We start from the raw sequence: 56,821 nt of genomic DNA, 5'->3' as shown, positions 1-56,821 counted from the left end.
ATCGATCCAAACCGGCTAACGGCTCTTGGTCTCGGGCAGGAGCGGCCCATCGCCAGCAATCAAACGGCAGCGGGCCGGCAACAGAATCGCCGGGTCGAGATCATCATCGAGAATCCGCAGGACTCGCTGGCAAGTGACTATTAGGTAGGAGTGCCCGCTCAAGCCCTCCTCCAATTGCGAGGAGGGCCGAAGCGGACGGTATCAAGGAAGGTAAGATTGGGTCAGGGTCGATGCTGGGCGGACTCTACCCGACCCGGCGTCCGCTAAGCAGCTGGAAAACAACTACGATGACTGCCAGTACCAGCAGAATGTGAATCAATCCCCCCATCGTGGTTCCGGAGACGAAACCGAGAAGCCAAAGCACGGCAAGGACAACGGCAATCGTAAATAGCATGATCTTCATTCCTTCGGTGCCATCACCGAGTGAGGGGGTGATCCAAAGCATGCGCCTCCGACCCGCGACTATCTGTGCGCTATCGCACACTCGACTTGCTACCAGCACTTATGAAGGAGTGCTGCCGTTGTGATCCGATTATTAATCGGAATAGCGGGACATGCAAAACAGTGCCCTAGCGTGAGCTCAAGATACGACTGAGGAGATAGCCACCGGCGAGCGCGAGCCGACAGAATCGTCTCCAGGAAGTGATCCCCATTCTGAGGGGGAGGCAGTCTTCTCGTCTGTGCGTTGCAACACGCTCGGCTTCAAGTCTTCGATGCTGGTGAAGAGGAGCTCATGTCAGGACGATTGGCGATGCCAGAAATGTGCAATCGTAGGCTTTACACTCACTCCGTGCACCAGAATCGACAGGGCTACCGTTACCAGGACCAGGTGGAGCAATTCCAGCGCCAGTTCTTCCGGGAGACCATGCTGGATGGCATACATCAAGTAGTACATCGAACCGATACCGCGCACGCCGAACCAGCCCGCAAGGTGGCGAACCCGCATGGGTGCCCTGCTTCCCAGAAGTCCCAGGTACACGCTCAGCGGGCGGGCAATGATAAACAGGAACCCGGCAAAGACGACCGCTCGCCAACTCCAGGAATTCCAGAAGAGCGAACCACCAATCAGCAGAACCAGCACGATCTCCGCAATTCTTTCCAAATGCTCATTGAACATCAGGGAACTTTCGCTGACATGCATATGAGTCTCTGTGCGAGACTTTACCTTCGAGCCTGGTGTTGTGACGCCTGCTGGAAACGCTTGAGTACCCCTGGCCAGTCTCAGTTCGGTATGGCGCAAGGCGACCGCCGCACTGAAGACACCGAGGAATCCCCACGCATCCACCAGCAGACAAATACCGTAAGCGAGTGCAATCAGCCCCAGGCCGAGAAAGCTTTCAAGAAATACGGTGTCTTCGAACTTGGTACGCAGCCGGTAAATGAGCCAGCCTGCAGCGCAGCCCATCGCGATGCCGATACCGATGCCAGCGCCGCTGGCCCAGAGCACGTCCATGAGCAACCACCGGCCGCCAGAATCGCCGAGGTCGTGCAGCCCAAGCAAGCCGAGACCCAGCATGACAAACGGAAAGGCGCTGCCGTCGTTGATTCCGGCCTCACAGGTCAGGGAAAAGCGAAGATGGTCGGGATCATCGGCATGACGTACCTGGACCTCCGTTGCCAGAACAGGGTCGGTCGGCGCAACCACTGCCCCCAGCAGCACGGCAGCCCCAAGCGGCAAACTGAGCCAGTAGTACCCAAACACTGTCACCAGGCCCACGGTGATCGCCATCGAGATGACCGCGAGTTGCAAGGGGGTGCGCCAACGTCTGAAGGTTACCGGGGAAGGCATCTTTACACCGGCGCAATACAACGAAACAAGCACCGCGATTTCTGTCAAGATCTCGAGTAAGGCTGATTCTTTCAGCGGATTGAAATGGAACAGGCCGAAACCCATCGGCCCGACAATGCATCCGACAAGCAGATAGAGAATGGCGGAAGTCGTCGGTACGCTTCTGAGATTTGAGTATGTAAACCCCACTAGCAGCAGCAACAACCCAATCATTATGAACCAGGTGGCAGTCGTCATTGGTTACTCTTCCGATAAGATCAAAGCACCGGCGCTAACAGATTCGCTCCCCGGGAAGCAAGGCGAAACCAAAGAGACATATCTGCAACTGCATCGTCTTCCATTTCGCGTGAATTGGCGAAATCGACCTCGAACATCTTCCCGACCTCGATGGCGAATTCCGGGTCGGCAACCAGCGCGGTCAACTCAAAGTTCAGGCGGAACGATCGGTTGTCCATGTTCGCCGTGCTGATAGCAGCCCCTCGGTCGTCGATCAGGAATACTTTAGCGTGCATCAGCCCCGGCTGGTAGCGGAAAATCCGGACACCGGCGGCAGTCAGGGCATCCATGTACCTGTGCGCGGCCAGGCCAACCAGGCGACTGTCCGTGTGTTCGGGCAGCAACAGACGCACGTCCACCCCGCCCAGCGCGGCCAACTTCAAGGCTCCGACAACGCCTTCGTCGGGGACAAAATAGGGGCTGGATATCCAGATCCGCTGCTCGGCCATGTGGATGAATTGCTGCACCATCAGGCTGGCGGTTTCAAACTCGTCGGCGGGTCCAGAGGGAATGACCAGTATTGGCACCCCGGCATCGCCTGCCGGGTGCGGTTGCCAGGAGACAACAGGCAAATCCTCTGTGACCCAGCGCCAGTCTTCGAGAAATGACAGTTGCAGGTTCAACACCGCCGGCCCTTCTATTCGCACCTGTGCGTCCCGCCAGCCCGCAGATTCGTATTCGTCCCCAATATTCATGCCTCCCACCCAACCGACCTTTCCGTCAGCGACGACGAGCTTTCGGTGGTTACGAAAATTCAGCTGCAAGCGGTCGAGCCAGCTATCGTGTTGAAGAAACGAACGAATTTCGACGCCAGCATCGATGAGCTCATCTATGTACGACCGACTCAGATCGAGGCTTCCTATGCTGTCGAACAATACGTAGATCCGCACGCCCTCTTGCGCTTTCCGGATCAGCTTCTGTTGCAGCTCCCGACCTCTTTGGTCGTCACTCAAGATATAGAACTGCACCAGCAGGTAGTCCTCGGCGGCATCGATGCCGTCGAAGATGCTTTCGAAGATTGCTTTTCCGTCGATCAGCAACTCGGCCCGGTTTCTGTCGACGAACGGTATGTGCGCCAGTTGTTCGACCGCACGTAGCCCGGGCTCATGCTCACTCCATTCGGCCCGAAATGGTTCCAGTTCTGACAGGTGGGATTCCAGCGACTGGTTCAGAGAAGACACGCGCCGACGTCTTATCTGAACATAGTCATCAATTCCGTTCCGCCCGAACAGCCAGTAAGCAGGTACTGCCACGTAAGGAATCGCGTTGAGTGAGACAACCCAGGCGACGGTCCCCGGCGCCGTGCGCACACCCATCAGTGCGTGCAATGACGTAGCAAAGCCGATCAGGTGTGCGAACAGCACGATCGCGGAAACCGTAACCAGTCGTCTAAATTTGCCACGCCAGTTCATGAAGCACCATTGCATGAACGACTCCCAAGCCTCTGTACGCTATCGAACGTATGGTGTGGAATGGGTCTTCGCTGCAGCCAATTTTTCTGCGCGCTGAACCCGAAACCCCATTATTCGGGACCGTGGAGCGGCGGCTGTTCAGAGCAACGGCAGGAGTACATGACCAATCGGTTCCCAAGCTTCACACGGATGGTCATGCAGAGTGCGGAGGACGGGGAAATCATGGCTTTAAGGAAATCAACGATTCACTCGGCCATGAAGCGGGAGATCGCTTACTGATCGACGTGGCGGAGCGCCTGACTGATTGTGTTCGGGAGGACAATACGGTCGCCCGCCTGGGCGGCGATGAGTTTACCGTGATCCTGACCAGCACCAGGACCGAAAAAGATGTGGAGCTCGTGGGCCAGAAGATCATCGATGCTGTCGTGCTGCCCTTCCAATTCTCAGACCAGCCCATCCATGTTTCCATCAGTATCGGGATCGCCCTCTATCCCCGGGATGGTTTCTCACGTCTAGCGCCACCTGCCGGCAAAGTAACCTTCAGTAGTAACCCCGGTACCACTTGACGAAGTTCGCTACCCCCTCCTCTACATCGACCCTGGGCTTGTAGTCGATCGCCTTTGCCAGGCTCGTGACATCCGACTCGGTGCCGGGGACGTCGCCGGGCTGCATGGGCAGCATGGTCATTTCGGCCTTTCTCCCAAGACATTCCTCCAATACTTCAATATAGCGCAACAGCTCAACGCTGGTTTCGTTACCAACATTGTAGATTCGATACCGGGCGACTCCACTTGTTGCGGCGTTTGGCGCCTGGCTACTCCAGTCGGGATCGATCCGCGGGGGCCTTTCCAGGACGCGAATCACGCCTTCGACAATATCGTCGATATAGGTAAAACTACGACGGTGTTTGCCGTGATTGAATACCCGAATCGGCTCACCAGCCAGAATTGCTTTGGTAAACAGAAATAGCGCCATATCCGGTCGACCCCAGGGACCGTAGACGGTAAAGAATCGAAGCCCGGTGCTGGGAATATCGTAGAGATGGGAATAGGAATGCGCCATCAGCTCATTGGCCTTTTTTGTGGCGGCATAGAGCGTCAACGGATGTTCGGTACTGTCACCTTCGTTGAATGGCATGTTGGTGTTGGCGCCGTAAACCGAACTGGTCGAGGCGAATACAAGGTGTTCAACCGGGTAGTGCCGGCACCCTTCCAGAATATGTAACGTGCCGGTTACGTTGGAGCTGATATAGACGTGTGGATTCTCAGCGGCGTAGCGCACCCCCGCTTGTGCGGCCAGGTGAATAACACGTGCGGGGCGATGGGTGGCGAAGCAATCTTCGACTGACTCGCGATCAGCCAGGCTGGCAGTAATATGGGTATAGGCGGGATGGTTTTCAAAGCGGGACAGCCGCGCCTTCTTGAGGCTGACATCGTAGTAGTCGTTGAGATCGTCAAATCCAACAACCCTGTGGCCATCTTTGAGCAGTCTTAGTGCGACATGGGAGCCGATAAAGCCGGCAGTTCCGGTAACGAGTATAGGCTGCATTCGACTGTTTTACCTGGGTAACTTTCCAGAGGGATGGTTGGCATTCTACACCGATGATCAATGGAAATGACCTCATCGTTCCGGTTGGTCCGGATAGGTGGGCACCCGGACCTTCCATGCTCGGCGCGTTATCTGATTACCTTGCGTAGAATGAATCGATCCTCGCTCGCCAGGCGGCGTCAGCCATATTCGGCCAATCATCCTTGCCGAAGCCCGGCGCTTTTCTCAAGTACTCAGTATCCATGTCGAGCCTGAACCCCCGGCTCTCCCCGTCCCGCTTTAATGCTTTCCAGGGAACAGCGAAGAGGCGACTACTCATGGCCAGAAAGTCAGCCGACTCCAGGATGGCATATCGTATCTTCCCTTCAGTGATATCAAACATAAGGTCCTGAATCTTGCCAAGACTTTCACCCTGCAGGTTGCGGACTTGTTCACCCGTTATGGTGGCGGCACTTGTCAAGGTGGCCCCGGCCTGCATGGCGTCAGCGGTGTCGTAGCCGTTATTCGATTGTGTCGTTGCGTAGTTCATCTCGATTCCTTCCTGATCTTCCCCTTGGCCTCGTTCACGCGACCTTCGACCTCATTGTTGTTCATGAGTTGATCTTCAGATGATCTCTCGGACTGGGTTTTTTTCATCTTCCAGGCACGCGCTTATACACGGGCTGAAACCATTACAATGGTTGACTTTCGAGGATTTGTCTGTGCGTTCTCTAACATAATCGCGGGTCACTTCTATCCGGCAAGATTGCGAAATAGGGCACCCCTGTCAAATGCCTACGTGCATAATTGATCTGATGCACCCTTCATGGCCAGCGAAGGAAAGATGAGCGACAATCACGGGTTCTGGACCGGACTTCGGCAGCGGTTGCACCAGGCACTGAGCGCGCCGAAGGTCGATGCCGGACAACTTGCAAAGGCGCTGAATAAGGCTGCCGAACGCGAGCCGGCCCCGGTCGTCTGGTTGCTGGGGCTAGCTCAATCGGGAAAGACGTCCATTGTTCGCGCCCTGACGGGCAGTTCGCGCGCGGCAATCGGCAACGGTTTCCGACCCTGTACCCGCACGGCCAGCATCTACGACTTTCCTCAGGAAGTACCCGTGGTGCGCTTTCTCGATACCCGCGGCCTGGGTGAAGTGGGTTACGACCCGACCGAGGATATCGCCCTGTGCGAGGATCAAGCCCATTTGCTGATCGTCGTGGTCCGGGCTGCCGAACCCCGACCCCAATCGGTCCTGGATGTCTTGAGAAAGGTCCGCAAGCGCCACCCGGACTGGCCTGTCGTCATTGCCCAGACCTGCCTGCACCATGGATATGATGATGACCAGGCAGTGCATGTCCTGCCCTATCCGTATTGCGAAGACAATTGGCAGGCCATCGTACCGGAGGGCCTGAGCCGTCTGCTGATTTCCCAGCGCGAGTTCTTTGCCGGCCTGCCGGGCAAGGGCCCTTTGTTGTGGGTCCCGATTGATTTCACCCTGCCGGAAGACGGCTTCGAGCCAACCGATTACGGGCTCGACGCTTTGTGGAACGCGATCGAGGAAGCCGCGTCACTCGGCCTGGAAGCACGCTTGCGCGCCGATTCCGAGATCAGTGATCTCTACAGCCGTGCCGCCCATCCCCACATTGTCGGATTCAGCCTGGCTGCCGGCACCGTCGGCGCCCTGCCAGTCGTTGACCTGGCCCTGGTGCCGACATTGCAGGCCGGGCTGCTGCACCGCCTGGCCGGTCTTTACAAGCAGCGCTGGACGGCACGCAGCAGCGCCGAATTCCTGGGCCTGCTGGGGTCCGGATTTGCAGCCGCCTACGGCGCACGTCTAGCCGGACGAAGCCTGGTCAAGCTGATCCCGGTCTGGGGCCAAACCGCCGGGGCGGTCTTGGGTGCCACTGCCAGCGGCGCCATCACATTCGCCCTGGGCAAGGCCGCCTGCGCTTATCTTGGTCGCAAGCTGGAAGGCCACGCCATCGACGCTACGGCAATACGGCAAGCCTATCGGGACGGTCTGAACCAGGGCCGGAAACTGCTTCGTCAGCAGCAAGCCCGGAAGGGGCAGCCATGAAGGACCTGGTCAAGGAGTTCGGCTGGCTGCGGGTGATTGCCCTGGGCATCACGGTACTGCCGCTGATCGTGCTTCCCGTCTTTGCCACTTTGTGGATGTGGGAAGCGGGACTGTTACTCTGGTGGCTGCTGGCGGCCGCGCTCGCTTCAGGTGTCGGCCTGGCGATCAGCCGGATCGCCGTGGTGCGCGAGCAGCACGCGCTGCCGCAATCCACGACCCGGGCCGGTGCGCACTGGACCGCTGAAGCCGATGCCTGCTGGGTCAGAATCGAGCAGCTGGCTTCGGAAGCCACCGTGGACGAATGGCCGCTCAACGAAGGCGCCACCCTGATACGCCTGGCGCGGCATGTATTGCTCACGGTGGCCGGTCATTTTCATCCACACAGATCCCAGCCGCTGCTGGAAATGACCCTGCCGCATACCCTGACCATCATCGAGCGGGCTGCCCGGGAACTGCGCGACGAGGTCGTCAGCAACATCCCGTTCAGCCACCGCCTGACCCTGGGAACCATGGCTCGGGCGAATAGCCTGCGTGCACTGCTCAAGCGGCACGAAGGCTGGTACCGCGCTGCGCGGGCCATATTCGCGCCGCAATCGGCCGCGGTGGCCGAGCTGCGCCGCGCGGTCGGCAGCCAATTGCTCGACCACGGCTCGGAACGGGTTCAGACCTGGCTGCTGCGTGAGTACATTCGCAAGCTCGGCTACCACGCCATCGACCTTTACGGTGGCCTGGCACGACTGGAAGATCAAATGCGACTGGACGCACCGGATAAGCGCCTGGCTGCAGGCGCGGTGAACGAGGACGATGCGCATGAACCGTTACGCGTACTGCTGCTGGGTCGTACCAATGCCGGCAAGTCCAGCCTGATCAACGCACTGTTCGGTGAAGTGACAGCTGCTGTCGACCTGCTGCCCGATACCACCACCGAGATTGTCGGCTATCGGCTCGAACGCGACGACGAGATCCAGGGATTGATCTTCGACACGCCGGGATTCGACGGCGCGCTGTTCGGCAGCCGGGTGCTGGAAAAGACGGCCATCGACGCCGACCTGATTCTCTGGGTAAGCGCTGCCCATCGTCCGGATCGCGACGAGGAGCGCCAGCGCCTGGACCAATTGCGCGCCATGCTGGCAGACCCCAAGCGTCGATCGCCGCCGCTGCTGGTGGTGATGACCCATATCGACCGACTGCGCCCGGTGCGCGAATGGAATCCGCCTTATTTACTCGATCCACCGGCCGACACCAAGGCCAACCAGATTGCCGCGGCGCTGACTGCCGTGGCCCGGGATCTTGATGTCGATGTTGACCGGGTCATTCCCGTGTGCCTGGCTGAAGGCAAGACCTACAACGTCGACGACGCCCTCAATGCCGCTATGCTCAGGCAACAGGACGCGGCCAACCAGGTTCGGCTGCTGCGCTGTCTGCGTGCCCGCAAGCACGAGGAGAACTGGGATCTGCTATGGCGCCAGTTGGGTAATGCCGGGCGTGTCCTGCTCAGGAATCCCTGATACGAATGCGCACGCCCCAGGCTGTCGAACTGAACGGCCTGGACTTTCGCGACTGATTACGTTGATGGTTGCTTTCAGTCGCGGATCGGCGCTCGCGGCGGCACAATCAGGGTCTCCAACGAGGCCTGTGGTCCGAACTGTGCGTGGGATGAACCACGACGGCAATATGGAGAATGCGAACAGACCGCGGCGCCGAAGGCGCGCGCTACCCCATCGGCCCAGTGGTCGTCGGCCCAATTCGGGTCGCCGTAGTAGTGACCAATCGCATGCGCCATCTCGTGCGCCATGACATAGTAAAAGCGCCCGTGTAGCCAGGGCTCAGGCCACTGACCCGAGTAGATGCGGTCATGATTGATACTGATGTAGGGTCCTTCCCCTTCGGGGCAGGAACGATAGGGGCAGGTAATGCCCCAGTGGCGTGATTGCATGTTGCGCAATCCTTTGCCATCGCAAAGCTTGCGCCATTGACCGCCCTGCCACCAGGGCGCCAGCCAGGCCTGGGCATGGTCCGGGCCGAAGTGATCCTGGGTGAACTCCCAGACTGCGTTGACCGCCGCCCAGCAGCGCTGATAGGGCAGATCGCCGGGAAAGCGCTCGGCCGCAAGGGTCAGATTCTGTTCCAGATAGGGGCGGGCCGGGTAGTCAAATCCGGCATGGGCTGCCGAAGCTGTCCAGGCCAGGACTGCCAGCAGAACACCAACTCTCGACCAAACGCTCCTGATACCGTTTCCCCCGAGATTTCCCGAGCCAGACATCTGGCAGCATCGTCCGCCGCGGCGAGTGCCGGCGTCAAGGATTTTCCGGGTTGGATTGACGGAACTGGAATGCGGGTCACGAAACCCGGTGAATTTATGGCGGTCATTCGCTCTTGTCGCGCAGGGACTGTTCGATTTCCTTTGTTTCGGTAATGTCGACCAGGGTAATCACGACCCCGTCGATCACGTCATCCAGGCGGCGATAGGGCATGACGCGAACGGCAAACCAGCGCCCATCCGATGATTTTATCTGCTTGTCTTTCGGCTTCAGACTACGCAGGGTTTCGGCGGAATCGCGCTGCAGGTCCGGGTACTCGAGACTGGTCGTCAAGTCGCTCAAGGGGCGGCCGACATCACTTTCGCGCAGATTGATGATGTCCGCGGCACGTTCGGTGTAGCGGCGCACGTTCAGGTCCCGGTCCAGGAACAGAATCGCGATTTCAATGCTGTTGAGGACATTCTGCATGTCACTCTGGGCCAGCATGAGATCATCCAGCCTGGTCTGCATTTCACTGTTGATGGTTTGCAGCTCCTCGTTCATGGACTGCAATTCTTCTTTCGAGGTGGTCAGCTCTTCATTGGTCGATTGCAGCTCTTCATTGGTCGACTGCAGTTCCTCTTGCGCTGCTTCGGCTTCTTCACGGTGGCGCTGGGACTCCTCGCGCAGAGCCTGGATCTCGTCCTGATGGCGTTGGGCATCGGCCCGCGTGGCTTTCGATCCCTTGCCTTTTCCGGCTTCCGTCGACCTGGGCCTATCCGGTGCATCGCGAAACACGACGATCGTCAGTCCGCGCAGGCTAGCCGGCTCCTGCAAGGCCTGAACGGTCAGGTCTACCCGTTGCGAACCACGGTTGGTGCCGACTTCAATGTCATGCAGATTGACCGAGGTCGTTTCAGCGGCGGCCTTCTTGATGGCCTGCGCCAGGGGCGCTCTCAATTCCTCGCGGGCCATGGCGTAAATGTTCCAGTTGGCCTTGCCCGCCGCCGGTTCCAGGTACTTCCCGGTACGGCCACTGATATAGACGATATCAGCATCTTGGTTCAAGACCACCGCAGCCGGTGCATAAACCTGCAGCAAAACGCGGTCGGCTGCGGCTTGCAGGCTTTGGCTGGATTGATCGGCCGGGGACGGTTCGGGCTTTTTCACGTCGCGCTCCTTGGCTTTTTTTGAAAGCGGAGGATAGGAATTGAGCAGGAAATCAGGCCCCCTGCCCACGGCGCGATCCTGGCGCTGGAAAAGCCGCAGCCTGGACTCCAGGGGGAGAAACAGGTGGCCCAGCCGGCCAACGGATTCGGAACTCCCAAGCAACAGCAGGCCACTGGGGCGCAGACTGTAATGGAACAAGGGTAGCAAGCTTCGTTGCAGCTGTGGATCGAAATAGATCAGCAGGTTGCGGCAGGAAATCAAATCGATCTTGGTAAAGGGTGGGTCCAGGATCACATCATGTCGCGCAAACAGGATCCGATCACGGATCGACTGGTTGACTCGGTAGTGATTGTCTTGCTTGCTGAAGAACCGGGCCAGGCGTCGTTCACCAACGCTTGACTCGATGCTGAGCGGATACTCTCCGCGGCGCGCATGTGCAATCGCATCCTGACTGAGGTCGGTGGCAAAGATCTGCAATCTGAAATCGCCTGACTGGCGATCCATGGCTTCGACCAGGGTCATGGCCAGAGAGTAGGCCTCTTCGCCGGTCGAGCAACCGACACACCACACGCGCAGTTCAGGCTCCGTCTCCTCCCTGCTCAGGAGTTCCGGTATCGCAGTCTCGGTCAGGTGTGCCCAGACTTCGGGATCCCGGAAGAAATCGGTCACACCAATCAGTACTTCATTGAACAGCAGATCCACTTCTTGCGGGTTGTCGTCGAGCAGGCGGGCGTACTCGGCTAGTTCGCTCAAACCGTGAATGGCCAGCCGGCGCTGCATGCGGCGGTTCAGGGTGCTGGCGCGGTATTGCGAAAAATCGTGTCTTGTTCGCTCCTGTAGCAGCCCGATGATGGACTGCATGGCATCCTGCCCTGATTTTGATCCGGTCTCATCCGGGGCGATTTCGGCCGGACCCCTGACCTGTCGGAGGTAGCCCATTATTCGGTCCGGCAGGGCCTCGGGCGTGTCCACGATGTCATCGCATCCGGCGGCGATTGCACTCTTGGGCATCGAATCGAACTGGGCCGATTCCGGTTCCTGCACGGCCGTCAGGCCGCCGACCGCCCTGACCGCCTGCATGCCGAGGGTACCGTCCGAACCCATACCGGACAGAACAACGGCAATGGCATCTCTCCCGCGGGCACTTGCCAGTGACGAAAACAACACATTGATCGGTAGTCGCAAGCCCCTCGGTTCAGTTGGTCTGGCCAGTTTCAGACGATCCTTGACCACGCGGATCTCGGTGTTTGGCGGGATGACATAAACGCAGTTGGGCTTGATCAATTCATCCTGGCGCGCCTCATGCACCCCCAGCGAGGTGACGCGCTGCAGCAACTCCGATAGTTGGGTTTCCTCAGACGGTGACAGATGCTGGACGACCACAAACGCCAGGCCACTATCGGCCGGCACATTCCTCATGAAGTCTTCCAGGGCCGCCAACCCGCCGGCTGAGGCGCCGATGCCGACGATGCCGGTGGCGGGCTGGTCAGCCACTACAGGAGCACCAATCCATGGGATCAGCCTGGCTGGGTGGGGGCTTCCGGAAACACCAGCGCCAGAATGGCATCCTCGCCCGGGGCCATGCCGGTTGACAGGCCAAGCCGGCGGGAGTCCAGCGCCTCTACCTGGACAACCTTGGTCTCATCCCCAGTTTCTGCGTTTTCCAGTGCGGCGAGAGCCGCACACCTGCTTTCCGGACTCAGCAGACTGGTCAGCATATGGTCCTTGAGCTGACCCACCTCCAGTCCGAACACCTTGCTTGCAGCCCGGTTGGCCCGAAGAATTCGGCTATCCCGCCCGAGCACCAGGTAGCCAGCCGGCGCATGATCAAACAGCACCTGGAAATGCGCGAGCTGCAGGGCCAGTTCGTGTTCGTTCTCTGCCAGTTGGGCATGCTGCAGGTCCAGCTCCACCTGATGGGTCTGTAATTCATGCAGCAGCTTGAGGGCATCGGCGGAACTTTCGGGGTTGCTGGCCAGGCGGTAGAGTAATGACAGCGTTTCGGCCTCGAGCGCCCATCCTGCGGTCGCTGGCGCCGTGCCGCTTCGCAGTCGCCCTTCGGCATCGGCGCGTAAATGCTCAGGCCCGTTCCGCTTGCTGGTTGTCATGCTTAAACCCCTAGGGTAGAGATTATTATTTCATTCTACCCCATGGGCCGTCAGGCTTATTGTCAGGCGGGATCAGCGTGCTTGAACAACCCGTTTGACCGGGGTCCCGGCCGGAATGGTTACATTGGGGCCGGAAAGCTGATTGATCAGCACAAGGCGCTCCATGTCAATCACCGACGGATACTGGGCGTCGAATTCGTCCAGCGTCATGGCCCGGGGTGTGCGAACGATGGAAATGCGCTCGGGTTGTTTTGCCAGCGCCCGGCGGTCGGTCAGCCTGGCGAAGCTGCCGATGGTCTGCTGGAAGGCCGATTCATAGCGGCTGAACTTGTCCGCGGGGGTATAGGCCAGCAAGCGGTAGACTCGATTCTCGTGGGCAATGAAAGCGGCCCGGCCGCCAAGTTCACCATTTGCGGTTTGGGCCTGGAAACGGCCGCTTACGGCGCTGAGCCCATTGATCGACCGTGAATCCACGTTGCTCGACGCCAGGCCTTCCTGGGCGAAGAATTCCTCGGCCGCTTCGGACGGGGAGCCCGCGGCCAACGTCAACTGCACTACCGCATCCTGGTCGGGACTGCCCGCCAATACCACCTGCGCCAGATTCTGGGTTTGCCAGCCCTGGGGAAACGTGATCCGGAATTCCAATTCCGGATGCATGAATCGGTTTTCCTCGAAGTATCCCTGGCGTGGGTTTACTCCGAAAACCATGCCGTCGATTCGACCCACGTATTCGTCCTCGCCGACACGCGTGCCACCCAGCGGCTGGTCCAGATTGTCCAGCCGCTTTTCGATGCGCTGGATTCTTTCAGCCGGGGCGGGATGGCTGGCCAGCCAATTGGGCATGGGGCTGGCGCCGGCGAGTTGACTGGCATCCTGCAGTGATGCGAATACATTGGGCATCTCGCGCACGTCGTAACCGTTGTCGAGCGCGTACCCAAAGCCGAGATCGTCGGCCTGGCGTTCGGCATCGCGCCCGTAACTCAGGAACAGCAGCTGCAGCCCGCTGGCAGCGGCTTCGCTGAACTCGGCAATCTCCGGACTGAGGATGCTGCCCACGCCCAGCCCGATCTGGGCCACCTGGGAACGGGTGATCATGGCAACCGAGTGGCGTGCGGTCACATGCCCGATCTCATGACCCAGCACGCTGGCCAGCTCGGCCTCGTTGCCCATCAGGCCCATCAGGCCGCGGGTAACGAAGATGTAGCCGCCGGGAAAAGCGAATGCATTGGGCGTCGGATCATCGATAACGCCGAACGACCATGGCAGCTCCGGACGCTCCGAGTCCACAGCCATCGTCATTCCGAGTGCCTGCACGTAGTTCTGCAAAGCCGCATCGTCGACCAGGCCGATGGATTGCCGAACGCTCTCGGCGCCCTGTGCGCCCATGGCGATTTCCTGGTCTTCACTGACCAGGACGAATTCACGATCGCCGCTGACCGGATTGACAGCGCAGCCCTGCAACAGCATGAATGCAGCCGCCAGGGCAACAAGCACCGGGGGAGTCTGGCTGAATGGAGTTTTCATGATGCAGTGACCTCAGGCGGTGATGGGAGTTTGACGCCCCAAGCCTGAGCCAATCCCGATCTGACTTCGGTACGCTAGCGCACAGAAGCGCCCCAATCCTGTTGCAGACTACTGAGGCGACGGGCCTGAACCTTCAGGCGCTGGTCCAGTTCGCGGAAGCGGGCCCTGAAGGCGTGCTTCTGCCATTGCTCCCTCAGAGCCGCGGTGCCGGCCTGGACGCGCTCGGCCTGAACAGCCTGCCATTGGCTGACGGTGTCCATGAACTGCTGGTACTCACGCTCGATGGTCCCAGCCCAGGATTCCGCGGCATCGCTCGAGGCCAGTTGACTCTCGAGTTCGCGGAACTGCTTCTGCACGCGGGCCCGCCGGATCTTGAAGGTTGGAGTGCGCTTGAGCCTGTCGGCCAATCCAACAGAGGAACAAGCCGCGATCAGCCACTTGCCGGGGTCGAAATGCCACCAGCGAGTGCCATTGCGGTAGTCGGCCTGGAAGGTATGGTGAAAGTTATGATAGCCCTCACCCCAGGTCAATAGCGCCAGCCAGCCGTTGTCACGCGAACTGTTTTCGTTGCTGTAGTGGCGCTTGCCCCAACTGTGGGCCAGCGAATTGATGAAGAAGGTGCAATGCTGGCTGAACACCAGTCGAACGGCACCGGCCAGCAGCACCATACCGACCAGGTCCCCGACCAGCAGGCCCAACATGACCGGGACGCCCAGGTTGAGCAGCCAGGTCAGCGTCCAATAATGGCGATGCTGCCACTTGACAAGCGGGTCACGCTCGAGATCCCAGACCTGCTCGAAATCGACTTCGCTCGAGGGCCAGTGACGCAACATCCAGCCGATGTGGGCGTGCCAGAAGCTGGTTCGAATCGAGTGTGGGTCTCGCTCGACATCATCGACAAAGCGGTGGTGGACCCGATGACGCGCACACCAGACCAGCACGGAATTCTGCAGGGAAAAGGTACCGAAAATGAGGAAGAACAGCTTGAGCGGCCACGCCGCCTCGTAACTGCGGTGAGACCAAAGACGATGGTAGCCGGCGGTGATGGACAGCCCGCTGAACAGCCAGATCAGGCCGGCAGCCAGCCATGACCAGGCACTGAAGCCGACCAGTATGCCCCACAGCGGCGCCACCACCAGGGCCAGCACATGGACGGCGGCAAAGTAGATCACGTTGGGAGTGGCCAGTTGTGGTTTGTGCGCATTCATAAACTCAATCTCCTGACATTGGTCAGGTCTTCGGGGTTGATGGATGGTCAATCATCCTTGTATTGAATCATCGCCCCGCCAGGTTGCGAGCGTCAGTATGCTGGGTCACGTTGACGGAATCTTCCGGATGAGATTCGGCATTGGGCCGCTCCATGCCGGCTTCATAGAAGCAGTAGCCGTGGCCACCGTCGAACTTGGCGTGATACATCGCCGCATCGGCCCTGTGCACCAATGCTTCCAGATCGGCGCCATTTTCAGGATACAGACTGATCCCGATACTCAACTCCAGACCAATCAGGTGACCCTGAACCTGAATCGGCTTGGCTGCAGCTGCCCGAATATTCACAGCGACTGTGGCGGCATCTTCCAGCCGGTTGATTTCGCTGAGCATCACGACGAACTCGTCGCCGCCGTAGCGACAAACCAGATCCGTGTTTCGCACGCAGGAGATGAGTATTCGGGACAGGTTTCGCAATAACCTGTCGCCTGCCTTGTGTCCCAGGCTGTCGTTTATCTGTTTGAAATTGTCGAGGTCGATGAACAGCAGGCCTACTTGGTTCTCGTGGCGCCGAGCGAGATTGATGGCCTGTTTGAAGTGCTCGGCAAATGAAACCCGGTTGCACAAGCCGGTCAAGGCATCATGGCGTGCCAGGTGGGCCATCTTTGCGGTGCTCTCCCGAGACATCTTGCGGTCACGGAAGATCACGACCGCGCCGGTAAGTCGGCCCTCTGCGTCAAGTATGGGTGCGGCAGAGTCCTCAATGGCCAGCTCGCTGCCATCAGGCCGCAGAAGCAGGCAGTTTTCCGGAATCTCCACGATATCCAGGCTTTCCATGGCCCGTTCGGCCGGATTGCGTGCGGGTTCGCCAGTGTCCGCATCGACCACCTTGAAAACCTGGCTGAATGCCTCGCCGAATGCCCCTTCCCGAGCCCAGCCTGTGAGATCCTCTGCTACCGCGTTGAGGTAAGTTACCCGCCCCTTGGCATCGGTGCTGATGACCGCATCGCCGATGCTCTCCAGTGTGACCCGCGCTCGTTCTCGCTCCTGTGAAAGTGCTTCCTGAGCAGCCTTGACAGCCTGCTCCGAAGCTTTGATCGTGCTGATGTCTTCAATGGTATGGATAAAGCCCCGAGCCGCCTGCTTCGGTGCCAGGCTGGCAATACTGTGCCGTGCCCAGATGTGTTCTCCAGAACGGGTAATCATGCGCACTTCGAGGGTCAGTGGACCCTGCCCGCCACCGCTGTCCTGCCAGCGCTCTAGCGTAATCTCTCGATCCCGCTCATCGATGACCTGGCACCAATGGGTGCCAAGCAGTTCTGAAGCTGAAGCCCCAAACAGATTCTGGAAGGCGGGATTGCTGTGTGTGATCTCACCGTCGATATTGGTGACCAGGATGCCAAGTGGCAGAGCATCGAGCAATGCACTTTCCGGTTCGGTATATACAGCGCCTGAATCGGCACCATTGGAGCTACTACTGGACTGCGTATCGTCGGACTCCTGGCAGACGCTACCGCCCTCATTCTCCCACTGGCCCAGAGTCTGGAAACGGCGTCGGCGATGACGATATTCGTGACGACTGGACTTGTGATCAGACATGAATCTCTCTCGCAAAACTGTTGCCGACTGTCATATCATCGTATTGACAGACTGGCCTGCCTTCGGTGCGTTTGCGCACACTCCGTCCGCTTTTAATTATGTGGGAAAGGCGGGTCCCGTTAATGTGCGGTACCGCACAGAAGACGCTTCCGGGCATGGGCAGACCTTTTGTCTCAACACCCCCGAAGCGATCTCGGAAAGACCTGAGCCCCTCCGATCAAGAGAATCTGGCGGTAGTAGGCCACGCAACAAGCATGGGCGCACAAGCGCCCATGTTTCATTTCGTCACTACGATCCTAATCAGTCAATGACAAAACTGACCCGCATGATCACGCGGTAATTGGTGATCTTGCCACTGTCGATGGTCAGCTTCTGTTCGGATATCCAGGCGCCTCTTACATTCTTGACGGTACGCTCGGCGCGCTTGATGCCGGCTTCGATAGCATCCTGAAAGCTGGTAGAAGAATCGCTCGAAATTTCAATAATCTTTGCAATGGTCATGGGATTTTCCTTAAAAAAAGGCCGGGCGATCGACGTGCAATCGCCCGGCAAGGCCTGGAGCGTCTAGAAGAGCCTGTTGTTCAGGCATTCGGCTTCTTGAATCGCCGACGCATGGTCAGAGTCGCACCACCGAGCAGCGAAAGCAGTCCACCCAGCGCGATGATCGGCAAGGGACCTGCAGTTGCCGGCAGCCTGGCCGGTCGCTGGGTCCTTTCAGGCTCAGCCTGCGCCATACGCGGCGATTCGGTAGCTTCAGGGTCTTCAGTCGGGACGATATCAACCAGCTGGTCGTCCGTTGCACCCGGCTCAGTCGTAAAGCCGTACACGCCTTCCGGTACGTAGAAGTTCAACATCTGGCCGCGGCGCAGGTCAGAAAAACGCGTGGGCTCGCCGTCGAGCAGAACACGCTGGTTGGGGCCAGGCTTCAGGCTCACGCTGCCCAATGACCGACCGCGATCGTTCTTGAAGTTCGAGACGATTGTTCCATCGCGGTTCAAGCGCTGGAATTCAGCCTCGAAGCGGGCCCACTTCTCACCATCGACAACGACGGCTTCGTGGCAGGCATTGGAGACCCAAGGGTAGTCCCGCAGAATGTCGCGATGCCAGTCGACTTCCTCGCAACTCACGCGGTCCGTTTGCGGTTTCGGCATATCCGATGCAAGCTTCTGTTCCTGGGCCATTATGCTTCCGGTCCATGTCAGACCCAGCAGCAATGCTGCCGATGTCATGACGAATGCGTTCAAGCGGGTATTCATGGTGTTTCTCCTGAGTTTCGAGCGGTGGGAGCAGCATCCGTAGAGAATGCCTTCCCGGGTTTTTCAACGGCGGTGGCCTGCACGATGTAACGTTGCGGGGCGTTGCCGATGAAATAAAAGGGGTAACAGGTGACCAGCGTTACAGTGGGCACCGTAGTGTCGTCCAGAACAGTCACATCTTCCGGATCGACGATGGCGATTCTGGAGACTCGATATTCGCCATGGCCGGAGAGACTTTCCAGCTCGATGGTGTCGCCAACCTGGATGTCCTTGAGGGGACGAAAGTATTGATCACGATGGGCGGCAATCGCCATATTGCCGCCAGTGTTGGGTGCGGCCGTACCTCCGATCCAGCCTGCGCCACGGCTCAGGTTCAGCTCACTCAGATCCGCGTAGACCGGCACCTCCAGCCCCACTTTGGCAATGCGCAATACCGCAACCGGCAAGGAGGCGATATCAACGGCCGGGGCCGTTTCGGGTACGGCTTCCTGGCGAACTGAAGACACCGCGGTCTGGCCCGGCAAGGGGAGATCTTCCAGGCGGTGGCCGACCGTTGTTTCCGCTGCTTCCGCTCGCGCCTGGGTAAACAATTCAATTCCCTGCTGGCGTTGAGTCTCCAGGCCGGAAGTGGTCAGAAAGTAGATCACGATCAACGCAATGCCCACGACCCAACACGCAAGCTCCACGATCATCCGCCCCGAGCCTTTGGCCATCGGTGTGGTGCCGCTCGGTAGACGGGATTTTCGGGAGATGGACGGGTCGCACCAATTCATTGCGGGGCATTCCTTTGCAATTTGCAGCAGACGCCCATCTTGAAGCCGCAATCAGTGGCAGTCTGTTCGCCAGCGCACCAATAATTGCTGCAGTCGGAGGACCCCTGCGAGCGTCGCAGGCGTCAGGTGCTGGCAGGGAAAGCCGGGACTGACCCGGTTCAGGCGAACAGTTCGCCGCTGCTCTTCGTGCGCTGCTCGTACTGCTGGGCATCGACCACGGCGATGGCGGTCATGTTGACCACGCGGCGGACGGTGGCCGATGGGGTCAGCACGTGAGCAGGGCGGCCGATGCCCATCAGCATCGGGCCGATGGTCACGCCCTTGCCGATCACGCGCGCCATGGAGAAGGCGATATGAGCGGCGTCCTGGTTGGGCATGATCAGCAGGTTGGCCTCGCGCCGCAATCTGGAATTGGGGAAAATGCGTTCCCGGATGGCAGGCATCAGGGCCGCGTCGGCACGCATCTCGCCCTCGACCTCGAGCTCGGGGGCTTGCTCGCGCAGCATGTTGAAGACCTGACGCATCTTCGAGGCCGAAGGATTGACGTGGCTGCCGAAGTTGGAATGCGAACACAGCGCGATGCGCGGTGTAATGCCGAACATCTGCAGCCGTTCGGCTGCCATCAGCGTCAGCTCGACCAATTGCTCGGCGCTGGGGTCGGGATTGACGTGGGTATCGCAGACAAACCACACGCCGTTCTCATTGGTCATGGCCGACAGTGCCCCGAGGGTCTTGTGATCCTCGCGCGTGCCGAAGACCTCGGTGATGTACTGCAACTTCTTCTGGTAGCGGCCGACCACGCCGCAGATCATCGCGTCGGCCTCATTGCGGTGCACCATGACCGCGGCAATCACGGCTGTACGCGTACGCACGATGGCCTTGGCCGAATCCGGCGTGACCCCGCGTCGCTGGGCGATCTCGTGAAAGGTCTGCCAGTATTCCTTGAAGCGCGGATCGGATTCCGGGTTGACCAGTTCGAAATCTTCGCCGGGTTTGAGACGCAGTCCGGCACGCTCGATGCGCATGTCGACCACCTTGGGGCGGCCGATCAGAATCGGCCTGGCCAGGCCGTCATCCACAACGCTCTGCACCGCCCGCAGTACCGTTTCCTCCTCGCCCTCGGCGAAGACCACGCGCTTGGGATCCTTGCGCGCGGCGTCGAATACCGGCTTCATCAGCAAGCCGGTGCGGAAAACGTGCTGGTAGAGTCTTTCGGTGTAGGCGTCGAGGTCCTCGATCGGCCGCGCGGCCACACCGGAATCCATCGCAGCCTTCGCCACCGCCGGGGCCAGCTGCACCAGCAGTCTCGGGTCGAAGGGCTGCGGGATCAGGTATTCCGGTCCGAACTTGGGGGCCTGGCCGCCATAGGCCTGGGCGGCCACGTCGGAGGCCTCCATCTGCGCCAGCTCGGCGATGGCATTGACACACGCCATCTTCATCTCATCGTTGATGGCGGTGGCCCCGACGTCCAGCGCCCCGCGGAAGATGTAGGGGAAACACAGGACGTTGTTGACCTGGTTGGGGAAGTCCGAACGTCCGGTCGCGATCAGGGCGTCGGGACGTGCCTTGCGCGCCAGGTCGGGCATGATCTCCGGCACGGGATTGGCCAGGGCCAGGATGATGGGCCTGTCGGCCATCCGCTTGACCATGTCGGGCGTGAGCACGCCCGGCGCCGACACGCCCAGGAAGACGTCGGCGCCCTCGATCACTTCGCCCAGAGTGCGGGCATCGGTTTCGGCCGCGTAGGTGGCCTTGCGGTCATCCATGTAGGAATCGCGGCCGACATAGATCACGCCTTCGCGGTCGCAGACAACGATGTTCTCGCGCTTGACGCCCATGGTCACCAACAGGTCCAGGCAGGCCATGCCGGCGGCACCCGCGCCGGAGGCGACCAGGCGGATGTCTTCCATCTTCTTCTCGACCAGCTGCAGGCCGTTGACCAGGGCGGCCGCGGCAATAATGGCCGTGCCGTGCTGATCGTCGTGGAAGACCGGGATGTTCATCCGTTCCTTGAGCGCTTCCTCGACCTTGAAGCACTCCGGCGCCTTGATGTCCTCGAGATTGATGCCGCCGAAGGTCGGTTCCAGGCTGGCGATGATCTCGATCAGCTTGTCGGGATCGTGCTCGTCGATCTCGATGTCGAAGACATTGATGTCGGCGAACTTCTTGAACAGCACGCCCTTGCCTTCCATCACCGGCTTGGAGGCCGCCGCCCCGATGTCGCCCAGGCCGAGCACGGCCGTGCCGTTGGAAATGACCGCCACCAGGTTGCCGCGTGCGGTGTAGTCCAGCGCCTTGAGCGGATCCTTGGCAATTTCCTCGCTGGCAGCCGCCACGCCCGGCGAGTAGGCCAGGGCCAGATCCTTGGCCGTGGTCAGCGCCTTGGTCGGCACCACCTTGATCTTGCCGGGCGGATACTGCCGATGGTATTCGAGGGCTTCTTCGCGGAACTTGTCTTTGTCGGTCATTGGAGAGCTGACTACTTTTAAACCGCAGATGAACGCAGATTAACGCAGATGGATCAAGGAAAATTGTCTTTTACGGCTGGAGTGATCGCCCATTCAGCCCTTCAGACTATTTCTATCTGAGTTCATCCGCGTTCATCTGCGGTAAAAAATCATAGAACCAATCGCCCGCTCGAGCGATCGGGAACGGATAGCTTCAGCCTTCTTCGTCTTCACTCCACTCCCCCAACGCTGCCAGGCCATTCATCCTGGCACGATGAGCAAGGATCTTCTGGGCCTTTTCGCGATTGCCCTTGGGATCGGCAGCCCAGGTCTTGAGGGCTTCCTGTTGCAGGGCGCGGCCGTAGGAGAACGACAGCGGCCAGGGCAGATCGCCCATCTTGTTCATCGCATCGAGATGCGTCGTGGCTTCCACATCGCCCTGCCCGCCGGACAGGAACACGATGCCGGCCGTCGCCGCAGGGACCGCATTGAGCAGGCAGTCGATGGTCGCTTCGGCCACTTCCTCGGTGCTGGCCCGGCCGGACGCCTCGGAGCCGGAAATGACCATCGAGGCCTTCAGTATCGTTCCCTCGAGCAGCACGTTCTGCTCGTAGAGCTGGGTGAACAAGGCCTTCAGGGTCGCCTCGGTGACGTCGTAGGAAGTATCCAGGTCGTGGTCACCGTCCATCAGCACCTCCGGCTCGACGATCGGCACGATGCCGGCTTCCTGGCATAGGGCGGCGTAGCGGGCCAGGGCGTGGGCGTTGGCATCCAGGCAGGCGCGCGAGGGAATGTCGTCGCCGATGGTGATCACGGCGCGCCACTTGGCGAACTTCGCGCCCAGCTCGGCGTATTCGGCCAGGCGTTCGCGCAGGCCGTCGAGGCCCTCGGTGACCTTCTCGCCCTCGAAACCGGCCAGCGCCTTGGCGCCTTTGTCGACCTTGATGCCGGGCAGGATGCCGGCCTCTTTCATTACGTCGACCAGGCGCTTGCCGTCAGGCGTGGACTGACGCAGGGTTTCGTCGAAAAGAATCGCACCGGAAATATGCTCACCCAGCCCCGGCGCGGTCAGCAGCATGGACCGGTAGTCGAGGCGAGTCTCCTCGGTCGACTCCACGCCGACGCCGTCGAAACGCTTCTTGATCGTGCCGGTGGATTCATCGATGGCCAGGATGCCCTTGCCGGGCGCCACCATGGCCTGGGCGGTTTCAACGAGCTGTTCGAGTTTGTCGGTCATGTCGGGTCCCTGCTACGCGGTTGGAACGTGAATGAGAAATCAGTCCGCTATTGTAGCCAGCCACGGCGCCGACTTCATCCGGGAATGGAATCTGTCGTCCCGGAAGCTGCGCAGCAGCTATCCGGGACCTCGCACTTCTCGGCTGGCTATGAGTTGGGCCGTGCCGACCCACAAGGTGCGAGGTCCCGGCTCATGGGCCGGGACGACAGGGGGTTGCGGTATTCCTCCTCGCAGTGAATTCGGTGGTTTCTGCTTTTCATTCCACAGTCAGGATTTTCATGGTGTTGGTCCCGCCCATCACGCCCTGCTCGTCGCCCAGGGTCATCAGCACGCGATCGCCGGCCTCGACCAGGCCGGCGCGCCGGGCACGTTCGAGTGCTGCGCGGGCCTGACTGGGCGTGGGCGAGTTCTCGGGCACGAACAGCAGCGGACGCACGTGCTGGAACAGGCGCATTCGGCGCAGGCTGGCGCGATTGGGAGAGAGTGCGATGATCGGCACCGGCGAGCGCACGCGGCTGAGCCACTGAGCGGTCGAGCCCGACTCGGTCAGGGCGATGATGGCTTTCACTGGCAGATTGTGGACCGTGACCATCGTGGCCATCGCAACTGCCTGGTCGATGCGCTCGGCGCGCACGTTGATCTTGCCCATCGGTACGTGCGCCTCGACGTGGCGCTCGGCACCCTTGCACACCCGCCGCATGGCCTCGATTACAGTCACGGGATGACGGCCCACGGCGGTTTCGGCCGAAAGCATGACCGCGTCGGTACCGTCGATTACGGCATTGGCCACATCCAGCACCTCGGCCCGGGTCGGAATGGGTGATTCGACCATCGACTGCATCATCTGGGTGGCGGTGATCACCGGCCGGTTGGCCGCCAGCGAAGCCGAGATGATGCGCTTCTGCAGGCCCGGCAGCTCGGCATCGCCGATTTCCACGCCCAGGTCGCCGCGGGCGACCAGCACGGCATCGGACGCCTCGATGATCGCCTCAAGATTCTCGATCGCCTCGGCACGCTCGATCTTGGCCACCAGGCCGGCATGCCCACCGGCGGCTTCGAGCAGTTCGCGGGCGCGCTGCATGTCCTCGGCCCCGCGCGGGAAGGACACGGCCAGGTAATCGACCTGCCATTCCGCGGCGCGCTCGATATCGCGTGCATCGGCCTCGGAAATGCCCGGCACCGACAGGCCACCGCCGCGCAGGTTCAGACCCTTGCGGTCGGACAGCTTGCCGCTGGTCAGCACCGTGCAGTGAATCGTGTCGCCCTCGACCCGCTCCACCCGCAGGGCCATCAGCCCGTCGTCGAGCAACAACTCGGACCCGGGTTCGACATCATCGACCAGGCCCAGGTAGGCCACACCAACGCCGCTCTCGTCGCCAGCCGGTGGATTCTCGCGCGCCCACAGCGCAAAGGCGTCACCGGCCTTGAGCTGGACCGAGCTTTCCCGAAAGCGGTCGATACGGATCTTCGGCCCAGCCAGGTCAGCCAGCACGGCCACGTCGGTGTCGAGTTCGCGGGCCGCCGCTCGCACCATCTTGATCCGCCGGGCGTGGGTCTCGGCGTCGCCGTGCGAGAAATTGATGCGCACGACATCGCAGCCGGCGGTCAGCAGGCGCTCGAGTACGTCCGGCTCGTCGGTGGCCGGCCCCAGGGTGGCAACGATCTTGGTTCTTCGAGTCATGCTGCCTAGTGTAGCGCTGCTGCTATGACATTCTTATCGTTCTTTCTCACCGGCTCGAGCACTAGCCCGGATCAGTCACTGCACGAGTGATTCTGGAGACATGTCAATCACCCGACTTGCGAAACTTGAGGGTCATGCGGTTCGACTCGCCGATCGCCTCGTACTGGTCCCGCAGGGCTTGGGCGTTCTCCGCATCGTCGGGCACGTTGAGCGACGGGGGCAGCCGCCAGACGACCTCGTCGATGCTCGGCCGATCGTTGGGGTTGCTGTTGATGTCGCTCTCATCGACCAGTTCGAAGCCGGCGGCCTCGGCGCGCTCGACGACGAATGACTTCTTGAGATAGCCGGCACTGCCGTCGGCCCAGTCATCGGGCATGTCATCGCGCGCTTCGTGCTGGACAACGCCGAAGGTACCGCCGGGCTTGAGGACCGCATAGGCATCCGCCAGCGCCTGGTCGAGATAGTCGTCGACGCCGGCGTTCTGGAAACGCGCGAGGTTGTGAAGCAGGCGAATGTAGACCACAACATCGGCCGTCCCGGCAAGCTCCGCCGGCAGCGAGCCCAAGTTGAACGTCGATACCGACGCACAGTCTTCCTCGCACCAGTCCTCAGCTTCTTCGGGGAAGGTCTCCGGCCATTGCCGCATCTGTTCGATGAAATCCTCGCTCCCGAAGGGGAAATGCGGCCACACGTCCAATGCATAATTGGCGCCGATGAGCTGGCCGTCGGATCCGAGATACGGCAGAAGGATGCGCGTGTACCAGCCACCGCCAGGCAGGCCTTCGACCACGGTCATGCCGGGCTCAATGCCGAAGAACTCGAGTGTCTCGCGCGGATGGCGAGCGTCGTAGCGCGCCTTGACCTCTTCGGGCTGGGCCTCGAGTGCCTGATCCAGGCGCTGAGCTGAACGATCCGCAGGGGTGTCCAGGGAATCTTCGGGCGCCTCCGCGGAATCCATCTCGGCGCCAGATTCGGTTGCGGTCTGAGCGGCGGTATCATCCTCACCACCAGAGACATCTTCCGACTCGGAGCGACAGCCGAGCAGCGCGAACATCAATACGAGGGGGATCAGATATTTCATGATCGAATCTCCAGCCAATTGAACCTGCATTATCAACACCTTGGCCGGTAACGGCAACGTACGGGCTCAGGCACTACGCACAATTACCTAGCCTCGGGTCGTTGAGGAGTGCCACCGGCGCTCAAACATTGGTAGGGACAACCGACGTCTACAGGAGCAAAACCGGGATGAGCCAGGAAGAGTACGTACCGCCGAAAGTCTGGAATTGGGAAACGGCCGAAAGCGGCGGTCGCTTCGCCAGGATCAACCGGCCGACCGCCGGCGCCAAGTACGACAGGGCTCTGCCGGTTGGCAAGCATCCGCATCAGCTCTACTCGGTGGCCACGCCCAACGGCGTCAAGGTCACCATGCTGTTCGAGGAGTTACTGGAACGGGGCATCGAGGGTGCCGAGTACGATGCCTGGTTGATCGACATCATCAAGGGCGAGCAGTTTTCATCGGGATTCGTCGCCATCAACCCCAACTCCAAGATCCCGGCCCTGGCCGATCACAGTGTCGATCCGCCGCGGCGGGTATTCGAGTCGGGAAGCATCCTGCTCTACCTGGCCGAGAAGTTCGGGGCCTTCATCCCCGAAGACCCGGCCGGCCGCACGGAAACGCTCAACTGGCTGTTCTGGCAGATGGGCGCATCACCCTTCCTGGGCGGCGGTTTCGGGCACTTCTACAAGTACGCGCCGGTCAAGATCAAGTACGCCATCGATCGTTACACGATGGAGGTCAAGCGCCAGCTCGATGTGCTCGACCGGCAACTGGCCGAGCACGAATACATTGCCGGCGATCACTACACCATTGCCGACATGTCGATCTGGCCCTGGTACGGCTGCCTGGCGCTCGACCGCGTCTACGAAGTGGCCGAGTTCCTGCAGGTACACGAGTACGAAAACGTGCAGCGCTGGGCGAAGGCCATCGACGCGCGTCCCGCCGTCAAGCGCGCCCGCATGGTCAACTCGGTGTTCGGAAAGCCCGAAAACCAGCTGCGCGAACGCCACGACGCCAGCGACTTCGAGCATCGCACCTGGGACAAGATCGGCGATGAGTAATGGTGGCGGCATCGGAGGTCTCGTCATTGGCGTAATGACCGCTGCACTCGTATTGTTGTTGCAGACGCAGGAAATCAGCGCCGAAGAGCTCCCCGAAAGCACAGAATCCCCACCGGGACCAGTCCAGGAACTGTTCAAACGCCTGCCCGACGAGCTCGATGGATGGAACGCCGAGGGCAGGGAAGCTTCGATCGCCGTGCAGATGTTCCCGTTCGCCGGGCGCGAAGATCTGGCCGCTCGATTCAAGCCCGACAGATCCAAGCCCCGGCCCTGCGCCATAGTCCAGGGCGATGCGCTGGAAACCATTGCAGGGCGGGCGCGCGATGCGCAGATCGTCATCATCAATGAAGCGCACGATCAGCCGCTGCATCGGTACGTCATCGAGAAACTGGGGCTGAAGCTATCCGACGAGTTCCAGCTGTTCGGGGCCGAGACCTTTGATCACCGCGCGCTGGAGGAAAAACAACCCGGGAAAGTCTCAGGCGACTTGGGCTTCTATTCCAATGAGCCGATTTTCGGTCGTCAGCTCCACGCACTTGAGGGCGCGGGCTACCGCTTCGTCGCCTACGAGATTCGCGAGCACCAGAAACAACCTGAAGACAGCAGCACGGCCGAGAGAGTGATCACGCGCGAGGAAGCGCAGGCCGAAAACCTGATCGCTGAGGTCCTGAGCGACAACCCCGAGCAGCGCATTCTGGTGCACGTCGGCTACTCCCACGCCCTGGAAGAACCGGTGGACAACTTTGGGCAGCAAATCGAGTGGTTTGCCGCGCGCCTGAAGCGCAAGACCGGAATCGATCCGCTGACGATCTCGCAGACGCACTGTTCCGTGGAATCGGCCACAGCAGAGAACGCAGCCGAGGGATTGCGCATTGTCGACGCGGAGTCTGCGCTTCCGAGTCCTGGAGCCATCGACATCGTGCTCGCCCATCCGCCGCTGCGATTCGAACAGAAACGGCCGGTTTGGCGTTTTGCAACCGGAGATATTGCCATTGCGGTTCCCGACGCCTTTCTGGCCGATGATAAGCGCGTGGTCATCGAAGCACGCTCGCCCGATCAATCCCTCGATGAAGTACCCGTCGAGCGGCTACTGCTGTACCCGGGCGAATCCGCACCCCTTCTACTGCCGCCCGGCCAGTGGCGCCTGACGGCCTGGAACCAGCACGGAATGCAGCACGAACCTATCGACGTAACCACCGAACGCCGAGCGCAGTGAATCGGATATACCTGGCCGGGAAGTGACGCCCCGCACCGGCTATCCTTTGCCCCATGCTAATCGCGTTCAACAAACCACACGGCGTGCTCTGCCAGTTCTCCGGCGAGGGCTTAACCCTGGCCGATTACATCGACGTGCCCGGCGTCTACCCGGCGGGGCGGCTGGACAAGGATTCCGAAGGCCTGCTGCTGCTCACCGACGACGGCAGATTGCAGGCGCGTATCGCCTCGCCCAAGTTCAAGCTGCCCAAGACCTACCAGGTGCTGATTGAGCGTGAGCCCGACGAGGCAGCGCTCGATCAACTACGCCACGGCGTCGAGCTCAACGACGGCCGAACAAGGCCCGCCGACGTGCGCCGCATCCCTGAACCCGAAGGCCTGTGGCCGCGCGATCCGCCCGTGCGCTATCGCAAGAACGTGGTCGACGTGTGGCTGGAAATCGTGTTGCGCGAGGGGCGTAATCGGCAGGTGCGGCGAATGACGGCGGCAGTGGGGCATCCGACGTTGCGATTGATTCGGTGGTCGATTGGGGAGTGGTCGGTGGGCGGCCTGGCGCCGGGGGAGTGGCAGCGGGTGGAGTGACGGGGACAGATGCGTTGCGCTGGCGCTCCACGCATCCTACCGACTACGGATTATCTCGGCGCTCGATCGGGGCCGATTCCGAACAGCGCCTGGAGATGACTTCTTGCAGCTGCTTGGCGAGTTCGCGGGCGGCGGGTTCGGAGCGTTCGAGAATCTCGTCGACGCGGTCGAAGTGCAGCATGCGGATGTCGTCGAGTCCCGGCTTGATGTAGATGTCGGCCGGGTAATCGCGCAGCCGCGCTCGAATGATCGATTGCTGCATGATCTCGAAGCTACTGAACAGCAAGTCGCTGATATCCGGGGCCCCGCCCGAATTGTGCTTCCGCGAGCCGGTCACGTCGATGGCCACGACAATGTCGTGATTACCCACCACATCAACCGGCAGTGGGTTGGAAGCGCCGCCGTCGATCAGCAAGTCTTCGCCCTCGCGCACCGGGGCGAATACGCCGGGCACGGCCATGCTGGCGCGCATGGCCGGCAGCAGTTCACCGGTGTCGATCACCCGGGGCTCGCCGGACCAAAAATCGGTGGCCACGATCGACAAGGGAACGTCGAGGTCGTCGAACGTCCGCGCATCCATGCGCTCGCCGACGAAATCGACGAAGCGATTGGAGTCGAGCAGGCTGCCGTTACCCAGGTCGATCTCGATGAGCTCCCGAAGGCTTGGCGCTACGCTACCGCCGAACAGGCCGGCGAAGGGGTTGAGGGCGGAGCCCCCGAACTCTTGAAACAGCGTCTCCATTTCGTCGGCATCCATGCCGGAGGCGTGCAGGGTGCCGACGATAGCCCCGATGCTCGACCCGGCGACGACACGCGGTTGGATGCCTCTCTCTTCGAACACGCGCAGCATGGCGATATGCGCTAGTCCCGCCGCACCCCCGGAACCCAGTACAAGGGCGACATCCGGTTCGGGACAGACCGCAGCCGGCTCATCGGCTGAGGCCCAGGAACCGGCCACCACAAGGAGCCAGCACAACGTGCCGAGCAGCAAGCGGTGGCCGTACTTCGACACGTCAGTCTTCACTGTCGTCGTAGCGCTCGAACCAGGCCAGGATATTGTCGATCTTGGCGATCAGACGCGATGGCCGGCTGGCGATGCCGTGTGAGGTTTCGGGCAATCGCACCATCACGGTGTCGACCCGCTGCAGCTTGAGCGCCTGGTAGTACTGCTCGGTTTCCGACATCGGCGTGCGGAAGTCGTCCTCGCCGGTGATCAGCAGCGTCGGCGTCGTGACATTGCCGACCAGCGACAGCGGCGAGCGCTTCCAGTAATGCTCGAACTCCTCCCACGGCAGGCCGGGAAACTGGTGTTCGATCTGGGTCGTGTAGATATCGCCGGTCAGGGTCTTGGAAATCCAGTTGATCACCGGCTTGGCCACCGCCGCCGCGCGGAAGCGGTCGGTCAGGCCGATGGCGTAGGCGGCGGCGATGCCGCCGGCCGAACCACCGGTGACGAACAGGCGCTCGGGGTCGACGAAGCCCTGCTCGATCAGCGCATCGACGCCCGACATGTGATCGGCAAAGTCATACTCCGACGAGTACTTGTGTTCCAGCTTCAGGCCGAACTCCTCGCCGTAGGACGAGGAGCCGCGATGGTTGTCGTAGAACACCACGTAGCCTTCCGCCGCATAGCGCTGCATCTCGGCGGAGAAGTGCGGGCCGTAGGCCAGGTGTGGGCCGCCGTGGATCTCCAGGATCACCGGGTAGCGCTTTTCGGGATCGAAGTCGGGCGGCGTCAGGTACCAGCCCTGGATCTCGGTGCCGTCGATCGAAGATTCGTAAACAATCTCGTGGACCTCGCCCAGGCGGCGATGATCGAGCAGGTTGGCATTGAGATCGGTCAGGCGCCGGGCATCACCGCGGCGCGGCTGAACCCAGACGTCGGATGGGCGCTGCGGCGTGCCACGGGTAAAGGCCACCTGCCCGTCATCAGCCACGGAAAAACTGCCGCTGAGATAGGGCCGGCCAATGCTGGTGCCGCTGATGGAATCGACGATGGTCTCGATACGGCCGCGACGATCAATACGCGCGACCTTGCGCTGACCACGGTCGTCATAGCGGAAGTAGATCGTGTCGGAGTCGACCCAGTCCGGATCGCTCATCGACCGATCCAGGTCTTCGCCGAGAACGCTGAGGTTGCCACCATCGGCATCGATGAGAGCCAGGGTCGACACCGAATACTGGCGACCCTGATGATCGTCGCGCTCGAACACGATCTGGCGACCGTCGGGCGAGACTGCCGGGCTGGACTCCACACCCGCAAAATCGGTGAGCTGCTCGATCTCGGCGCTGTCTACATCGACGCGATAGAGATCGCGCTCATTGCGCTCGTACTGCCAGTTGTCCGAACGATTGGCCGAGAACACGAGGCCGCTGCCATCGGGCATCCAGGCCAGGGCACCACCGTGATCGAAATCACCCGTGGTGAGCTGCCGCGCCGCACCGCCGTCGGCACTCACCACGAAGATGTGGCTGAACCCCGGGTCGATGTAGCCGCGCCCGTCGAAGCGATAGACGACGCTGTCGATCAACACCGGATCGGGCGCCCACTCGGCGCCTTCGGGCTTCTTGGGCGCCTCGGCCAGCGAGGGCTTCTCGGCCGGCACACGCATGGTGAAGGCGATGGACTTGCCATCCGGCGACCAGGCGATCGATGAAGGAGATTCGACCAGGTTGGTCACCATGGCCGTGTCGCCGCTGTCCATCCAGCGCACGAAGAGCTGGGTCTTGCCCTTGCCGTCATCGGCCACATAGGCCAGGCGATCGCCCGAAGGCGAGAAACGCGGGGACGAATAACTGTCGCGCCCGGACAGCAGCGGTCGGTGATCACCGCCGTCGCGGTCGACCATCCACAGATTCGAGCGAGTCGAATCGTTCATGATGTCGTTGATGGCACGCACGTAGACCACCTGCTCGCCGTCGGGGGAAATCTGCACCTCGCTGGCGTATTGCAGGTCGAACAAGTCCTCGGAGCGCAAGCGCTGATCTTCGGCAGCGGCCACGCTCATTCCGACCGCAAGCAACAGGATCATCGAGAGAAACGCGCGGTTGAAATGATTGAACTGAAACATCGTTCGAGACTCCTTGGACGGGACCGGACCGGCAGTCTAACCCGAACTCCGCACCTGCTCAGCCCCTGAGCCGCTCAAGCACCGCAATCGTGGAGGCATCGACGGGAGCCCGGGCGGCGTTGGCCAGATACGGCGCCACCTGGTCGCGAACCAGGACCGGCACATCGGCCTGATCGGCATCGCTGAGCGCCACTTCCGGATGCGCCAGCACCACCATCGGCATGGCCCGCTCGGTCACACCCCGCTGCAACAACCAGCGTTCCAGCGCCCCCACCTGCTCACGCACCTGCGGGATCGGGTTGGCCATGGCGTTCCAGCTCGGCCGGCTGCCGCAGCCAGCGCGCCGGGCCAGCGGCCAGTGCTTTTCCTGCGGTCGCACGCGAACATGGCCCGGCGTGTTCTTGACCTCGATCACCCACAAGCCGGTCGGCCCGGCGACGACGAAATCGAGCTCGCGCTCGCCGTTGGTCAGCGTTTCGTCGGGCAGGCGAACGCGGTTGAGCAGCAGGAAATCCGCGGGCAGCTGCGCCAGCCTCTGGAGTACGTTCACCTCCCCCTCTACTCCGGCCAACTGCCCCGCATCGACCGAACTCGTGCCCGGCAGGGCCATAAAGAAGAGCACCAGCGCGCCGATGCCGCCGAGCATGACGGCCAGCGGCAGGCTCAGGCGGGCTGCCGCCAGCACGACCAGGATGGCCACCGGCACGGCGATCGCCAGACGGCGCCGGCGCAGGCGCCGCTGCTCCTGCAGCTCCTGGCGGTGGCGGCTCAGGGGCGGGTAATCGAGAACGAGTCGGGTATCGGCCATGGCGCCAGTTTACCGATGCGAGCGCGATACTTTGTATTCGATTTATCCTGCCCCGGACGCAGACCTGCAATAATTCAGGAGCAAGGCAGGCGGATCATCGATCTGAATGAACCGCCACCAGCCAGAGGATCCACCGAGGAGAATTCCCGTGCAGCAAGAGACACCGCCGGAGAAGGAAGACATCTCAGAGGGCCTGGAACAGGCGCATATCCAGTCTGTCATCGATGCCGTCGAAGCCCAGGACTCCGATCAGCTCAATGAACTGCTCGAGCCCCTGCACGCCGCCGACGTCGCCGACCTGATCGAGCAGATCAGCCAGCCCGAGCGCATGGCGCTGGTCGAGTTGTGGGGCGACGACATCGACGGCGAAGTCCTGTCGGAACTCGACGAATCCGTACGCGAACCGCTACTCGAAGCCATGCCGCCGGAAGTCGTGGCCGAAGCCATCCGCGACCTCGATTCCGACGATGTCGTCGACCTGGTCGAAGACCTGGAAGAAGAACAGCAGGCACGCCTGCTCGAAGCGCTCGAGATCAAGGACCGCATCGGCGTCGAAGGCGCCCTGTCCTACCCGGAGTACTCCGCCGGCCGCCTGATGCAGCGCGAACTGGTCGCGGTTCCGGAAGACTGGAGCGTCGGCCAGGCCATCGACTACATCCGCAACGACGAATCCCTGCCGGGCCAGTTCTACCACGTCATCCTGGTCTCGCCAGCGATGAAACCGGTGGGCTACATCACCCTGGGCCGCTTGCTGTCCTCCCGGCGACACGTACTGCTGACCGAAATCATTGAACCCAGTTTCCGAACGATTAGCGTCACCGATGAAGAGGCCGATGTCGCCTACCTGTTCAATCACTACCACATGATTTCCGCACCAGTGGTCGACGAGCACGGTCGCCTGGCCGGCATGATCACGATCGACGATGCCATGGCCGTACTCGACGAGGAGCACGAGGAGGACATCCTGCGCCTGGCCGGCGTCGACGAAGATTCCAGCCTGGCCGATACCGTCTGGCAGACCACGCGTGCCCGGGCGGTTTGGCTGATGGTCAACCTGGTCACGGCGATTCTTGCCTCGGTCGTTATCGGCTTCTATGCCGACACCATCGACCAGATGGTGGCCCTGGCCGTACTGATGCCGATCGTCGCTTCGATGGGTGGCAACGCCGGTACGCAGACCATGACCGTGGCCGTGCGCGCCATCGCCACGCGCGAACTGACGCGGCGCAATGCGCTTCGCGTCAGCTGGCGCGAAATCAAGGTGGGCGCCATCAACGGCATCGGTTTCGGTATCGTCATGGCCCTGGTGGCCGGCTTATGGTTCGGCATCCCCATGCTCGGCGCCGTGATTGCGCTGGCCATGGCATTCACGCTGGTGGGCGCAGCCCTCGGCGGCATCGTCATTCCGATCGTGCTCGAGCGTTTAAACATCGACCCGGCCCTGGCCTCCGGTCCCTTCGTCACGACGGTGACCGACGTGGTCGGCTTCTTCGCCTTCCTGGGCCTGGCAACGTTAATCCTGCTGTAGCGCTCAGGCGAGATCGAGGCCATGCTTCAGGGACTGAGAAACCGATATGGCGGTGTCTTTATCGCCGGCAGCGAACTACCATCGGAAGCCGCCGCGTTTCGCGATGCGATCGCAACTGCGCTGGCAGCGTGGACGCGGGAGGGACTCAAGCTGGCCTGGCTCGAGATACCGGCTCGCCGGGGCGAGCTGCTGCCCGAGGCCCTGGACCTTGGCTTCACCCTGCACCACTGCCGCAACGAAACCCTGATGCTGGTCCAGCGCCTGGTCGAGGCCGCCTACATTCCGGAGGCCTGCACCCACAGCATCGGCGCCGGCGGTCTGGTGCTGTCCGATGACAATCACATTCTGGTCGTGCTGGAGAAACGCGACCGCGTTGACCGGCCCGAGCACCTCAAGCTGCCCGGCGGCATGCTCGAACGGGGCGAGCACCTGGCCGATGCGGCCATTCGCGAAGTGTTCGAGGAAACCGGGATTCGGACCGAGTTCCACGGACTGGTCGGCATGCGCCATCACCACCGCGGCCAGTTCGGTGCTTCCAACATCTACGCCGTGTGCCGGCTGAAACCGCTTGATTTCGACATTCGCCTCGACGGTGACGAACTGGAAAAGGCCCTGTGGATGCCGGTCGACGAATACCTGGCCCGCAAGGCCACCTCACCGTTCAACCGGCGTGTCGTTGAAGCAGCACTGGCGGCCGATCCGCTCTCGCCCGTCAACCTCGACAACTACATGGGCCACCCGGACGATTACGAGATCTTCATGTCGAACGAGACCGGTGGATAGTCTGGAAGCCAGGTTCAGGCGTCCGGACCGGGAATCTCGATCTCGAACTGAATCGCCTCGCGCTGCTCGGGTGCAAGTCCGTGGCGCTCGAGTAGCGCATCCCAGCGCGGGTCGTCACGAAGCGAATCGAACTCGGGTTTCCAGAACGAGTCGCTGAGGCCGCCGCGGGCGATCCCTTCTAGCCACTCGAACGCCCGGTCGACTTCCCCGGCGTAGCCCGAGAGCATGGCCGCCTTGAAGGGATAGTCCTCAGCCCATTGATCGAGCCATTCGTCGCGTCGGCGCTCGAATACCTCGCGAGGCTCCAGATCAAGGGCGGCCATCGCCAGCCCCAACTCCCCATCGACGTGGGAAACCTCTAACCGAAAGGCCTCGGCGGCCCGCTCGGGATCACTCCGCTGAAGATAGATACGGCCCAGCAGCGCATTCGAGCCATAAGCGTTGGGACTCAGACGAAGCGCCTCCTGCACGGACACCAAGGCCTTGTCGAGGTGACCGGCATCCAGCTGGATCCTGGCCAGGTTGGACCGTGCGTGGTGGTTGAGCGGATCACGCTCGATCACGGTCTGGTAGAGCGCACTCGCCTCCTCCAGCCGCGCCAGTGCATACAGCAACACCAGCGCGTTGGACACCAGGTTCATGTCGGTCGGCGCTTCTTCCAGCGAACGTTCGAAATACGCTGCCGCGCCCGACCAGTCGTTCTCGAACTGCATCGACTTCCAGCCCATCATGCTGTTCGCCTTCGCATGATCCGGATGAGCGCTCAGCACGTTCTCCAACCGCGCCTGCACCTGGGGCAGCGCCGCCTCCCGGGACCTGACGCCGAAACCCGTTTCATTGATGAGAATCACGGCCAGGCCGATTTGCGCCTCGGCGTTGTCGGGATCGATCTCGAGGGCAGCCTCGAAATACTCCCTGGCCTGCTCGAACGACTCCGGCGTGCTCATGTTCGCAAAATGCCTGCCCTTGAGGACCAGCTCGTAGACTTCCGGATCGACCGGAACGACCGTGGGCGTATCGCCCAGCAGCGTGACCTTGAGCTCATCGACGACCGCGGCGGCAATCTCGTCCTGGATGGCGAAGATGTCCTCGAGGGTGCGGTCGTAGGTGTGTGACCACACGTGCGAGTCTTCCCGGGCGTCGATCAACTGCGCCGTGATGCGCACCTGGTTCCCGGCCTTGCGCACCGAGCCTTCCAGGATGTAGGCCACGCCGAGTTCCTCGGCCATTCTCCGGATCGAGACGTCGCGACCCTTGTAGGCGAATGACGAGGAGCGGGAAATCAGCCTCAGGTCCGGAATGCGGGCCAGCAGGTTGAGCAGTTCCTCGGCGATGCCGTCGGCCAGGTACTCCTGGTCGTTGTCCGGCGACATGTCGTCGAAGGCCAGAACGGCCAGGGAATTCTCGCCCCGGGAATCATCTGCGTCTCCGGCGACAGGCTCGGATTCATCTATCTCCCCGGCGGTTTCCGGGGCCTGTGACGCCTGGTCAGCCGTCAACAGATACTTGTCAGCCACGAAATAACCCACCGCCAGCAGAAGCACCACGATGATGACCCGGTCAAGCCTTCGCCCGGTTCTCGGCGCCGCCGAGTGTTCGCGATCGATTTCCTTTTCCCGCTTGACGCCGTCGGGCGTGAGTTCGAAAGCCCAGGCAAAGAACAATGCCAGCGGAAAGCCGAGGACCAGCACCAGGATCACGCCTCGCAGGAAGACATCCGGCACCTCGAAGATCGGCAGGATCGTCTCGGCTACCTGGATGAGCAACCAGGCGACGACGACATACGCCGCTGCCACCCGAAATACATTGCGGCGCTGTAGTTCTTTCCAGAAGCTCATAAAGATAAGATGCGATTAAAGCTGTGCCGAGTTAAGCCGCCGCTTCAAGTCCCCTTCCACGGCACGCCCGAGGTGCAACTGGCATCATACAGATCAGGGGTCAAAAGGCAATTCGGCCTGCTCGTGTCATTCAATCTTCCACTTTGGTGACGAACCGATCCAGGCCTTCGCGGTAACGCTGTCGCGATTCCAGGAAGCCGGTGTTGTGACCGCCCTGGATTTCCAGCAGGCTTCCGCGCTCGCCGGCGATTTCGTGCAGGCGTTTGCCGTGTTCGAAGGGGATGATCTCGTCGTCCTTGCTGTGGACAATCAGTACCGGCAGGTCAGTACGGCGAAGGCTCTCGGCAGTATTGAACTGCAGGCGCGAGAGCAGGCGCACCGGCAGCCACCAGTACAGTTCGGCACCGAGGTCCGGGACCGAGGTAAACGCGGACTCGATGATCAGTCCGGCGGCTTCAACCCGACCGGCAAGCCGGCTTGCCACCGCGCCACCCAGCGATCGTCCGAACAGAATGATGTTCTGTGGTTGAACGCCCTCGGTTTCCGTCAGCCATTGCCAGGCGGCTTGTGCGTCATGATCCAGGCCCGCCTCGGTCGGCTTGCCGCTGGACTGGCCGTAGCCGCGATAGTCAAGGATCAGTACCGACACCGCCAGCTCATGAAAGATCGCGAGGCTATCGAGCCGGTGCGAAATGTTGCCGGCATTGCCATGAAAGAACAGCAGCGTGGCGCGCGGCTTCTCGTGCGGTAGCCACCAGGCATGCAGGCTTTCACCATCTTCGGTCGACAGCGTCACATCGCGGTAGGACAGGCCCATCTGCGCAGGCGTGGCAGCCAGCTCACGCCCCGCAACGTTCGGCAGGAACAGCAGCCGGGGCTGCATGAAGTAAACCAGCAGCACCAGCAGGCCATAGGCGACGAGCAGCGTGATGAGCAGTCGGAGCAGGATGACCGATTCTCGCAAGGGAAGCCCTGATCAATTGTACGCGGGCGGGCCGAGCTTACGCAGTGCTGGCGTCGCTACGCCGCCTGCTCTCGATTGCGCTGCTTCTTGATCCGATCATAGGCATTGCGGATCTCGCGCACCCGTTCCTTGGCGACCGAGCGCATGTTCTCGGGCATGCCATTGCTGGCGAGCTTGTCGGGGTGGTACTTGCTCATCAAGCGGCGGTAGGCCTTCTTGACCTCGGCGTCGCTGGCGGACGATTCGACGCCCAGCACGGCATAGGCATCGTCGAGACTGCCGCCGCTGGTCTGGCCGGCACCACCGCCGCCTCTCAGCATCGCTTCCAGGCGCGCGACATCGGCCTCCGACAAGCCGAGTCCACGGGCCACGCGCATCAGCATGTCGCGCTCGGCGTCGTCGAGAACACCGTCGGCCGCGATTGCCGAGAGCTGAACCTGCAAGAAGAGCTGAAGCAGGGGCTGGTTGCCGCGCGTCACACCGCGCAGGCGGGTCACCTCGCCGTCGAGGTCGAAGTCTTCGGACTTGCCGCGGTTGAAGGAGTCCCGGGCACCCCGGCGCTGTTCCTGCGAAAGCCCGAAGCGCTCGAAGTACTGCTCGGCGACGCGGATTTCGTCACGCGTGACTTTTCCGTCGGCCTTGCACAGCGCACCCATCACGGCAAAGGTCGAGTCGAGGAACTGCTGCTGAATCGCGCCCAGCCCTCGCGACAGAAGAACGCCCAGCATGAAAACGCCGACGCCGTAGCCCAGCGCAGCACCCAGAAACAGGCCGATCAGGCCACCGGCGAAAAGCCCGATCAGGCCGCCAAAGACAATGAATAAAAGCATGCGGCGAATGATACGCGAGTTGCCCGGGACACGACGTCGACGCGGTCAATGTCCGGCAGATTGGAGGAGATACTGTTCCAGCTCGAAGACGTGAGAATCCTCCGCGCCCAGTTCGCGCAGGGCCCGGGCCAGTTTCAGCAGGTAGTCACGATTGCTGCCACTCGGGCCGCGCGAACGCCCGATATGCCGGGCGATTTCGCTCGCATCGGCCGGCCCCAGCCAGGCGGGGTTGTCCTGACCGGCGAAATAGACCGTTCCTGCGACGCTAAGATCGGATTCGCGCAGTCGAATGGAAACCTGCCGGCGTTCATAGCCGTTCTTCTCGCGATGGTCGAGGTGCGCGAACACCTCGCCATCCACGAGATAGGCCATTCCGAGACAGACATGGTCGGGCTCGGGCACCAGGGTCAGAACACGCCCCGGTGCATCGGGCGTGCCGCGGTGGTCGTGCGAACCCTGCCAGAACCGCCGCGCATAGCCCTCGATGCTGGCCACTTCCCGCTGTCGATACGGGAAATCGACCTTGTAGATCAGCGAGCCATAGCCGAAGACCCAGTGGCCGTCTCGCGCTTGTTGTGGTGAATGCGACGATGGATTCATTCGATTCAACTTGAGGCCAACCAATGGCCCAGTCAAGCGACCGGCGATCGCGACGGCCCGGGCACTGGCGCATGCACGACCGTCAGTCGTGGCAGTGTTTCTGCACCAAATACGATTGATTCAGTAAGCGGTGTTCGTTGCATGCCGTCGCGCACGATTGCAGCCGAACAACCGCCAGATGCGTCGATCGACGGGAGAAATTCGATGAACGAGCTGATCTACCACTTCAATGGCTGGGCGCACGTCGGCCTGGGATTTACAGCCATAGCCGGCGGACTGGTTGCCCTGGTCTCGACCAAGGGGTCCCGTATCCACCGACGGGGCGGATGGGTTTTTGCCGGGCTCATGCTGCCGGTCGCATTGACCACGTTGATCATGATGTTCCATGAGTTCCTGCCCCTGGCCATCGTGCTGGCCACGGCCGAGTTCTACCTGGTGCCCGCCGCCCTGCTTTCGATCAACCGGGACATGCGGGGGTTCAAGGCCTGTTCGATCGCACTGGTCGTTCTGGTTTCAATCCTGATGTTGTTCGTGACCTTCCAGTTTGTGCGTTTCAGCCTGCTGCAGGAGCAGGTCTTCATCGGCCCCCTCGTGTTGGCGGCGATGTTCGGTTTCCTGGTGGTTCAGGATCTGCACATGCTCGCTGTTCGTCCCGAGCAACCCAACTACTGGATCAGGCGACACCTGGTGCGGATGATCCTGGCCTTCACCATCGCGTTCATGGCGATCGTACGCATCGGCCTGCCTTTCGGGCTATCACTGGAGGCTTCGGTCATCCTGCCGCTGCTGGTCGCCACCGCCGGCATTCTCTGGGCTTACCGGCGTTTCCCGACCGCCGCCGATACCTCACCGGCTTAAGGGGCCGAACACGAAGGCGTCCATGCAGAGCACCTCGTAGGTCATGCCGCCTTCCAATACGGTGGCCGGCGGTGCGCTGCCGGCGCCGGCGGCCACCACCAGCGGCCAGTAGTGCTCTGGCGTCGGATGGGCGCGGCGGGCATGCGGCGCAAGCTCGAGTGCCGACTTGAGGCGCTCGGTGTCGCCTGCCTCGACCGCCTGGCGAATCCAGCCTGCGAAGGCTTCGGCATACTCGGTATCCTCGGTGCCCCGGAACACCTCGTAGAGGTTATGGGTCAGGCTGCCCGAGCCGATCACCAGAACGCCTTCATCGGCCAGCGGCGACAAGGCGCGGCCGAGCGAAAAAGCCGACTCGCCATCCAGTTCAGCCGGCAGGGAAACCTGCACGACCGGTACCGAAGCGTCCGGCAACAGATGCGTGAGCGGCACCCAGGCGCCGTGGTCGAGTCCGCGTTCCGGGTCGGTTCGCGCTGACCAGCCGGCCTTTTGCAAGCGCTCGACAATCCGCGCGGCCAGATCAGGATGGCCCGGCGCCGGGTATTCCACCTCCTTGAGCGCCGGGTCGAATCCGCGAAAGTCATGAATGGTGGCCGGCTGAGGGCTGGCTGTTACACGGATGCTGTCGGTCATCCAGTGGGGCGAGACGACCACCACCGCCTCGATCGGCGACAACTGCCTGCCGAGCGAGCCCAGCTTTTCGCCGATCACGCCCGGTTGCAGCGCGAAATCCGGCGCACCGTGGGAAATGAACAGGCTGGGCAGGCGTTTCATGATGCGATCTCCGCTATGAATCCCGGGCCGAGGATCAGCCCGGGCTGTTGCAACAAGCGATCAGATCTCGTTAGACCCGCTGATGTAGTCGTCGAGCGAGGCCTTGCCGGCACCGGTGAAAACCAGAGCCACGCTGATAGCGAACAGCGACAGCGCAAACTCGTAGCCGTTGTTGGCCATGAACAGGCCGTTGGACCAGTGCACGGCAAAGATCGCCACCAGCATGGTGATGGCCAGCGCCACGGCAGCCGGTCGGACCAACAGGCCGATGATCAGCGCCAGACCGCCGAAGAACTCGGCACTGCCGGCCAGCACGGCCATCGCCAGGCCGGGCTCGAGCCCGATCGAGGCCATCCAGCCGGCCGTGCCTTCGAGGCCGTTACCGCCGAACCAGCCGAACAGTTTCTGGGAACCGTGGGCGACGAAAATGATGCCGGCAGCCAGGCGCAGGGCCAGCGGACCCCAGCCGGCGTGCGTGGCAAGCAGCTTGTTGAATGTCGTGTTGTTCATGATCTACTCCTTCGGTAATGGGCTTCGGGGCCCGGTGGGCCCGCGATGGAAACCATCCTATGCCTTTCATTTGAAGGAATAAACAGCTTTGTATGAGATTAGTTATTGCGTAAAATGCAATAATGGATCGTTTCCAGGAAATGCAGGTGTTCAGCGCCGTGGTCGATGCCGGCAGCTTCGTCGGTGCAGCCGAGGCCCTGAACCTGTCGTCGGCGGCCGTTTCCCGCCAGCTGGCCGCGCTGGAGTCGCGCCTGGGCGTGCGCCTGCTCAACCGCACCACGCGAAGGCTGTCGCTGACCGAGGATGGGGAAGTCTTTCTCGAACGCGCCCGCCAGCTTCTCGAGGAACTGTCGGATGCCGAGGCCGAGATCACCGAGCGCAGCGCCGAGGCCATCGGCCGTCTGCGCATCAACGCGCCGGTCAGTTTCGGGGTGCAGCACCTGGCCGGCCTCTGGGGTGATTTTCTCGAACGACACCCGCGACTGAAGCTCGACATCACGCTGTCGGACCGCAGCGTCGACCTGGTCGAGGAAGGCTACGACCTGGCCATCCGCATCGGCCGGCTCCCCGATTCGACGCTGATCGCAAGAGAGCTGTCGACCACACGCATGGTTCTGTGCACCTCGCCCGAATACCTGGCGAACAATGGAACACCCCAACACCCGCGCGAACTGGCCGATCACGCCGTGTGGTCTTACAGCTACTTTGCCCTCGGCGACGAGTGGCGCTTCACGGGTCCGGAAGGCGAGGTCAGCGTACGCCTGCGCCCGGTACTGCACTCCAACAACGGCGACACCTGCCGAACAGGCGCCCTGCAACATCGCTGCATCATCCTGCAACCGAGTTTCCTGGTGGGCGCCGATCTCGAAGCCGGCCTCCTGGTCGAACTACTGCCCGACTACCACGCCGGTGAACTGGGCATCCACGCTCTTTACCCCTCACGCCGCCACGTAACCCCGAAGCTGCGCTTGATGATCGATTACCTGGCCGAAGCGCTAACCCCGAACTAAACGATCAAATCGGCAGCGTCAGTCGTTTCGAGGGCTGTCGCTGTTGGTCAATTGAGCAATCACTTCGGCCAGTTGGGTATTGAAGGCCTCGGGCCGGGCCATGTGCAGGAAATGGTCGGTGCCTTGCATCAGGACGGCATCGAAGGAGTGCATATGCCGCCGATTGGCCTCGACATTGGTCGGCCACAGGTCCGCGTTGATGGTCACGACCGGGATCTCGAGGCCATCAAATACCTGCCTCGCCTCTCCAGTCATCGTGTCCTTCAACAAGTGCTCCATGGCGCTCATCGCCACGTCCGGGGGCGCTGCAGACATGTCGGCAATCACCCAATCGCGAAGGCTCTCATCGGTTTCAGGCACGAACATACTGGCGACAAACTGACTGGCGCGTTCGCGGAAATCGCTCTTGAACGGTGCAAGCCATTCATCCATTCCTTCCTGCGTGACCTCCTCCTCAAGGTTCTGGAAGGTGTCAACGCCGATCAATCCCCTGACCCGATCCGGCAACAGCTGGGCCGTTTCTGCCACCACTGGCCCGCCCATGGAGTGCCCGATTAACACGACATCGTCACTGCCGACGGCCTCGATGACTGCCCGCACATCTTCGCCGAAGGCGGACATGGAATAGGACTCGCGCTGCAAGCCCGAATGACCATGACCGGCCAGATCGACCGTCACCACCTTGTGATTCCTGGAAAAATGGCGAACCTGCGCCCGCCAGTAACGGAGATCACAACTCCAGCCATGCACGAACACCAGCGTGGGCTCACCAGAACCGTGCACTTCATAGGAAATCGGAGTGCCATCTTCCGAATACACAACCCGGGGCCAGTCCGAGCCGGCCTGCGCGGCCCCGGCCAGGAGAACCAGGCCGGCAAAAAGCTGGAAAACACCTAACGCCCGTTTACGAACGGCTTTACTTCTTGAGTCAGACATTGCCACCACCTCGCATATCGATTGGCTGACCCCTCTCCTGTCAGGCTGCTCGGAACTCGATTTTCTCTACGGCGCCAAGATCCACAGACTGCCGAGCATGCCAAAGCTCGTAACTATCTTGCATCGCCAGCCAACTCTCGGGTGAACGCCCAAGCGCCTTGGAAAGACGAAGTGCCATCTCGGGACTGATACCACTCCGGCCCTGCAAGATGCGATTGAGGGTGGAAGGTGAAACACCCAGCTTTGAAGCGAGCTGACGCCCGGTCATGGAGTGGGGCTCCAGATAGACCTCGCGGATGAATTCTCCGGAATGCGGCGGATTATGCATGACCATCAGTAACCAGTGTGTTGGCGAGATCACGGCCAGCAGTGGGGGCTGGAAGAGGCTTGCCATCCTGATGATAGAGCTCGATGGCTTCGTTCACGATCTCGCACAGCTCAGCAAAAACCTGCTTTTCGTCTGAACCATGGCAGCCTCCATAGACGAGCCCAGGAGCGCTACCGACAAAGCACTGATCCTCTTCAGACCATTCCACAATTTTTGCGTAAAGTGCGCTTTCTTTCATTTCATCGCTTCCTCGACGGCCTTTTCTACCGCCCTTATCTGGTATTTCTTGGCATCATCCCCAAGTTTGCCGGAAATCGTCACTGGTTTCGACACATTCGGATGAATGAAATTCCGGTGGCTTCCCTTGCCTCCACGGTCTGCAAACCCGGCTTTTTCTAGCCTTTTTACCAATTCTCGAACTTTTGGTGGCACGCGATAACCCTATCGTTCACCTTCCAATTGCATACTAACAATCAGCTGGCAAAAGTTTCTCACCGCGCTTGGCCGCGCGAAGTATCCAGCCGCACCGTCCGCTGCATTCGCGTGCGATCAGCGCTTGGCCCGGCCGCCATCATGCTGGCTGGGCGCTGGGGGACGCTGCCTGACTCTGGAGTCGGCAGACCCGGAATATTGCTTCTCAGCACCAGTTCCAGCTCATCTGAATCCTCGGCGGTGAATTGCAGTTCGACTCCCGCTTCATCCATGCCGTAATGGATGATCGTCTCGACCGGTTCGGATTCGGCCTCACCCGTTCCCGGCACTTCGCGGCCGTTGATGCTCAGCGACCGCACCCCGGATAGCTGGGCGAAGTCGATGACCGTGGCGTAGGCACCGGTGGGCGCGGTGACATGGATTCGATATTCCGATTCGCCCCTGCTTGATTCGACACCGATCAGCCGGGCATCGGGCGCATCCAGATCCACAAGCTCGGCCGGCCGGTGCCAGGCCCGATCGGGCTCGCGCAGGTAGGCTGGCGCCCATTCGGGCAAACCGTCCTGTACCGGCTCGGGGCCCAGGTACTGCCGGGTCCATTCGTCCGGTTCGGGATCCATCGAGTACCAGGCCGCCTCCCCGGCGCTGAGGTCGGCGATGTACTCCACACTGTTGGGCTTCTTTCGATTGTCGTCGAATCCCGCCTGCCAGAGTGCCGCGACCAAAATCGCCACACCTGCCAGTGCGAGGCCCGTCGGCAAGGCCCATCGCAATGCACTCCGGATATGTTCAATGGTCACGACCATCAGCCCCAATGCCATGACAAGCAGGGCGATCGGTGCGCCGATCATGTCCAGGGTCATCGCCACTTCGATTTCGACGACCATTTGCGCGTAGAAGACAATGACCGGCAGTACGCACAACGTGACGACCCCGGCACCCACCGCAGGACTGAACCGCCGTGCGGCAAATGCAAAACCGGCCAGGGCAAACAGCAAAGGCCACAGCAACAGGTAAGAGGCACCGGGCAACCACCAGGAAGCAACCAGTCCCAGCACGGCCCAGACCAGCGCCGCGCCCAGGAACAGGTCGCCCACACGCAACCATCGACGCAGGCCGGCCACCAGCATCACGAAGCCGGCCGCCGCCAGCAGGCAAAAGGCGGCCAGATACCAGGTGCTGTGATACACCGCCCCATTGCCGAACCACGGGTACTCGGGCACCTGCATGCGAATCAGGCCCCAGCTATAGGCGCTGAGAACCGGCAAGAGCGCCATCATCGCGATCAACGCCACTGCGCCCACCACCACACGGCCCGGCGATGCAACGGCGCGCTTCCTTGCCCGCCAGGCGGCCGCCACAACCGCCAGGGCCATCAGCACGGCCAGCGGCAAGGCCCAGGCGGCTGGATAGTGGATCAGACCGAACACGGGCGCAGTGAAATACACCCGCTCCGGTGACCCAAGCGACGCAAGATCCTCGTTACCGAAGCCGCGCGCCAGATTGAGCAGGTACTCACCGTGCTGCTGCAGCGATCGCGGGTCAGCGCGCTCGTAGCTGTCCATCGGCGAGTGGTAATGAGTCAGCCCATGCACATTGGCGAAGTCCATGCCCGCATGGCCGGCCTGTTCGAACACGGTCAGATCGGTGTCGTTGGGCATCAGACCGAACACGGCGCTCGACAGCGACTCGGCCGACGGCCGGGGTACTGTCCGGCCGAGCATGCGGATCATGTTGCCGTTGCCCCCTGCAGTGCGGAACATGTGTACCGGCCCGCCCTTGCCACGTCCTTCGACGTTGAGCACGATGCCGATATCGGCTGCCCAGGGATGCTCGTCGACAAACGCCTTGGCACCGAGCAGTCCAACCTCCTCGGCATCGGTGATCAACAAGATCACGTCGTTTTCCGGCGGCGGACCGGAAAGCAACGCCCGCGCGGTTTCCAGGATAGCGCTGACGCCATTGCCTGCATCGTTGGCGCCCGGGGAATTCGGAACGGAATCGTAATGAGCCATCAACACCACGGCCCGGCCCTCGCCACTCACTTCAATCCGCGCCATGATATTGACCGCGTCGGCAGACCAAACGGAGGAGCCAAACCGACGCATACCGGTCGCGCGCTGCACTTCGGGCGCCAGCCCCAACCCCCGAAGTTGATTGAGCAGGTAGTCGCGGGTCAGATCATGCGCTTCCGACCCGACCGGACGGGGCTGCCGGGTAATCTCGCGCAAATGGTGCCGGGCTCGCTCGGCGGAAAACTCCGATTCCGGTGCACTCTCCGCCACCACCGGCGGCGGCTGCATGGAGGGCGCCAACCCACCCCACCAGATTGCCGCGGAAATCAGAACCAGTAGCAAGACAACAGCCATCGCACGGCCCGGTGGCTCGGCGATGCGCTCGGGATGTTGCTCGGTGGAGAGCCTTCCTTCCCCGGAAGTCACGGGTGACTACACCTGAGGCCAGAATCCATACCAGTCAATCCAGCCAACGTCACCGGCGCAACGGTCCAGGCGGCCGGATCATGCATAAGGAACGACGTGGCCGTGGTTTCAATTGCGCTGGTAGGTCACCACTGCCGTGTCGGGATCGGCGAAACTGAATCCCGTAACACCTGCATCGTTGGAAATGGCCTGCAGACCATCGTAGGCCGTTGTGTCGACCTTGCATTGCCCATCAGCCGGGTCCAGGTAGGACTGCTGGGGAAAATCGGTATATTCGGTCGGATTGTCCGGAACGTAATAGAGATTTCCACCGGATGCGAAGACGTCACCGGACGAAAAAGCGTCGGTCTCGATATCGACCGCCATATTCCCGGTACAGCCAGCCGCATCGAACATCAAGAAACCACTCTTGATCGCACCACCCTCTAACGTCACCCGGAAGTTCTGGGTCGTCAGAAAGCCCTGGCTGGTACCGGTTGAGCCCAGGAAAGCCAGGTCCAAGGTCGGATCACTGATTGCGGTGCCGTTGATGAGTACATCAAAGCCGGTGCCTCCAGATGGGTCATTGCACGACCACGCACTTCCGTCGTACTCCAGCACCTGGCCGGCGGAACACCCGGTTCGCTGCACGGTCAGCAACCCGGCATCTTCTTCCAGGCCCGTGCCAATGGTGTAGCTGTCACCAGCCGGGCCGGTGTCGCCCGTGGGCCCTTGTGGGCCAGTAACGCCTTGTGGGCCTTGCGGCCCCTGAATTCCCTGCGGACCCGTTGGACCCGTATCGCCTTGTGGACCTTGCACGCCCTGGGGCCCGGTATCACCCTGAATGCCCTGTGGGCCCTGGGCACCTTGTGGGCCGACGGGTCCCGTGTCGCCCTGCGGGCCTTGCGGGCCCTGCGGACCGGTAGGACCGGGATCGCCTTGTGGACCTTGCGCACCTTGTGGTCCCGTGTCGCCCTGCGGGCCCTGCACGCCCTGCGGACCGGTAGGACCGGGATCGCCTTGAAGACCTTGCGCACCTTGCGGGCCGGTCGGCCCCGGATCACCTTGCGGCCCCTGCGGTCCTGCAGGCCCGGTATCGCCCTGCGGCCCTGCGGGCCCGGTCGGTCCTGTGTCGCCCTGGGGACCTGTCGGACCCGTCGGCCCCTGTATTGCATCCGTCGAACAGGGTCCGAGGACCCCGCTGGTCGACTCGAAGCACAACACCGTGTCCTGTTCGCCGTGGCCACTTACGCCGGGCAGAATCAGCGTACCGTTGTCATCAACCTGAAGATGAATCACATTGCCGGCAGCGTCACGAATCTGGACGGACCCGCCCGGCGGGGCCTGAATGGTCAGGTCTTCCTGGGCGAGAACCTTGTCTGCGACAAATGCACTGGCAATTGCCAGAGCGAGGGGCGCGGGCCGGATGTACTTGCTCATCATGAATCGTTCCTTATGCTTGGATACCGTCAGGCGCGCTGGCCTGAAAGGCGGAAGATAGCCAGACCCAGCAGGGTCAGAATCAGCAGGCCAAGGCCGGGTATGGACAACGCCGGAATGGGGATCATTTCGAGACCTTGACCGAACCAGCCCCGATCATTTCCAGTGCCGCCCTGATTGGTCTCGTTGGGAGCCAACGGCTGACCGGTAGCATGGACATTGGATACGCCCACGTGAGTGATGTCCTGTGTCCCGCCTTCGGCCAGCCATAGAAATGCAGGCTGCGGTGGCGTGTCACTCTCGATCTGCACAGGCATGCCCGCGCTTCCCCGGATGGTCAGCGAGTCAGTTACCTGTTGCTGCAGGCCACTCTGGAACACATAGGCGGCGCCGCCTGAATTGATCATCTCGAGGGTAGAGAATGTCGACTGGCCGGAGATCAACGCTGCTCCGCCAATATCCCCGCTCAATGCGACCGATCCTGTGCCAGCAAGAAACTGGCCGCTGTTCGTCCAATCCCCGCCGACCTGAATCTCGCCCGATCCGCCATCCAGACTGCCGGCCACGGTCAGATTTCCGACGCCCAATAGGCGCCCTGCCGCCACTGAAAGATTACCGTCAATCTGCAAGTCGCCACCGCCCAAGTCGATCTGGCCTTGACCGAGATTGATGGTTCCCCCTGCGCCGAGATCAATGCCCGCAATAGTCGCCCCGGAAGCCAGAAGCAGGCTTCCGGCCAGGAAGGAAAGGATCATTTTCACGTTGGACGCCCCCCGGGGAAATGCAGTTGCTCGTCGAAGACTACCCGAATACCGGGTTAACTGGCAAGCGCAAGTCGGCTACAGTGACGCGGCCATGAATCGCATTTGCCTGGTCATGATCGTACGGGATGAGGCGGCTGTCATAGAACGCTGCCTGCAATCCGTTCGCCCCGTCATTTCAAGCTGGTCGATTGTCGATACGGGCTCCCGGGACGACACAGCGACACGCATCGAAAGGTCACTCGAAACCTTGCCGGGCCAGCTACACCATCGCCCCTGGGTAGACTTTGGCCATAATCGCAGCGAGGCGCTGAAGCTTGCTGCCGGCAAGGACGATTGGCTCCTGCTGATCGACGCCGACGAGCAATTGTTCATTGACGCCGACTTGCTCCCGGCGCCGGACGAGCCAGTCGACGCCTGGCAGATCCTGCAGCAGCCAGCCGGATCAAGTAACGAGTTCTACCTGCCGCGCCTGCTGCGCTCCGACCACCCCTGGCACTTCGAAGGCGTATTGCATGAATACCTGGCCAGCACGAAACCGTTCCGCCAGGCAAGGCTCGAAGGCTGGCGCCAGATTGGCCACTTCGACGGCGCACGAAACCAGCAATCAAAGCGGGAAAAGTATTTGCACGACGCAGCCGTACTTGAAGCAGCCCTGGAGTCCGACCCATCCAATCCGCGCTACCGCTTCTACCTGGCGCAGAGCTTGCGCGATGCTGGCGAACTCGAGCGTGCCGTTGAGCAATATCGCCAGCGCGCCGAGATGGGTGGCTGGGAAGAAGAAACCTACTGCGCCTTGTTCGAGGTCGCACGATTGCTCGAGCGCACGCAAGCCCCGCACGAGCAGGTTGCCAGAGCCTATTTGACCGCCTGGAACCGAAGGCCAGTACGCGCTGAACCCTTGACCGAGCTAGCGCGTCTTCACCGCGAACGCGAAGAGCACGCGATCGCCTATTTGTATGCCGAAAAGGCCACCAGCCTTCCAAGACCCGATGACACCCTGTTTCTTGACGCCGGCGTATACGGCTGGCGAGCAAAAGACGAACTCGCTATCGCCAGCTATTGGATGGGCAAACCCGATACCGCCATCCAACTGACCCGAGAGCTGCTGAGCAGCAGTGCGCTTCCCGACGACCAGCGCACCCGAGTCGAAAGGAATTTACACCTTTTCCTGAATACGAACCGGGGCTGAATAGCTGACAACAACGGCAGACCTGCGTCCAGCGAGGGGGGATTCAGGACACCGAACCTACACACCCCGTTCTGTTACCTGACCCGCGTGGGCGACTATCCGAGGAATATCAAAGCGGACCTACTGACCAACGGCTCAATCGTTCTTGTCAAGGAATGCCCCGGTCGTTATAACGCTTCCAGGGCTGTTGCGTAGTCAGCGCCGAAGTTCTCGATTAAGGCATCCAGGAGCTTCAAATTCAGTTCGTTCCCGGGATGTTCACCGACGCCCTCGGCAACCTTGTCTCGGTGCCGAACCAAGCCTTTCCGATCTCCCTCAAGAAAAGCGATGGTTGCCAGAACATAATCATTCCATCGCAAAGCTCGCTCTGAAAAATCTTCCTGGTCGAGAAGCGAGGATTTGGCGTATCGGACTGCTTCCGCGTTCGCACCGTGCATGGCGCGAAGCTGGGCAATATGCCAGCGAAGTGACCGCTGCTCTGCTGAATTGACCCGAATATACTCCTCAATGAGGTCCGCAGCCTCTTCGTTGCATCCTTTCGCTCCCAGAACACGGAAGCCGCTATCCATAGTTTGATCGAACTCCTGATAGGAAAGCTCCATATCGGATTCGAGATGCTTTTCGAACAAAGACTGACAATCGACGTCTGCTTGCACCATGGAAAAGGGAATCACGGCCAGCACAATCAAGATACTCTTCATCCAGGTCTCCTCTATTGCCAAGACACGAAGTCTGCCCAAAACCGGCCGCGGGGGCAAATCGGCAGCCACCGCCAATGACGAATCTCAATGCGGGCCGCCTGGTCGATCTGTTGCCTCGCTACCGTGCCGGCTAAGATTCTATTCAGTAGCAGCGTGATCTTCTACCAGGATATGGAATTCGAGCTCTCCCACTGAAACTGAAGCCCACTGTCCCTTCTTCACCAGCAACTCGGGAGACATTCGATCAGCCGATGTTTCAATCTCGGCCACAACATGGGCCTCATTCTCATTGTGACCGTTCACGATCAAGCCAACGGCTACTAGCGCCTGTTCACCAGAAATATTCATGGATGCTTCCGATCCTTTCTCAACGATCATTTCTGGCGTGGCCAGCTCGGCACCATTTTCCAAAACCTTCATTTTCACCAGGAATTGATCCGAGTCCCCGGCGGCAATCAGGGGTGGAAAGCAAAGCGCAATTACCACAAGGACTTTTCTCATGACTGATAATCTCCTTTACCGCTGGTCAAATCTAGAAATGGACTTCCAAGCAGCACACGTAAGCACAACGCGGATTACCCCGATAAAGGCTGGCGAGTACTTGTAGCAGCTAGTCAGTCTTCATCGAGCAACTGGCACGGTGGACGGCTCTATACAAACTGGCTTGAGCAGGGTGAGCTTAATCCCGGGGTCGCCAAGTTGCTCTACCCTGTTCGCTCCTCCACGGGCCCCGAATCCTTGGATAGAGTTTGTTCCCCCATAGGTCCGGGAAAGAAGCTCGGGCTCATCCTCGGACAGCTCAAATAGGTTTATCTCGACGATTTCCGGAACGTGCTGGAATTGTTCAGCCAACTCAATATATTTGTCCGGTGGCGGCTCATCTAGCTCAACCCCCAGATGGAAGCCGTTGGGGAGAGCGACCTGGTGGATGTCGCCGGCAGGCGCAATCCAATTCTGAAGTGTCTGTCCGTTCCATGAGAGAAAGACGTGCTGGCTTCTTTCGCCCGTATTCAAGTCGCAGGCAGCTGCGCTTGCTGTCGCAAGCACGGTGGTGAAGAGGACAAAAGTGTAGCGTGATACTTTCATGGAAGACTCTCCCATTGAACTTGGATAATTAAGCCCTGTCGCACCAGGATCCGATCCTCGAGGTTCGGCAAAGTTCCAGGAACAAGCTGACCTTCCTGCCACGCCGTTCGTGGCAACGACATATATCCAAGTCCGCTTGAGCATTTTCTATACGCCCAACTGCGAGAGGATCGACTCGAGATCCTGTAAGTCCGGAAAGGCCAAATGATGGTTCACACCACCCCCAACCGCCACAAAATCATAGCCGAGTTGACTCGCCGCTCTCTGGTCCCACACACCGTCGCCGAAGTATGTCCGTCTCTTCGCTACCACTCCCTGCGTCGCTCTCGACTCAGCCAGCCGCATAATGTCGGTGCGTCTCAATGCGTCGGAGCCAGTTGCCATGGCAAGGTCGTTTGGTTCGAGACCGATAGCGCGGAGCTTGAGCGCTGCCGTCTCCGCCCAGCCGCCCGTCGCTACACAGACGCGCACTTCGGGTGACTTCCGCAGCTCCCCCACCAACGCCAGTGCACCCGGGATCTCTCGTATGAGACTAGGGTTCTCCGCCACGTAGCGCTTGGTGAGTCCGACAAAACTGGTGTGAACCTGTTGTGCCATACGCCCTCGCTGATCGGGAGACGAGTGCTTCTCGAGAATCTCTTCCAGAATGCCACTATCCGTAACGTTCTCGTATTGAGACCAGTCTGTATCGATCTCCACGCCAAGCACGTCCCGAATCGCTTCCGCGTACAGTTCGCCGTCGAAACCTGCAGAGGCAACCAGCGTCCCGTCAATATCAAAGCATACGACGTGCATCTTCCGTTCCCGCGCGAATAAAGTTTGCCTTAACCAGCGCGGCCCAGGAACCAGCTCGGCTTTGCTGGCCCGCAAGTAGCCCCGCGTCCGGTTGAAGGCTTTGTTAGGTGAGACGAAATGATAATGCTTTGTGCCCTGGTTCTTCGAGCGGAAAATTCATCTATTGAGGGCAATAGCCAGATCAAACGAGCCCTTCAAATAATGTGTTTCCTGGTTGCTCCGCTTTTTTGTTATCAGCATTCCGGTGGTCGCGGTGACGGATCCTCAAAGTGTTTGAACAAGGTATAGATGCGAAGGGCTTCTTGAGAATCACCCTCAAGACAGTACCCCGCAGTCAGAGCGTCAACCTGTTCAACTAAAAACGGGAAGCTACAATACCCATGAGAGTCCGTACACGGTGCCAAGGAATACAATTCAAAGACCTCTGCCTCAAGACTTTCTAGGCTCTCAGCTGATTGCACTTCCTCATCCATACCAGCCCCTTCGAAGTTATTGCAGCCACCTAAAAAAAGAATGACCCCAGCAAATAACGAGGCTAGGAGAAACGGTCGCTTGTTGGTGTTAATCATTCAAAAATTCGCCACAGCAAGTATTGTTTGGGTGATTCATGAGAACTGATAATAATAAGGATCCTGGTTTCCCATACCGGGACCGAGCAGGCCGCCTGGTCCGGCACCTACCGAGAAAAGGAGGAAATGCACAAGCATGAAATATCTGTGCATGTCAATCTCCTTTTGCAAAACGTTTGGCTTAACCCTAACTATGGAGCTAAGCGGCGTGCGTTAGCCGCGTCCGGTGGACCACGCCCTTACAACGTTTCCAAGGCTGTCGCGTAGTCAGTGTCAAAGTTCTCGATCAAGGCATCCAGCAGCTTCAAATTCAGTTCGTTACCAGGATGTTCACCGACGCCCTCGGCGACCTTGTCTCGATGTCGAACCAAGCCTTCCCGATCTCCCTCAAGAAAAGCGATGGTTGCCAGAACATAATCATTCCATCGCAAAGCACGCTCTGAAAAATCCTCCTGCTCGAGAAGCGAGGATTTGGCGTATCGGACTGCTTCCGCGTTCGCACCGTGCATGGCGCGAAGCTGGGCAATATGCCACCGAAGTGACCGCTGCTCTGCTGAATTGACCCGAATATACTCCTCAATGAGGTCCGCAGCCTCTTCGTTGCATCCTTTCGCTCCCAGAACACGGAAGCCGCTATCCATGGTTTGATCGAACTCCTGATAGGAAAGCTCCATATCGGATTCGAGATGCTTTTCGAACAAAGACTGACAATCGACGTCTGCTTGCACCATGAAAAAGGGGAATCACGGCCAACGCAACAAAAATGCTCTTCATCCGGGTCTCCTCACTTATCGGCACACGAAGTCTGCCCAAAACTCGCCGCGGGGGCAAATCGGCGCCCGTGCGGGACCTCATTTAATTGTCCCGTTACCCCCTCCAGGAATCCGAGAGGAATCCGGGGAATCCGGGGTGAATACGGGAGGGATTGTGAATCCGGCAAGTGAATCCGATGAATCCGGGATGAATCCGGAGATGAATCCGGGAGATGAATCCGGGACACCCATGATCTATGGGAAATTTCCTACAGTCCGACGCGGCAGTCTCGGGATTGGCTAGCTCCCAGCCTCGTGCCAGGGTAGTCACATGACCTATCCACGAAGTCAATTAGTCAGCGATGACGAGCCAGGCTTTTTCCATTGCGTGAGCCGTTGCGTCCGTCGCGCGTTTCTGTGTGGTTTCGATGTTGCATCCGGAAAAGACTTCGAGCATCGGCGTCAGTGGATCGAGGAAAGAATCTTCCAGCTGGCCGACAGTTTCGCCGTTTCAGTGTATGCATACGCCGTCATGTCGAATCATTTCCATATCGTTCTCCGCAGCGACCCGCGATATGCCTGGGAATGGTCGGATCGGGAAGTCGCAGAACGCTGGCTGGCCATTTTTCCAGGATCGATCAGCAACCGCGACGATCCCGGCTGCGTCGAGCGGGCGACCCTCGCCCTCCTCAGCAATACCGAGCGCCTTGACGTGATTCGCCAGCGGCTGGGATCGATCAGCTGGTTCATGCGGGCACTCAATGAGCCAATCGCCCGGATGGCCAATCGCGAGGACGGGTGCACGGGCCGGTTCTGGGAAGGTCGTTTCAAGTGCCAGGCATTGCTGGACGAACAGGCTGTTCTGTCTTGCATGGCTTACGTGGATCTCAATCCGGTTCGGGCCGGCATGTGTGAGGCGCTTCGCGACTCCGCGCATACCTCCGTGCGATACCGAATCAAGTCGACTCGATCCGCAATCGGCAAGGCGCTGGGCCTTAGTTCTGAGGACCAGGCGCTCAAACCGGTCGCCGGACTGGATGCCGACGCTCTCTCTGATCTGACCGAATCCAGCTACATAGAGCTCGTGCACTGGACAGGACTCCAGGCACATCCTGAGAAACGCGGCAAGCTATCCGCCACAGGAGAAGCGCCACCTGAAGGTCTTTGGAATGTCGCGAACCATCCCCGAGAATGGATACGGCGAGTTCAAGGCACCGAGAGCCGCTACTACCGGGCAATCGGTTCCGCCGAGGCGCTGATGCTTAAGGCCGCCGATCTTGGCCAGCGTTGGATGAAGGGCGTGTCCGGGGAATTCGCCCTCAAGAAGCTACGAGAACAGCCTATACCTTGGTAGCCCCATCCTCACCTGAACTTCCGGTTGAACGACGTGGACCGGACGCCAGCCCGTGCTCAAAATCGGCTCCAGATGGCCGGCACAGCGCTCGACACCCCAGGGTCCCGTCCACCTCGTGCTCATTCTCAGCAGATTCCGATGACCCGCAAACCACGGAGAGGCTGATTCAGCCGGCAAGATCGTGGGTGTCCTGGTTTCTCTGGCGGCAAACCATCCCCGAGAATGGATACGGCGAGTTCAAGGCACCGAGAGCCGCTACTACCGGGCAATCGGTTCCGCCGAGGCGCTGATGCTTAAGGCCGCCGATCTGGGCCAGCGTTGGATGAAGGGCGTGTCCGGGGAATTCGCCCTCAAAAAGCTACGAGAACAGTCAATACCTTGGTAATCCCATCCTGATCTGAATTTCCGGTTGAACGACATGGACCGGACGCCAGCCCGTGCTCAAAATGGGCTCCAGATGGCCGGTACTGCGCTCAACGCGCCAGGATCCCGTCCACCTCGTGCTCATTTTCAGCAGATTCCGATGCCCCGCAAACCACGGAGAGGCTGATTCAGCCGGGAAGATCGTGGGTGTCCTGGTTTCTCCTCGGTTGAATGACGTGGACCGGACTCCAGCCCGTGCTCAAAATGGGCTCCAGATGGCCGGTACAGCGCTGACACCCCAGGGCCCCTTCCACCTCGTGCTCAATCTCAGCAGATTCCGATGTCCCGCAAACCACGGAGAGGCTGATTCAGCCGGGGGGATCGTGGGTGTCCTGGTTTCTCTGGTTTCTCCTGGTTTCGGCCGTCCTGGTTTCGGGTGTCCTGGTTTCGGCGCTTACGAGTTGGAGCTGCTGTTAGCTAGCGCCAATAGGCTGAATGTAGCCATAATTACTCGCTGACTATAAGCCCACACTTAACTGCAGAAAACAGCATGGTGTGACCGCAGTCCCCACAGCTAACCTGAACCATTGGGACCGTATTTGTGATATCTGTAGTCTTGGTGTATACGTCGTAAGTCGGTAATGTAACAAGGCCAAAGATCCCTAACTCTTCACTATTGCATGCTGGGCAATTAGATGAGATTCCGTTGTCTTTGGTCCACTGAGAAAATTTGCTTCTCTGGTCGTCAGTCATACTCATAATTTCTCATCCTTAATGTTTTGCCCAACGCTTAGTACACCGAGAAAATGCGAGCGCAGCGAGTATTCTCTCAAGTGGATCTACTCGTTAAGCGCTTACTCAACTTCGGTGGCCCTTTCCCATATCTCACTGTAAATAGCATACTTAGCCTCCGTTATCGGAGTAGCTAACGGAATTAAGTATGTAGCCTTTTTTCCCGCATCCTTGATTGACCCGCCCATAATCCAGGATACGTCGCCATCTATGAAGACAATTCTGTCATGAAGCTCTTTGCTTCTTTTAACTTTAATTGAACTTCCGTATTGAGCCATGTGCTTATTGATATAAACTTTTAGATCTTTCGAATAACGGTCTGCCAGGATACGAACATTAATCGATGCACCGGCCTCTGAAATGTAGGCATCAAATGCTTCGCCGTTAAAATATGGATCGATTATCAACAGATCATTCTTAGCATCACTTACGATGGACTTTAAGTCAGCAAAAAAACTATAGAAATCTCCAGGCTCGTACGCATTTCCGATTTCACTTCTGCCATCTAATTCAAGCTCAAGCTTAAGCTCTTCGATAGCATCAAGAACTTGCCCCTGAATCTGAACGATTGCGGGTTTCCAATACTGAAGCAGTGTTTGGTAAGCCGCTCTATACTGTACTTGTCTATCAAGTCCCAGCCTGGAGAAAAGTGCGCCAACACGAGACAACCATTGCCGTTGCGGTGAACCGGGATTCATTATTGGCTTTTCACCAAAGTCAGGTGCCTGCTCTAAGGATTCAGTCAATTTCAGAAGGATAATCTGCTTTTCAACAGGGCCATCGCCCTCTAGCTTTTTCGTCATTCTTTCAGACATTAACTACCCTACGATGTCGCTTATTTCCTTGCCACTTAACGATTTAGCTAAGCGGTGCGTGTAAGTGCGTCCGGTGAAGAGCCGCTAGGCCCGGAACGAACTTGAGCGGTTTGTTAGGTTTAATTGTCAACTGCTAGATCTGGCATGAAGCCAGCGGCCTGTCTCCGCTGAATGGCGAAAAGATCTTAAGCTCCCATGGAAATCCTTCTGCACGCGCTTTGGTAAAGCTATCTGTCATTCCAGTAATCATGTTGGCAGACTCGCGGCACATTTT

55 protein-coding genes (2 of these 55 only partly in view) are annotated in these 56,821 nt (G+C 60.4%); 13 read left to right on the top strand and 42 right to left on the bottom strand.

What is annotated here, in order from left to right; all coding sequences use genetic code 11:
• Positions 1-144: the final stretch of an OmpA family protein gene (locus tag G4Y73_RS12800; RefSeq protein ID WP_164232161.1), read on the top strand. The gene continues 903 nt to the left of window position 1, outside the view; the window shows 144 of its 1,047 coding nt (coding positions 904-1,047); its start codon lies beyond the left edge, outside the window; its stop codon occupies positions 142-144.
• Positions 145-244: 100 nt separating this feature from the next.
• Here the strand turns inward: G4Y73_RS12800 and G4Y73_RS12795 are convergent, their stop codons facing one another.
• The 3 genes from G4Y73_RS12795 to cls all read right to left on the bottom strand — a co-directional run bounded on the left by G4Y73_RS12795 (position 245) and on the right by cls (position 3,492).
• Positions 245-445 (bottom strand): lmo0937 family membrane protein, encoded by a 201-nt coding sequence (locus G4Y73_RS12795; protein WP_240451343.1) that lies wholly within the window; start codon positions 443-445, stop codon positions 245-247.
• A gap of 291 nt (positions 446-736) precedes the next feature.
• Positions 737-2,026 (bottom strand): cation:proton antiporter, encoded by a 1,290-nt coding sequence (locus G4Y73_RS12790; RefSeq protein WP_164232159.1) that lies wholly within the window; start codon positions 2,024-2,026, stop codon positions 737-739.
• Between the two features lie 20 nt (positions 2,027-2,046).
• On the bottom strand, positions 2,047-3,492 hold the full coding sequence (cls, locus tag G4Y73_RS12785) for a cardiolipin synthase (protein ID WP_164232157.1): 1,446 nt from the start codon (positions 3,490-3,492) through the stop codon (positions 2,047-2,049).
• Positions 3,493-3,599: 107 nt separating this feature from the next.
• Between cls and G4Y73_RS12780 the strand changes: the two genes are divergently transcribed.
• A complete protein-coding gene (locus tag G4Y73_RS12780; protein WP_205596639.1) occupies positions 3,600-4,043 on the top strand; it encodes a GGDEF domain-containing protein in 444 nt (147 codons plus the stop codon).
• Here the strand turns inward: G4Y73_RS12780 and G4Y73_RS12775 are convergent.
• Together G4Y73_RS12775 and G4Y73_RS12770 are read right to left on the bottom strand one after the other, a co-directional pair.
• Complete coding sequence (locus G4Y73_RS12775; RefSeq protein ID WP_164232153.1) at positions 4,018-5,025, bottom strand: NAD-dependent epimerase; 1,008 nt, start codon at positions 5,023-5,025, stop codon at positions 4,018-4,020. The genes G4Y73_RS12780 and G4Y73_RS12775 overlap by 26 nt on opposite strands.
• 136 nt (positions 5,026-5,161) lie before the next feature.
• Positions 5,162-5,554, bottom strand: a complete 393-nt coding sequence (locus tag G4Y73_RS12770) for a PRC-barrel domain-containing protein (RefSeq protein WP_205596638.1) — start codon at positions 5,552-5,554, stop codon at positions 5,162-5,164.
• A 294-nt stretch (positions 5,555-5,848) separates the two neighbouring features.
• Here G4Y73_RS12770 and G4Y73_RS12765 point away from each other — a divergent pair, with 294 nt between their 5' ends.
• Both G4Y73_RS12765 and G4Y73_RS12760 read left to right on the top strand, forming a co-directional pair.
• The gene (locus tag G4Y73_RS12765; RefSeq protein WP_164232151.1) at positions 5,849-7,081 is read left to right on the top strand and encodes a GTPase; all 1,233 of its coding nucleotides are present in this window, start codon (positions 5,849-5,851) and stop codon (positions 7,079-7,081) included.
• Positions 7,078-8,589 carry a GTPase domain-containing protein gene (locus tag G4Y73_RS12760; protein WP_164232149.1) on the top strand — a complete coding sequence of 504 codons (1,512 nt, stop codon included), beginning with the start codon at positions 7,078-7,080 and terminating at the stop codon, positions 8,587-8,589. Before G4Y73_RS12765 ends, G4Y73_RS12760 begins: the two co-directional genes overlap by 4 nt.
• A 74-nt stretch (positions 8,590-8,663) precedes the next feature.
• On the opposite strand, the gene G4Y73_RS12755 is transcribed toward G4Y73_RS12760, so the two are convergent.
• From G4Y73_RS12755 to G4Y73_RS12695, 13 genes are all read right to left on the bottom strand, one after another.
• Positions 8,664-9,344, bottom strand: coding sequence for a hypothetical protein (locus G4Y73_RS12755; protein WP_164232147.1), 681 nt, complete (start codon positions 9,342-9,344; stop codon positions 8,664-8,666).
• Positions 9,345-9,447: 103 nt separating this feature from the next.
• On the bottom strand, positions 9,448-11,985 hold the full coding sequence (locus G4Y73_RS12750) for a chemotaxis protein CheB (protein WP_346426857.1): 2,538 nt from the start codon (positions 11,983-11,985) through the stop codon (positions 9,448-9,450).
• Between the two features lie 23 nt (positions 11,986-12,008).
• Complete coding sequence (locus G4Y73_RS12745) at positions 12,009-12,599, bottom strand: PAS domain-containing protein (protein WP_164232145.1); 591 nt, start codon at positions 12,597-12,599, stop codon at positions 12,009-12,011.
• A 72-nt stretch (positions 12,600-12,671) separates the two neighbouring features.
• Complete coding sequence (locus tag G4Y73_RS12740; protein WP_164232143.1) at positions 12,672-14,123, bottom strand: M48 family metalloprotease; 1,452 nt, start codon at positions 14,121-14,123, stop codon at positions 12,672-12,674.
• A gap of 74 nt (positions 14,124-14,197) precedes the next feature.
• On the bottom strand, positions 14,198-15,331 hold the full coding sequence (locus G4Y73_RS12735) for a fatty acid desaturase (RefSeq protein ID WP_164232141.1): 1,134 nt from the start codon (positions 15,329-15,331) through the stop codon (positions 14,198-14,200).
• Positions 15,332-15,398: 67 nt separating this feature from the next.
• Positions 15,399-16,928, bottom strand: a complete 1,530-nt coding sequence (locus G4Y73_RS12730) for a diguanylate cyclase (RefSeq protein ID WP_164232138.1) — start codon at positions 16,926-16,928, stop codon at positions 15,399-15,401.
• Between the two features lie 300 nt (positions 16,929-17,228).
• Positions 17,229-17,429: a dodecin family protein gene (locus G4Y73_RS12725; protein WP_164232136.1), complete on the bottom strand. Its 201-nt coding sequence runs from the start codon at positions 17,427-17,429 to the stop codon at positions 17,229-17,231.
• An 80-nt stretch (positions 17,430-17,509) separates the two neighbouring features.
• A complete protein-coding gene (locus G4Y73_RS12720) occupies positions 17,510-18,184 on the bottom strand; it encodes a hypothetical protein (RefSeq protein ID WP_164232134.1) in 675 nt (224 codons plus the stop codon).
• On the bottom strand, positions 18,181-18,957 hold the full coding sequence (locus G4Y73_RS12715; protein WP_164232132.1) for a class D sortase: 777 nt from the start codon (positions 18,955-18,957) through the stop codon (positions 18,181-18,183). The genes G4Y73_RS12720 and G4Y73_RS12715 overlap by 4 nt, the downstream gene beginning before the upstream one ends.
• A gap of 158 nt (positions 18,958-19,115) precedes the next feature.
• Positions 19,116-21,425: an NADP-dependent malic enzyme gene (locus G4Y73_RS12710; protein WP_164232130.1), complete on the bottom strand. Its 2,310-nt coding sequence runs from the start codon at positions 21,423-21,425 to the stop codon at positions 19,116-19,118.
• 193 nt (positions 21,426-21,618) lie between these two features.
• The gene (locus G4Y73_RS12705; protein WP_164232128.1) at positions 21,619-22,641 is read right to left on the bottom strand and encodes a class I fructose-bisphosphate aldolase; all 1,023 of its coding nucleotides are present in this window, start codon (positions 22,639-22,641) and stop codon (positions 21,619-21,621) included.
• Between the two features lie 256 nt (positions 22,642-22,897).
• Positions 22,898-24,322 carry a pyruvate kinase gene (gene pyk, locus G4Y73_RS12700; RefSeq protein WP_164232126.1) on the bottom strand — a complete coding sequence of 475 codons (1,425 nt, stop codon included), beginning with the start codon at positions 24,320-24,322 and terminating at the stop codon, positions 22,898-22,900.
• 103 nt (positions 24,323-24,425) lie between these two features.
• Positions 24,426-25,403: a class I SAM-dependent methyltransferase gene (locus G4Y73_RS12695; protein WP_164232124.1), complete on the bottom strand. Its 978-nt coding sequence runs from the start codon at positions 25,401-25,403 to the stop codon at positions 24,426-24,428.
• 167 nt (positions 25,404-25,570) lie between these two features.
• Between G4Y73_RS12695 and yghU the strand changes: the two genes are divergently transcribed.
• From yghU to G4Y73_RS12680, 3 genes are read left to right on the top strand one after another with little or no spacing between them, the layout of a single operon-like run.
• Complete coding sequence (gene yghU, locus G4Y73_RS12690; protein WP_164232121.1) at positions 25,571-26,443, top strand: glutathione-dependent disulfide-bond oxidoreductase; 873 nt, start codon at positions 25,571-25,573, stop codon at positions 26,441-26,443.
• Positions 26,444-26,477: 34 nt separating this feature from the next.
• Complete coding sequence (locus G4Y73_RS12685) at positions 26,478-27,659, top strand: hypothetical protein (RefSeq protein WP_164232119.1); 1,182 nt, start codon at positions 26,478-26,480, stop codon at positions 27,657-27,659.
• 53 nt (positions 27,660-27,712) lie between these two features.
• Positions 27,713-28,240 carry a pseudouridine synthase gene (locus G4Y73_RS12680; protein ID WP_164232117.1) on the top strand — a complete coding sequence of 176 codons (528 nt, stop codon included), beginning with the start codon at positions 27,713-27,715 and terminating at the stop codon, positions 28,238-28,240.
• Between the two features lie 43 nt (positions 28,241-28,283).
• Here G4Y73_RS12680 and G4Y73_RS12675 read toward each other — a convergent pair whose 3' ends face one another.
• Genes G4Y73_RS12675 through G4Y73_RS12665 form a run of 3 tightly spaced genes read right to left on the bottom strand, consistent with a single transcriptional unit; the run spans position 28,284 to position 32,119 of the window.
• Positions 28,284-29,252 (bottom strand): patatin-like phospholipase family protein, encoded by a 969-nt coding sequence (locus G4Y73_RS12675; protein WP_164232114.1) that lies wholly within the window; start codon positions 29,250-29,252, stop codon positions 28,284-28,286.
• A gap of 1 nt (position 29,253) precedes the next feature.
• Positions 29,254-31,311: a S9 family peptidase gene (locus tag G4Y73_RS12670; RefSeq protein ID WP_164232112.1), complete on the bottom strand. Its 2,058-nt coding sequence runs from the start codon at positions 31,309-31,311 to the stop codon at positions 29,254-29,256.
• A gap of 58 nt (positions 31,312-31,369) precedes the next feature.
• Positions 31,370-32,119, bottom strand: a complete 750-nt coding sequence (locus G4Y73_RS12665; RefSeq protein WP_164232110.1) for a nuclease-related domain-containing protein — start codon at positions 32,117-32,119, stop codon at positions 31,370-31,372.
• A 148-nt stretch (positions 32,120-32,267) separates the two neighbouring features.
• Here G4Y73_RS12665 and mgtE point away from each other — a divergent pair, with 148 nt between their 5' ends.
• Both mgtE and G4Y73_RS12655 read left to right on the top strand, forming a co-directional pair.
• Positions 32,268-33,647, top strand: a complete 1,380-nt coding sequence (gene mgtE / locus G4Y73_RS12660; RefSeq protein WP_205596637.1) for a magnesium transporter — start codon at positions 32,268-32,270, stop codon at positions 33,645-33,647.
• Between the two features lie 21 nt (positions 33,648-33,668).
• Positions 33,669-34,430, top strand: a complete 762-nt coding sequence (locus tag G4Y73_RS12655; protein ID WP_164232105.1) for an NUDIX domain-containing protein — start codon at positions 33,669-33,671, stop codon at positions 34,428-34,430.
• Between the two features lie 14 nt (positions 34,431-34,444).
• On the opposite strand, the gene G4Y73_RS12650 is transcribed toward G4Y73_RS12655, so the two are convergent.
• The 4 genes from G4Y73_RS12650 to G4Y73_RS12635 all read right to left on the bottom strand — a co-directional run bounded on the left by G4Y73_RS12650 (position 34,445) and on the right by G4Y73_RS12635 (position 38,662).
• Positions 34,445-36,268 carry a tetratricopeptide repeat protein gene (locus G4Y73_RS12650; protein WP_164232103.1) on the bottom strand — a complete coding sequence of 608 codons (1,824 nt, stop codon included), beginning with the start codon at positions 36,266-36,268 and terminating at the stop codon, positions 34,445-34,447.
• Positions 36,269-36,398: 130 nt separating this feature from the next.
• The gene (locus tag G4Y73_RS12645) at positions 36,399-37,232 is read right to left on the bottom strand and encodes an alpha/beta hydrolase (protein ID WP_240451342.1); all 834 of its coding nucleotides are present in this window, start codon (positions 37,230-37,232) and stop codon (positions 36,399-36,401) included.
• A gap of 56 nt (positions 37,233-37,288) precedes the next feature.
• On the bottom strand, positions 37,289-38,062 hold the full coding sequence (gene djlA / locus G4Y73_RS12640) for a co-chaperone DjlA (protein WP_164232101.1): 774 nt from the start codon (positions 38,060-38,062) through the stop codon (positions 37,289-37,291).
• A gap of 45 nt (positions 38,063-38,107) precedes the next feature.
• On the bottom strand, positions 38,108-38,662 hold the full coding sequence (locus G4Y73_RS12635) for a gamma-glutamylcyclotransferase (protein ID WP_164232099.1): 555 nt from the start codon (positions 38,660-38,662) through the stop codon (positions 38,108-38,110).
• 204 nt (positions 38,663-38,866) lie between these two features.
• Here G4Y73_RS12635 and G4Y73_RS12630 point away from each other — a divergent pair, with 204 nt between their 5' ends.
• Entirely contained in the window at positions 38,867-39,520 is a 654-nt protein-coding gene (locus G4Y73_RS12630) for a hypothetical protein (protein ID WP_164232097.1), read from the top strand.
• Here G4Y73_RS12630 and G4Y73_RS12625 read toward each other — a convergent pair.
• Together G4Y73_RS12625 and G4Y73_RS12620 are read right to left on the bottom strand one after the other, a co-directional pair.
• Positions 39,509-40,291, bottom strand: coding sequence for a class III extradiol ring-cleavage dioxygenase (locus tag G4Y73_RS12625; RefSeq protein ID WP_164232095.1), 783 nt, complete (start codon positions 40,289-40,291; stop codon positions 39,509-39,511). The genes G4Y73_RS12630 and G4Y73_RS12625 overlap by 12 nt on opposite strands.
• A gap of 60 nt (positions 40,292-40,351) precedes the next feature.
• Positions 40,352-40,801 carry a DoxX family protein gene (locus tag G4Y73_RS12620; protein WP_164232093.1) on the bottom strand — a complete coding sequence of 150 codons (450 nt, stop codon included), beginning with the start codon at positions 40,799-40,801 and terminating at the stop codon, positions 40,352-40,354.
• Between the two features lie 122 nt (positions 40,802-40,923).
• Here G4Y73_RS12620 and G4Y73_RS12615 point away from each other — a divergent pair, with 122 nt between their 5' ends.
• On the top strand, positions 40,924-41,811 hold the full coding sequence (locus G4Y73_RS12615) for a LysR family transcriptional regulator (protein ID WP_164232091.1): 888 nt from the start codon (positions 40,924-40,926) through the stop codon (positions 41,809-41,811).
• 18 nt (positions 41,812-41,829) lie between these two features.
• Here G4Y73_RS12615 and G4Y73_RS12610 read toward each other — a convergent pair whose 3' ends face one another.
• The 7 genes from G4Y73_RS12610 to G4Y73_RS12580 form a co-directional block, all read right to left on the bottom strand.
• The gene (locus tag G4Y73_RS12610; protein WP_164232089.1) at positions 41,830-42,747 is read right to left on the bottom strand and encodes an alpha/beta hydrolase; all 918 of its coding nucleotides are present in this window, start codon (positions 42,745-42,747) and stop codon (positions 41,830-41,832) included.
• A gap of 40 nt (positions 42,748-42,787) precedes the next feature.
• Positions 42,788-43,081, bottom strand: a complete 294-nt coding sequence (locus G4Y73_RS12605; protein ID WP_164232087.1) for a HigA family addiction module antitoxin — start codon at positions 43,079-43,081, stop codon at positions 42,788-42,790.
• Positions 43,068-43,313, bottom strand: coding sequence for a hypothetical protein (locus G4Y73_RS12600; RefSeq protein ID WP_164232084.1), 246 nt, complete (start codon positions 43,311-43,313; stop codon positions 43,068-43,070). Before G4Y73_RS12600 ends, G4Y73_RS12605 begins: the two co-directional genes overlap by 14 nt.
• A complete protein-coding gene (locus G4Y73_RS12595; protein ID WP_164232082.1) occupies positions 43,310-43,507 on the bottom strand; it encodes a type II toxin-antitoxin system HicA family toxin in 198 nt (65 codons plus the stop codon). Before G4Y73_RS12595 ends, G4Y73_RS12600 begins: the two co-directional genes overlap by 4 nt.
• Positions 43,508-43,566: 59 nt before the next feature.
• Positions 43,567-45,948: a M28 family peptidase gene (locus tag G4Y73_RS12590; RefSeq protein ID WP_164232080.1), complete on the bottom strand. Its 2,382-nt coding sequence runs from the start codon at positions 45,946-45,948 to the stop codon at positions 43,567-43,569.
• Between the two features lie 108 nt (positions 45,949-46,056).
• The gene (locus G4Y73_RS12585) at positions 46,057-47,370 is read right to left on the bottom strand and encodes a collagen-like protein (RefSeq protein ID WP_205596636.1); all 1,314 of its coding nucleotides are present in this window, start codon (positions 47,368-47,370) and stop codon (positions 46,057-46,059) included.
• A 26-nt stretch (positions 47,371-47,396) separates the two neighbouring features.
• Entirely contained in the window at positions 47,397-48,128 is a 732-nt protein-coding gene (locus G4Y73_RS12580; RefSeq protein WP_164232078.1) for a hypothetical protein, read from the bottom strand.
• Between the two features lie 94 nt (positions 48,129-48,222).
• Here G4Y73_RS12580 and G4Y73_RS12575 point away from each other — a divergent pair, with 94 nt between their 5' ends.
• The gene (locus G4Y73_RS12575) at positions 48,223-49,320 is read left to right on the top strand and encodes a glycosyltransferase family 2 protein (RefSeq protein ID WP_164232075.1); all 1,098 of its coding nucleotides are present in this window, start codon (positions 48,223-48,225) and stop codon (positions 49,318-49,320) included.
• Between the two features lie 167 nt (positions 49,321-49,487).
• On the opposite strand, the gene G4Y73_RS12570 is transcribed toward G4Y73_RS12575, so the two are convergent.
• From G4Y73_RS12570 to G4Y73_RS12545, 6 genes are all read right to left on the bottom strand, one after another.
• Positions 49,488-50,021 (bottom strand): hypothetical protein, encoded by a 534-nt coding sequence (locus G4Y73_RS12570; RefSeq protein WP_164232073.1) that lies wholly within the window; start codon positions 50,019-50,021, stop codon positions 49,488-49,490.
• Between the two features lie 138 nt (positions 50,022-50,159).
• Positions 50,160-50,522: a hypothetical protein gene (locus G4Y73_RS12565; RefSeq protein WP_164232071.1), complete on the bottom strand. Its 363-nt coding sequence runs from the start codon at positions 50,520-50,522 to the stop codon at positions 50,160-50,162.
• A 120-nt stretch (positions 50,523-50,642) separates the two neighbouring features.
• Positions 50,643-51,107, bottom strand: coding sequence for a hypothetical protein (locus G4Y73_RS12560; RefSeq protein ID WP_164232069.1), 465 nt, complete (start codon positions 51,105-51,107; stop codon positions 50,643-50,645).
• A gap of 147 nt (positions 51,108-51,254) precedes the next feature.
• Positions 51,255-51,902, bottom strand: coding sequence for an HAD family hydrolase (locus G4Y73_RS12555; RefSeq protein ID WP_164232067.1), 648 nt, complete (start codon positions 51,900-51,902; stop codon positions 51,255-51,257).
• A 233-nt stretch (positions 51,903-52,135) separates the two neighbouring features.
• Entirely contained in the window at positions 52,136-52,471 is a 336-nt protein-coding gene (locus G4Y73_RS12550; protein WP_164232066.1) for a hypothetical protein, read from the bottom strand.
• A gap of 239 nt (positions 52,472-52,710) precedes the next feature.
• Positions 52,711-53,202: a hypothetical protein gene (locus tag G4Y73_RS12545; protein WP_164232064.1), complete on the bottom strand. Its 492-nt coding sequence runs from the start codon at positions 53,200-53,202 to the stop codon at positions 52,711-52,713.
• A gap of 409 nt (positions 53,203-53,611) precedes the next feature.
• Here G4Y73_RS12545 and G4Y73_RS12540 point away from each other — a divergent pair, with 409 nt between their 5' ends.
• Complete coding sequence (locus G4Y73_RS12540) at positions 53,612-54,577, top strand: transposase (RefSeq protein ID WP_164232062.1); 966 nt, start codon at positions 53,612-53,614, stop codon at positions 54,575-54,577.
• A 1,217-nt stretch (positions 54,578-55,794) separates the two neighbouring features.
• Here the strand turns inward: G4Y73_RS12540 and G4Y73_RS12535 are convergent.
• Together G4Y73_RS12535 and G4Y73_RS12530 are read right to left on the bottom strand one after the other, a co-directional pair.
• Positions 55,795-56,547, bottom strand: coding sequence for a hypothetical protein (locus tag G4Y73_RS12535; RefSeq protein WP_164232060.1), 753 nt, complete (start codon positions 56,545-56,547; stop codon positions 55,795-55,797).
• A gap of 133 nt (positions 56,548-56,680) precedes the next feature.
• Positions 56,681-56,821, bottom strand: partial view of a hypothetical protein gene (locus tag G4Y73_RS12530; RefSeq protein ID WP_164232058.1) — the 3' end only. 240 nt of this gene lie beyond the right edge of the window; the window shows 141 of its 381 coding nt (coding positions 241-381); its start codon lies beyond the right edge, outside the window; its stop codon occupies positions 56,681-56,683.

Source organism: Wenzhouxiangella sp. XN201, from assembly GCF_011008905.1.
Classification (GTDB): Bacteria; Pseudomonadota; Gammaproteobacteria; order Xanthomonadales; family Wenzhouxiangellaceae; genus Wenzhouxiangella.
Note: the sequence above shows the minus strand (reverse complement) of the source record. Positions and strands in the feature narration are given on the sequence as shown.

What these genes read in the sequence shown, in the direction of transcription:
- G4Y73_RS12760 (WP_164232149.1), top strand. Translation starts at nt 7,078, where the DNA reads ATGAAGGACCTGGTCAAGGAGTTCGGCTGGCTGCGGGTGATTGCCCTG.
- G4Y73_RS12560 (WP_164232069.1), bottom strand. Translation starts at nt 51,107, where the DNA reads ATGAAAGTATCACGCTACACTTTTGTCCTCTTCACCACCGTGCTTGCG.
- G4Y73_RS12620 (WP_164232093.1), bottom strand. Translation starts at nt 40,801, where the DNA reads ATGAACAACACGACATTCAACAAGCTGCTTGCCACGCACGCCGGCTGG.
- G4Y73_RS12615 (WP_164232091.1), top strand. Translation starts at nt 40,924, where the DNA reads ATGGATCGTTTCCAGGAAATGCAGGTGTTCAGCGCCGTGGTCGATGCC.
- G4Y73_RS12535 (WP_164232060.1), bottom strand. Translation starts at nt 56,547, where the DNA reads ATGTCTGAAAGAATGACGAAAAAGCTAGAGGGCGATGGCCCTGTTGAA.
- djlA (WP_164232101.1), bottom strand. Translation starts at nt 38,062, where the DNA reads ATGCTTTTATTCATTGTCTTTGGCGGCCTGATCGGGCTTTTCGCCGGT.
- G4Y73_RS12550 (WP_164232066.1), bottom strand. Translation starts at nt 52,471, where the DNA reads ATGATTAACACCAACAAGCGACCGTTTCTCCTAGCCTCGTTATTTGCT.
- G4Y73_RS12705 (WP_164232128.1), bottom strand. Translation starts at nt 22,641, where the DNA reads ATGACCGACAAACTCGAACAGCTCGTTGAAACCGCCCAGGCCATGGTG.
- G4Y73_RS12650 (WP_164232103.1), bottom strand. Translation starts at nt 36,268, where the DNA reads ATGAGCTTCTGGAAAGAACTACAGCGCCGCAATGTATTTCGGGTGGCA.
- G4Y73_RS12730 (WP_164232138.1), bottom strand. Translation starts at nt 16,928, where the DNA reads ATGTCTGATCACAAGTCCAGTCGTCACGAATATCGTCATCGCCGACGC.
- G4Y73_RS12670 (WP_164232112.1), bottom strand. Translation starts at nt 31,311, where the DNA reads ATGTTTCAGTTCAATCATTTCAACCGCGCGTTTCTCTCGATGATCCTG.
- G4Y73_RS12635 (WP_164232099.1), bottom strand. Translation starts at nt 38,662, where the DNA reads ATGAATCCATCGTCGCATTCACCACAACAAGCGCGAGACGGCCACTGG.
- pyk (WP_164232126.1), bottom strand. Translation starts at nt 24,322, where the DNA reads ATGACTCGAAGAACCAAGATCGTTGCCACCCTGGGGCCGGCCACCGAC.
- G4Y73_RS12610 (WP_164232089.1), bottom strand. Translation starts at nt 42,747, where the DNA reads ATGTCTGACTCAAGAAGTAAAGCCGTTCGTAAACGGGCGTTAGGTGTT.
- G4Y73_RS12680 (WP_164232117.1), top strand. Translation starts at nt 27,713, where the DNA reads ATGCTAATCGCGTTCAACAAACCACACGGCGTGCTCTGCCAGTTCTCC.
- G4Y73_RS12715 (WP_164232132.1), bottom strand. Translation starts at nt 18,957, where the DNA reads ATGAATTGGTGCGACCCGTCCATCTCCCGAAAATCCCGTCTACCGAGC.
- G4Y73_RS12600 (WP_164232084.1), bottom strand. Translation starts at nt 43,313, where the DNA reads ATGAAAGAAAGCGCACTTTACGCAAAAATTGTGGAATGGTCTGAAGAG.
- G4Y73_RS12655 (WP_164232105.1), top strand. Translation starts at nt 33,669, where the DNA reads ATGCTTCAGGGACTGAGAAACCGATATGGCGGTGTCTTTATCGCCGGC.
- G4Y73_RS12570 (WP_164232073.1), bottom strand. Translation starts at nt 50,021, where the DNA reads ATGAAGAGTATCTTGATTGTGCTGGCCGTGATTCCCTTTTCCATGGTG.
- G4Y73_RS12575 (WP_164232075.1), top strand. Translation starts at nt 48,223, where the DNA reads ATGAATCGCATTTGCCTGGTCATGATCGTACGGGATGAGGCGGCTGTC.
- G4Y73_RS12710 (WP_164232130.1), bottom strand. Translation starts at nt 21,425, where the DNA reads ATGACCGACAAAGACAAGTTCCGCGAAGAAGCCCTCGAATACCATCGG.
- G4Y73_RS12765 (WP_164232151.1), top strand. Translation starts at nt 5,849, where the DNA reads ATGAGCGACAATCACGGGTTCTGGACCGGACTTCGGCAGCGGTTGCAC.
- G4Y73_RS12775 (WP_164232153.1), bottom strand. Translation starts at nt 5,025, where the DNA reads ATGCAGCCTATACTCGTTACCGGAACTGCCGGCTTTATCGGCTCCCAT.
- G4Y73_RS12795 (WP_240451343.1), bottom strand. Translation starts at nt 445, where the DNA reads ATGCTTTGGATCACCCCCTCACTCGGTGATGGCACCGAAGGAATGAAG.
- G4Y73_RS12685 (WP_164232119.1), top strand. Translation starts at nt 26,478, where the DNA reads ATGACCGCTGCACTCGTATTGTTGTTGCAGACGCAGGAAATCAGCGCC.
- G4Y73_RS12565 (WP_164232071.1), bottom strand. Translation starts at nt 50,522, where the DNA reads ATGAGAAAAGTCCTTGTGGTAATTGCGCTTTGCTTTCCACCCCTGATT.
- G4Y73_RS12755 (WP_164232147.1), bottom strand. Translation starts at nt 9,344, where the DNA reads ATGTCTGGCTCGGGAAATCTCGGGGGAAACGGTATCAGGAGCGTTTGG.
- G4Y73_RS12545 (WP_164232064.1), bottom strand. Translation starts at nt 53,202, where the DNA reads ATGGTGCAAGCAGACGTCGATTGTCAGTCTTTGTTCGAAAAGCATCTC.
- G4Y73_RS12790 (WP_164232159.1), bottom strand. Translation starts at nt 2,026, where the DNA reads ATGACGACTGCCACCTGGTTCATAATGATTGGGTTGTTGCTGCTGCTA.
- G4Y73_RS12740 (WP_164232143.1), bottom strand. Translation starts at nt 14,123, where the DNA reads ATGAAAACTCCATTCAGCCAGACTCCCCCGGTGCTTGTTGCCCTGGCG.
- G4Y73_RS12555 (WP_164232067.1), bottom strand. Translation starts at nt 51,902, where the DNA reads ATGCACGTCGTATGCTTTGATATTGACGGGACGCTGGTTGCCTCTGCA.
- G4Y73_RS12735 (WP_164232141.1), bottom strand. Translation starts at nt 15,331, where the DNA reads ATGAATGCGCACAAACCACAACTGGCCACTCCCAACGTGATCTACTTT.
- G4Y73_RS12770 (WP_205596638.1), bottom strand. Translation starts at nt 5,554, where the DNA reads ATGAACTACGCAACGACACAATCGAATAACGGCTACGACACCGCTGAC.
- G4Y73_RS12630 (WP_164232097.1), top strand. Translation starts at nt 38,867, where the DNA reads ATGAACGAGCTGATCTACCACTTCAATGGCTGGGCGCACGTCGGCCTG.
- G4Y73_RS12585 (WP_205596636.1), bottom strand. Translation starts at nt 47,370, where the DNA reads ATGATGAGCAAGTACATCCGGCCCGCGCCCCTCGCTCTGGCAATTGCC.
- G4Y73_RS12625 (WP_164232095.1), bottom strand. Translation starts at nt 40,291, where the DNA reads ATGAAACGCCTGCCCAGCCTGTTCATTTCCCACGGTGCGCCGGATTTC.
- cls (WP_164232157.1), bottom strand. Translation starts at nt 3,492, where the DNA reads ATGCAATGGTGCTTCATGAACTGGCGTGGCAAATTTAGACGACTGGTT.
- yghU (WP_164232121.1), top strand. Translation starts at nt 25,571, where the DNA reads ATGAGCCAGGAAGAGTACGTACCGCCGAAAGTCTGGAATTGGGAAACG.
- G4Y73_RS12665 (WP_164232110.1), bottom strand. Translation starts at nt 32,119, where the DNA reads ATGGCCGATACCCGACTCGTTCTCGATTACCCGCCCCTGAGCCGCCAC.
- G4Y73_RS12725 (WP_164232136.1), bottom strand. Translation starts at nt 17,429, where the DNA reads ATGACCATTGCAAAGATTATTGAAATTTCGAGCGATTCTTCTACCAGC.
- G4Y73_RS12605 (WP_164232087.1), bottom strand. Translation starts at nt 43,081, where the DNA reads ATGGTCATGCATAATCCGCCGCATTCCGGAGAATTCATCCGCGAGGTC.
- G4Y73_RS12695 (WP_164232124.1), bottom strand. Translation starts at nt 25,403, where the DNA reads ATGAAATATCTGATCCCCCTCGTATTGATGTTCGCGCTGCTCGGCTGT.
- G4Y73_RS12745 (WP_164232145.1), bottom strand. Translation starts at nt 12,599, where the DNA reads ATGACAACCAGCAAGCGGAACGGGCCTGAGCATTTACGCGCCGATGCC.
- G4Y73_RS12720 (WP_164232134.1), bottom strand. Translation starts at nt 18,184, where the DNA reads ATGAATACCCGCTTGAACGCATTCGTCATGACATCGGCAGCATTGCTG.